The 57671-nt window shown below is 40.6% G+C and carries 46 protein-coding genes, 2 tRNA genes and 2 pseudogenes (1 of these 50 running past the window's edge); 38 read left to right on the plus strand and 12 right to left on the minus strand.

What is annotated here, in order from left to right:
* The 16 genes and pseudogenes from Q0976_RS14600 to Q0976_RS14675 all read left to right on the plus strand — a co-directional run.
* Positions 1–1343, plus strand: a 1343-nt coding sequence (locus Q0976_RS14600) for a calcium-binding protein (protein WP_299494598.1), incomplete at its 5' end; no start/stop codon positions are given.
* A gap of 133 nt (positions 1344–1476) precedes the next feature.
* Positions 1477–2213 (plus strand): annotated as a pseudogene (locus Q0976_RS14605) (IS5 family transposase).
* 429 nt (positions 2214–2642) lie between these two features.
* On the plus strand, positions 2643–3902 hold the full coding sequence (locus tag Q0976_RS14610) for a SpoIIE family protein phosphatase (RefSeq protein WP_299494599.1): 1260 nt from the start codon (positions 2643–2645) through the stop codon (positions 3900–3902).
* Positions 3854–4183 carry an STAS domain-containing protein gene (locus Q0976_RS14615; protein ID WP_299494600.1) on the plus strand — a complete coding sequence of 110 codons (330 nt, stop codon included), beginning with the start codon at positions 3854–3856 and terminating at the stop codon, positions 4181–4183. Before Q0976_RS14610 ends, Q0976_RS14615 begins: the two co-directional genes overlap by 49 nt.
* An 8-nt stretch (positions 4184–4191) precedes the next feature.
* On the plus strand, positions 4192–5367 hold the full coding sequence (locus Q0976_RS14620) for an NDP-sugar synthase (protein ID WP_299494601.1): 1176 nt from the start codon (positions 4192–4194) through the stop codon (positions 5365–5367).
* Between the two features lie 32 nt (positions 5368–5399).
* The gene (locus tag Q0976_RS14625) at positions 5400–5867 is read left to right on the plus strand and encodes an ATP-binding protein (protein ID WP_299494602.1); all 468 of its coding nucleotides are present in this window, start codon (positions 5400–5402) and stop codon (positions 5865–5867) included.
* Positions 5864–8071 (plus strand): sugar-binding domain-containing protein, encoded by a 2208-nt coding sequence (locus Q0976_RS14630; RefSeq protein WP_299494603.1) that lies wholly within the window; start codon positions 5864–5866, stop codon positions 8069–8071. The genes Q0976_RS14625 and Q0976_RS14630 overlap by 4 nt, the downstream gene beginning before the upstream one ends.
* Positions 8068–9783 carry a glycoside hydrolase family 9 protein gene (locus Q0976_RS14635; RefSeq protein WP_299494604.1) on the plus strand — a complete coding sequence of 572 codons (1716 nt, stop codon included), beginning with the start codon at positions 8068–8070 and terminating at the stop codon, positions 9781–9783. The genes Q0976_RS14630 and Q0976_RS14635 overlap by 4 nt, the downstream gene beginning before the upstream one ends.
* 1 nt (position 9784) lies before the next feature.
* Positions 9785–11623 carry a cellulose synthase catalytic subunit gene (locus Q0976_RS14640; RefSeq protein WP_299494605.1) on the plus strand — a complete coding sequence of 613 codons (1839 nt, stop codon included), beginning with the start codon at positions 9785–9787 and terminating at the stop codon, positions 11621–11623.
* Positions 11610–12938: a DUF3131 domain-containing protein gene (locus Q0976_RS14645; protein WP_299494606.1), complete on the plus strand. Its 1329-nt coding sequence runs from the start codon at positions 11610–11612 to the stop codon at positions 12936–12938. The genes Q0976_RS14640 and Q0976_RS14645 overlap by 14 nt, the downstream gene beginning before the upstream one ends.
* Positions 12939–12952: 14 nt before the next feature.
* Positions 12953–14383: a DUF3131 domain-containing protein gene (locus Q0976_RS14650; RefSeq protein WP_299494607.1), complete on the plus strand. Its 1431-nt coding sequence runs from the start codon at positions 12953–12955 to the stop codon at positions 14381–14383.
* A 25-nt stretch (positions 14384–14408) separates the two neighbouring features.
* A complete protein-coding gene (locus Q0976_RS14655; protein ID WP_299494608.1) occupies positions 14409–15800 on the plus strand; it encodes a DUF3131 domain-containing protein in 1392 nt (463 codons plus the stop codon).
* Positions 15797–17188 carry a hypothetical protein gene (locus tag Q0976_RS14660; protein WP_299494609.1) on the plus strand — a complete coding sequence of 464 codons (1392 nt, stop codon included), beginning with the start codon at positions 15797–15799 and terminating at the stop codon, positions 17186–17188. The genes Q0976_RS14655 and Q0976_RS14660 overlap by 4 nt, the downstream gene beginning before the upstream one ends.
* A 96-nt stretch (positions 17189–17284) precedes the next feature.
* Positions 17285–18556, plus strand: a complete 1272-nt coding sequence (locus tag Q0976_RS14665) for a glycosyltransferase (protein WP_299494610.1) — start codon at positions 17285–17287, stop codon at positions 18554–18556.
* Between the two features lie 24 nt (positions 18557–18580).
* Complete coding sequence (locus Q0976_RS14670; protein ID WP_299494611.1) at positions 18581–20161, plus strand: DUF3131 domain-containing protein; 1581 nt, start codon at positions 18581–18583, stop codon at positions 20159–20161.
* Between the two features lie 24 nt (positions 20162–20185).
* Positions 20186–21220 carry a hypothetical protein gene (locus tag Q0976_RS14675; RefSeq protein WP_299494612.1) on the plus strand — a complete coding sequence of 345 codons (1035 nt, stop codon included), beginning with the start codon at positions 20186–20188 and terminating at the stop codon, positions 21218–21220.
* A gap of 245 nt (positions 21221–21465) precedes the next feature.
* Here the strand turns inward: Q0976_RS14675 and Q0976_RS14680 are convergent, their stop codons facing one another.
* Together Q0976_RS14680 and Q0976_RS14685 are read right to left on the minus strand one after the other, a co-directional pair.
* Entirely contained in the window at positions 21466–21726 is a 261-nt protein-coding gene (locus tag Q0976_RS14680) for a hypothetical protein (protein WP_299494613.1), read from the minus strand.
* A gap of 63 nt (positions 21727–21789) precedes the next feature.
* On the minus strand, positions 21790–21975 hold the full coding sequence (locus Q0976_RS14685) for a hypothetical protein (protein ID WP_299494614.1): 186 nt from the start codon (positions 21973–21975) through the stop codon (positions 21790–21792).
* A 296-nt stretch (positions 21976–22271) separates the two neighbouring features.
* Here Q0976_RS14685 and Q0976_RS14690 point away from each other — a divergent pair, with 296 nt between their 5' ends.
* The 18 genes and pseudogenes from Q0976_RS14690 to clpB all read left to right on the plus strand — a co-directional run bounded on the left by Q0976_RS14690 (position 22272) and on the right by clpB (position 43344).
* Entirely contained in the window at positions 22272–22760 is a 489-nt protein-coding gene (locus Q0976_RS14690) for a glycine zipper 2TM domain-containing protein (RefSeq protein WP_299494615.1), read from the plus strand.
* A 1062-nt stretch (positions 22761–23822) separates the two neighbouring features.
* The gene (locus Q0976_RS14695) at positions 23823–24203 is read left to right on the plus strand and encodes a hypothetical protein (protein WP_299494616.1); all 381 of its coding nucleotides are present in this window, start codon (positions 23823–23825) and stop codon (positions 24201–24203) included.
* Positions 24200–24754 (plus strand): hypothetical protein, encoded by a 555-nt coding sequence (locus Q0976_RS14700; protein WP_299494617.1) that lies wholly within the window; start codon positions 24200–24202, stop codon positions 24752–24754. Before Q0976_RS14695 ends, Q0976_RS14700 begins: the two co-directional genes overlap by 4 nt.
* A gap of 729 nt (positions 24755–25483) precedes the next feature.
* Positions 25484–25999 (plus strand): type VI secretion system contractile sheath small subunit, encoded by a 516-nt coding sequence (tssB, locus tag Q0976_RS14705; protein ID WP_299494618.1) that lies wholly within the window; start codon positions 25484–25486, stop codon positions 25997–25999.
* A 17-nt stretch (positions 26000–26016) separates the two neighbouring features.
* Entirely contained in the window at positions 26017–27906 is a 1890-nt protein-coding gene (gene tssC / locus Q0976_RS14710) for a type VI secretion system contractile sheath large subunit (RefSeq protein WP_299494619.1), read from the plus strand.
* Positions 27907–27979: 73 nt separating this feature from the next.
* Positions 27980–28558: a hypothetical protein gene (locus tag Q0976_RS14715; protein WP_299494620.1), complete on the plus strand. Its 579-nt coding sequence runs from the start codon at positions 27980–27982 to the stop codon at positions 28556–28558.
* A 112-nt stretch (positions 28559–28670) separates the two neighbouring features.
* Complete coding sequence (tssK, locus tag Q0976_RS14720; RefSeq protein WP_299494621.1) at positions 28671–30008, plus strand: type VI secretion system baseplate subunit TssK; 1338 nt, start codon at positions 28671–28673, stop codon at positions 30006–30008.
* A 29-nt stretch (positions 30009–30037) separates the two neighbouring features.
* A complete protein-coding gene (locus tag Q0976_RS14725; RefSeq protein ID WP_299494622.1) occupies positions 30038–30427 on the plus strand; it encodes a hypothetical protein in 390 nt (129 codons plus the stop codon).
* A gap of 76 nt (positions 30428–30503) precedes the next feature.
* Complete coding sequence (locus Q0976_RS14730) at positions 30504–32120, plus strand: type VI secretion system baseplate subunit TssF (protein WP_299494623.1); 1617 nt, start codon at positions 30504–30506, stop codon at positions 32118–32120.
* A gap of 136 nt (positions 32121–32256) precedes the next feature.
* A complete protein-coding gene (locus Q0976_RS14735) occupies positions 32257–32868 on the plus strand; it encodes a DotU family type IV/VI secretion system protein (RefSeq protein ID WP_299494624.1) in 612 nt (203 codons plus the stop codon).
* Positions 32865–33776, plus strand: coding sequence for a hypothetical protein (locus Q0976_RS14740; RefSeq protein WP_299494625.1), 912 nt, complete (start codon positions 32865–32867; stop codon positions 33774–33776). Before Q0976_RS14735 ends, Q0976_RS14740 begins: the two co-directional genes overlap by 4 nt.
* Positions 33758–34753, plus strand: coding sequence for a type VI secretion system protein IglI family protein (locus tag Q0976_RS14745; RefSeq protein ID WP_299494626.1), 996 nt, complete (start codon positions 33758–33760; stop codon positions 34751–34753). The genes Q0976_RS14740 and Q0976_RS14745 overlap by 19 nt, the downstream gene beginning before the upstream one ends.
* Before the next feature lie 84 nt (positions 34754–34837).
* On the plus strand, positions 34838–36544 hold the full coding sequence (locus tag Q0976_RS14750) for a hypothetical protein (RefSeq protein WP_299494627.1): 1707 nt from the start codon (positions 34838–34840) through the stop codon (positions 36542–36544).
* A gap of 3 nt (positions 36545–36547) precedes the next feature.
* Complete coding sequence (locus tag Q0976_RS14755; RefSeq protein WP_299494629.1) at positions 36548–36937, plus strand: DUF4280 domain-containing protein; 390 nt, start codon at positions 36548–36550, stop codon at positions 36935–36937.
* Entirely contained in the window at positions 36934–37767 is an 834-nt protein-coding gene (locus Q0976_RS14760; protein WP_299494630.1) for a hypothetical protein, read from the plus strand. Before Q0976_RS14755 ends, Q0976_RS14760 begins: the two co-directional genes overlap by 4 nt.
* A 247-nt stretch (positions 37768–38014) precedes the next feature.
* On the plus strand, positions 38015–39949 hold the full coding sequence (locus Q0976_RS14765) for a hypothetical protein (protein ID WP_299494631.1): 1935 nt from the start codon (positions 38015–38017) through the stop codon (positions 39947–39949).
* Between the two features lie 224 nt (positions 39950–40173).
* Positions 40174–40494, plus strand: a pseudogene (locus tag Q0976_RS14770) (transposase); the annotation flags it as partial.
* A 273-nt stretch (positions 40495–40767) separates the two neighbouring features.
* Positions 40768–43344, plus strand: a complete 2577-nt coding sequence (gene clpB / locus Q0976_RS14775) for an ATP-dependent chaperone ClpB (protein WP_299494632.1) — start codon at positions 40768–40770, stop codon at positions 43342–43344.
* Between the two features lie 41 nt (positions 43345–43385).
* On the opposite strand, the gene Q0976_RS14780 is transcribed toward clpB, so the two are convergent.
* The 7 genes from Q0976_RS14780 to Q0976_RS14810 all read right to left on the minus strand — a co-directional run bounded on the left by Q0976_RS14780 (position 43386) and on the right by Q0976_RS14810 (position 52640).
* Positions 43386–47780, minus strand: a complete 4395-nt coding sequence (locus Q0976_RS14780; RefSeq protein WP_299494633.1) for a two-component regulator propeller domain-containing protein — start codon at positions 47778–47780, stop codon at positions 43386–43388.
* Positions 47781–47958: 178 nt separating this feature from the next.
* Positions 47959–48138 carry a hypothetical protein gene (locus Q0976_RS14785; protein WP_299494634.1) on the minus strand — a complete coding sequence of 60 codons (180 nt, stop codon included), beginning with the start codon at positions 48136–48138 and terminating at the stop codon, positions 47959–47961.
* A 114-nt stretch (positions 48139–48252) separates the two neighbouring features.
* Positions 48253–48432, minus strand: a complete 180-nt coding sequence (locus Q0976_RS14790) for a hypothetical protein (protein WP_299494635.1) — start codon at positions 48430–48432, stop codon at positions 48253–48255.
* A 113-nt stretch (positions 48433–48545) separates the two neighbouring features.
* Complete coding sequence (locus Q0976_RS14795) at positions 48546–50216, minus strand: hypothetical protein (RefSeq protein ID WP_299494636.1); 1671 nt, start codon at positions 50214–50216, stop codon at positions 48546–48548.
* A gap of 504 nt (positions 50217–50720) precedes the next feature.
* Positions 50721–50797: transfer RNA gene (locus Q0976_RS14800), tRNA-Val, on the minus strand.
* A 128-nt stretch (positions 50798–50925) separates the two neighbouring features.
* A tRNA-Val gene (locus Q0976_RS14805) sits at positions 50926–51002 on the minus strand.
* A 270-nt stretch (positions 51003–51272) separates the two neighbouring features.
* A complete protein-coding gene (locus Q0976_RS14810) occupies positions 51273–52640 on the minus strand; it encodes an MATE family efflux transporter (RefSeq protein WP_299494637.1) in 1368 nt (455 codons plus the stop codon).
* 403 nt (positions 52641–53043) lie between these two features.
* On the opposite strand from Q0976_RS14810, the gene Q0976_RS14815 reads away from it, so the two are divergent.
* On the plus strand, positions 53044–53655 hold the full coding sequence (locus tag Q0976_RS14815) for a riboflavin synthase subunit alpha (RefSeq protein ID WP_299494638.1): 612 nt from the start codon (positions 53044–53046) through the stop codon (positions 53653–53655).
* Positions 53656–53740: 85 nt separating this feature from the next.
* Here Q0976_RS14815 and Q0976_RS14820 read toward each other — a convergent pair whose 3' ends face one another.
* The 3 genes from Q0976_RS14820 to Q0976_RS14830 all read right to left on the minus strand — a co-directional run bounded on the left by Q0976_RS14820 (position 53741) and on the right by Q0976_RS14830 (position 55082).
* Positions 53741–53941: a CPXCG motif-containing cysteine-rich protein gene (locus Q0976_RS14820; protein ID WP_299494639.1), complete on the minus strand. Its 201-nt coding sequence runs from the start codon at positions 53939–53941 to the stop codon at positions 53741–53743.
* Positions 53942–54007: 66 nt separating this feature from the next.
* Positions 54008–54757, minus strand: a complete 750-nt coding sequence (locus tag Q0976_RS14825) for an SDR family oxidoreductase (protein WP_299494640.1) — start codon at positions 54755–54757, stop codon at positions 54008–54010.
* Between the two features lie 76 nt (positions 54758–54833).
* Entirely contained in the window at positions 54834–55082 is a 249-nt protein-coding gene (locus Q0976_RS14830) for a hypothetical protein (RefSeq protein WP_299494641.1), read from the minus strand.
* Between the two features lie 190 nt (positions 55083–55272).
* Here Q0976_RS14830 and Q0976_RS14835 point away from each other — a divergent pair, with 190 nt between their 5' ends.
* The 3 genes in view from Q0976_RS14835 to infC are tightly spaced (at most 56 nt apart) and all read left to right on the plus strand, a layout consistent with a single transcriptional unit that may run on beyond the window.
* The gene (locus tag Q0976_RS14835) at positions 55273–55419 is read left to right on the plus strand and encodes a hypothetical protein (protein ID WP_299494642.1); all 147 of its coding nucleotides are present in this window, start codon (positions 55273–55275) and stop codon (positions 55417–55419) included.
* A 56-nt stretch (positions 55420–55475) separates the two neighbouring features.
* Positions 55476–57404, plus strand: a complete 1929-nt coding sequence (gene thrS / locus Q0976_RS14840) for a threonine--tRNA ligase (RefSeq protein WP_299494643.1) — start codon at positions 55476–55478, stop codon at positions 57402–57404.
* A 3-nt stretch (positions 57405–57407) separates the two neighbouring features.
* Positions 57408–57671 carry the 5' portion of a translation initiation factor IF-3 gene (gene infC, locus Q0976_RS14845; protein WP_298776254.1) on the plus strand. Its footprint extends 279 nt past the window's final position, so the window shows 264 of its 543 coding nt (coding positions 1–264); it begins with the start codon at positions 57408–57410; the stop codon falls past the right edge of the window.

The following is a 57671-nucleotide window of genomic DNA, read 5'->3' on the forward strand; positions in this document are numbered from 1 at the left end:
GTGATGAAGGCGACGATGTGCTGGATGCCGGTGATGGTGATAACCAATTATCGGGCGGCTTGGGTGATGACAGTCTCGTTGCCGGTGCAGGCAGTGATGTGCTTAGTGGTGATGAAGGCGACGATGTGCTGGATGCCGGTGATGGTGATAACCAATTATCGGGCGGCTTGGGTGATGACAGTCTCATTGCCGGTGCAGGCAGTGATGTGCTTAGTGGTGATGAAGGTGATGATGTGCTGGAAGCTGGTGATGGTGATAACCAATTATTCGGAGGGAGTGGTCACGATAGCTTAGTTGCTGGCTCGGGCGATGATGTACTTAGTGGTGGAGAAGGGGATGATGTGCTTGATGCGGGGGTTGGTGATAATCAATTAAGTGGGGATGCGGGCAATGATAATCTCAGTGCTGGTAGTGGCAGTGACTTTTTAGAGGGAGGATTAGGCGATGATAAACTCAGCGCTGGAGGGGGAGATGATTTACTCTTTGGCGGTGAGGGACAAGATACACTTATCGGTGGAAGCGGTAATGACCAATTGTTTGGCGAAGCGGGGAATGATCAATTATCTGGAGGAGGGGGAAGCGATCAACTTTACGGGGCAGAAGGCGCGGATCAGTTATTGGGTGGCGGCGGGAGCGATCAGTTATTTGGGGATGAAGGCAGCGATAGTTTAAAAGGGCAGTCAGGTAATGATTCATTATTTGCTGGTGAAGGTGATGATGTACTTGATGGTGGTAGTGGCACTGATGAACTGTATGGTGGTAGTGGTGATGATAAGTTAGTTGGAGGAACGGGAGTAGACATGCTCTTTGGGGGGGATGGTGATGATACACTTATTTTTGATCGTAGTGATTTTGGTGATAATGAAAATGGAACTATGGACAATTCAGAATTTCGCTATGATGGTGGAGAGGGATTTGACTTAGTCGAAGTCACTGAATTAGAAGATAATGTAATTGATATGACTGGAAGTGCTATTCAGAATGTGGAAGCTTTTATCGTTGATGAAGATGTTGATGATGTACAACTTATGTTGTCATTAGATAAAATTTACCAAGAAGGTGCTGGTACCCCCTTAGAAAATGAGGGCGAAGGGACATTAGAAAGTAATTTCTTAGTCGTGGGAAGTGGGAATTTAACCTTATCTGGCGATCATTGGAGTCAGTCGGATTCTATGTTATCGAGTCAATCGTTAGATCAAGATCTAAAAGAAAAATATGAATCTGAAGGTGTCGATATAGAACAGCTTCAAGGTTTTGTTTTTTCAAGCGAAGATGGAGATGTTGTCATATGGAGTGATTTAGATGCAGGCAATATTTCGTTTAATGATGATCAACTAGGCTAATCTCTATTTGGTGCTGTTTTCATTATTTTGTGTTTTGCTGTTAACTGTGTCTCATTTGTTGTTGTGACGAGGGGGCGTTGACAATTGGCTATGATTATCTGATTAAGATACAATTTTTCTCTTTGAAATTCATATGTCCCGTAAAATAATTAGCGATAAACAATGGCAACGAATTCATTACTTCCAGGAAAAGTCACTGACTGTGGGGTCACCGCAAAAGATAATCGTCTTTTTCTTGAAGCAGTCCTTTGGATAGTCAGGTGCGGCGTGCCTTACCAAGCGAGTTTGGTCATTGGAATAGTGTTTATATGCGCTATAGTCGGGGTGCAAGAAAGGTATCTGGGCCAATCTATTTGAAGTTCTAACAAAAGATAAAGACAGTGAATATATCAAGGTTGACGGGAGTATTGTTCGAGTTCATCAACATGGTGTACCAAAAAAAATGAACGGGATATTAACGCAATAGGTAAATCTCGTGGTGGTTTAACGACAAAAATTCATGTCACAGCAGATGCATTAGGTAATCCCATCAGATTTATAGTGACGGCAGGACAAGCTTCAGAATACGGTCAAGCAAATGCCCTAATTGAAGATTTCCACCCTGAATATGTTTTAGCTGATAGGGGATATGACTCAGATGATTTTGTTGAAGTGATTGAAAATAAAGGGGCTGTAGCCGTTATACCTTCACATCGAGGAAGAAAAGCCCCTCGAGTTCATGATGCAGATTTATATAAAGAGCGAAACCTTGTCGAACGATTATTTCAAAAATTAAAACAATACCGCAGAATAGCAACGCGTTATCAGAGAAAGGCTAAGCACTATTTAGGGACGCTTCAATTAGCGGCATCAATGATTTGGCTAACTTAATTATCAGCGCCCCCTAGAATATCCCCATACTCCTACTTTTTCATTTGTATTGGCTTAAAATTTGGCCTTTTTTCTTATGGTTTATTTAGACTAGCTCTTTTGTTTGAATTTTAAACTAAAGAGCTAATACTTTAGTGTTATCTGTGGTAAGAGGCAATATATAAAATAAGAGGGAATTTATTGAATACCAATAAATAATACTATATTCAGGCATAATAACGATGATGCTTTGTTTTGTATTTCTAAATATTGATGATGTAAATATGGCTTTGTTGAAGTGAAATAGTACGATTAATCTTGTTACTCAGAGCCCCTAAGCTTGTTGAAAGAGAAATTCATTACTAGAATTTCAACAGTAAAAGGATTTATTAGTGTTGATGTTCGTATTTTATACGTAGTCAACCAAGATAACTTGGACTGACATATAATATGAAAACTATTTTACTGGTAGAAGATACAAAAGTCCTATTGATGATCATTCAGAAGAAACTCACTTCTCGTGGTTATCATGTCATAACGGCAATGAATGGTAATGAAGCATTACTTCAATTAAAAGCCCATCCAGACGTTCAAATGGTGCTGAGTGATTGGATTATGCCTGAATGTGATGGCATAGAGCTATGTGAGCAAGTCAAATCTTCTTTATATTCTCGTTATATTTTCTTTGTATTGTTATCAGCAAGAGATGATCAAGACTCTATTATTCAAGGCATTAATGCAGGTGCAGATGATTTTATTGCTAAAGATACTGATATTGAAGAACTCGACGCACGCTTAAAAGCCGGCTTTAGAACATTGAAGTTGCATAATGAGCTGGTGTCTAAAAATACCGAATTAGACTCTGCCTATGCAACGATTAAGCAAGATTTAGAAGCTGCAGGTGAGTTTATTAAGCGATTATTACCGTCAGATCCCCATTTTGCCAGAGCAGAATTAAATTATGTGTCTATTCCCAGCGCACAAATTGGTGGTGATATGCTGGGGTGTATGCAACTCGATGAGAATAATGTGGGCATTTATTTATTTGATGTGGCGGGTCATGGTGTCTCTTCAGCACTGATGTCCTTCTCGGTACAGCAAAGTATTAGTGTAAGTGGTGATAGCTCTTCGTTAGTGAGGCAGAAAATCGATACGCCCCCTTATTATAAAATCACCTCACCGTGTCAAGTCATACAACAGTTAAATGAATTGTATTTGAGCCAAGAGGGAAGCGATCTCTATTTTACTATGGTGTATGCCATTTTAAATACGCAGACAGGATTACTCTCTTATGCTTTTGCAGGTCACCCTCCATTAGTATGGGTACAAGATCATAAAGATAAAGCGGTTTTTGTTGAGCAAGATAGCTTTGTTGTCGGTGTATTTGATTTCGCAGAATATACCACACGAACCATACAGTTATCAGCAGGGGATAAAATTTGGCTTTATTCAGATGGGATAACTGAGGCTGAAAAAGACAGCCGTCAGTTTTCTGAGGCGAGATTAAAAGAATTGATTTTTGATATCAAAGAGCAACCCACTTCTATACAAGCGAATACTGTCATTAATGAAGTGAGACAGTGGCAAGGTAAAGAGCAGTTTGATGATGATGTGAGTGTGTTGGTTTTTGAATGGAAAGGTTACCCAGAAGGAGATGAATCATGCAATACGAGCTCATTGAAGAAAACAAATACACAGTATTTCAAATAAATGAAGACAGGTTTGATGCCAAGTTAGCCCCGGCATTTAGAAATGAAATTGATTTAGTCAAAGGAAATATAGCAGAGCATTTAGTACTGGACTTAGGCCAAGTGCGTTTTATGGATAGCAGTGGACTCGGTGCTGTGATGGGCGTGTACAAATTATTGCGTAATACCAAAATTAGTATCGTGAATCCACAAAAGTCAGTTCAAGAGTTACTCAAGTTGACCCGTATCGACAAGTTGATTTTAAGTCATGCAACTGTCGAAGATGCCACTTCTGCTCAATAGAGGATTGTATGATGAAAGGAATGATATTGGCTGCAGGAAAAGGAACACGCATTAGGCCTATTTCTCATATGATCCCTAAACCCATGATCCCTATTCTCGGTAAACCGGTGATGGAGTCAATGATCCAGCTTTTTGCCAAGCATGGTATCGATAAAATTGTCATCAATACAAGCCATTTAGCTGAAAATATAGAAAGCTATTTTGGGGATGGTCATCACTTTAATGTGCAATTGTCTTATTCATATGAAGTCATTGAACAAGACGGGGAGTACATTTGTCAAGCACTCGGTTCAGCCGGCGGAATGAAGAAAGTTCAAGACTTTTCGGGCTTCTTTGACACGACTTTTCTGGTGGTTTGTGGGGATGCTTGGATTGATTTAGATTTACAACAAGCCGTTACCCATCATAAGGAAAGTGGAGGGTTGGCAACCATTATAACAAAAGAGGTGCCTTTAGAGGATGTCAGTCAATATGGTGTCGTGGTGACGGACAAGCATGGTTTAGTTTCCCAATTTCAAGAAAAACCCATGAAAGAAGACGCATTATCGACTCAAGTGAATACTGGAATTTATATTTTTGAACCGGCTATTTTCGATTTTATTCCTTCCAATATAGAGTTTGATATTGGTGGTGATTTATTTCCATTACTCGTTGAGAAGAATGTTGATTTTTATGCAGTGGATATGGACTTTCAGTGGTTAGATGTGGGAAAAGTTCATGATATTTGGTCTGTGACCAGTGATATTTTAAAAGGAAAGGTTAAGGGATATCCGATCCCTGGAACGCAAGTCGTTCCTGGCGTGTGGGTGGGAATTAATACCGTTATTGATATTGAGCAATGCCAAATCACGCCTCCTGTTATTATCAGTAATGGATGTGAAATAGGTAATGGAGCAACAATTGTCGGCCCTGCTGTTATTGGAGCAAATTGTAAGATAGATCCACAAGCATTAATCAGTAATACACTCATTTGTGATTATATTCATATTGCAGAAGAAGCGTATATTGCAAATAAAACCATGTTTGGAGATTACTTATTGGGGCACGATGGATATACCCAATTAATAGAGAGTAGTGATTATATTCATACCCTAAAAAATAGAAGTATATCCAAGTGGACTTCTAACATTGAACGCAGTGTGGATGTGTTGGCCGGTGTTGCATCGCAGGTTAAACAACCTTAAGGTCAGTTTGTAAAATAAAAGGATGTAATCTTATGGTATTAAAGGGATTTAATCGTAGTTACCCCAGTCGTCTTGACACGTCTAGAGCGGTTTCAGCTGATATTATTCCCTTTTGGCATGAACTTAATTTAGCTGAAGAGCTTATTTGTCAAATGGAATTATGTTTAGTTGAAATTGTGAATAATGTTTTTGAACATTCGTATCACAGTGTTGAAGGAGATAAGGTTGAAGTTGAGTCTTATTGTGAAAATGGAAAGCCAACATTAGTGGTTAAAATTTCAGATTATGGTACAGCAATGCCGTCAGATTTATTATCAAATAAATTAGAGGAAGATTTTGTCGTTCCTGACCCAGAGGATCCTGACACATGGACTGTGAGTAATAGGGGATTGAGAATTGTACAGGAACTTACTGATAAAACTGAGTATATGACCGCAATTGGCCGAAATACCTTAACCTTATTTCGTCATACTCAACAACATAGTGAATTGAGTAAATGAAAGCCGCAATCCTCACTGTTTCACTCATCTTTTGTTTAGGGTGCTGTTTGCCGCCAGTTTGGCAAACCAGTGAGCAATCTTTAAATGGTGCTTGGCATTTTGAGTATTCCATGTCGCCTTCATCCCCGTTTATTACCACTAAAATACCGGTGCCAAGTAATTGGTCTAGTTTAGGAATAGATCATCATGGTGTGGCTTTTTATAATCGTGAATTATTGGTTGACACCATTAATCTTCATGAGCGTTTATGGTTGGTGTTTGATGCTATCGACTACAGTGCTGATTTAAGTGTTAATGGTAAATTATTGGCACAACATAATGGTTATTTTTCACCTTTTAAAACAGAAATAACTCAAGCGGTGATCCCCGGAGTAAATCAAATCGATGTGAAGGTCACAAGTCCAATAGAAGAAAATGGTGAAGATTGGTCACTTAATAAAACACTCATCAAAGGGGTATTGAGTCATCATGATACTCGTCCAGGCAGTGCTTGGTCTTCAGCAGGACAAGATAGAAATTCAGGCGGGATCTGGGGAAATGTTAATTTAGTGTCTACGGGGCCGGTTGCCATATCGAGTTTTAAAGTGACTCCGAGCATTATTGATTTAAAAAAACGTCATACAGGCGGTAGCGCAACAGTTGAGCTTGACAGTTATTTTAGAGGGCAAATCAGAGTCGATTTTCATTTAATGAATATGGCTAATAATACCCTTGATAGTAAACACAGTACTGTGGTGAATATGACACAAGACCGTCAAGAAATTCAATGGACATTACCTGAAAAACCCCGTGAATTATGGTGGCCTTGGGACTGGGGGCATCCAACAATCTATTCGTTAAAAGTGACTGTGGCGGTTATTGATGAGCTGTTTGGGTTAGACAAAGTGTCTGATTTTAAAAAAGTGGAGATTGGTTTTAGGCAGTTTGAATTTGATGAAAAAAATGCAACATTCTATGTAAATGGTGAAGCGTATTTTATTCGTGGAACCAATTATATTGCCAGTCAATGGTTAGGTGAAATGGCGGTAGAGGATTATGAAAATGATATACTGCTGATGCAAGAAGCGAACATTAATAGTGTCAGAGTACATGCTCATGTAGCAGGTAAAGCCTTTTATCAATTAGCCGATCGTCATGGGCTTATCATTTGGCAAGACTTTCCTTTGCAATGGGGTTATTTAGATGAGCCCTATTTTACTAAAGAGGCGGTGCGGCAGACTAAAGTCATGACCGATATGTTGTACAATCATGCCTCTATTGCATTTTGGTGTGGCCATAATGAACCGCCTTGGGATGCAGCTTGGATGGCGCATCAGTATAAAAATTACCAAGCTAATCATAATAAAACGTTAACAGAAGCGGTTTATCGACAACTATTGAAAACACAAGATGCACGGATTGTGAGAAAGGCTTCTTTTACAAGAGAGCACCCTTGGTTTGGATGGTATTGGGGACGTTATCAGTTTTACCGCACTAAACCGCTTGCACCCATTGTGAGTGAATTTGGTGCTCAAGCGTTACCCAGTGTGTCTTTAATGAGAAAAATTCTGGCTAAATCAACAAAAAATATGACTGCTTTAAATGGGGCTGATTTCATTTCTTGGCCATTGACATTTGAGGATATTAACTTACTTAAATATCATAACTATCAACCGGAACAAACGTTAAATATTGCCAAAGTATCGATGGGTAATAGTTTACAAGAATTTGTTCAGCATTCTCAAGCTTACCAAGCCCGTTCAATTAAATATGCCAGCGAAAGTTTACGGTTACGCCGGAAAAAAGATATTGCCGCGATTTATCAGTTTATGTTTGTCGATAGCTGGCCTTCAATCACTTGGTCTGTGTTAGATTACAAACGTCGGCCTAAAAAAGGTTTTGATACTCTCAAACAAGCTTACCAAATCTTACTTCCTGTGGTTGAAGCCCTGCCGAATAACCATCACCCGTTGCTGGTTGTCGCTTTAGTCAATGATAGCCGCATTCGATACCACAATGCTTCTTTATGGTTAGTTGACGAAACAAGTGACACGGTACTGATACAAGTTAATGTGGACATTAAACCCAATGATCTCACTCGGATTAATCTACCTGTTTCTCGGTTCAATATGGAGAATTTTTCTCTTATCGTGAAGGATCCTTCCGGAAAAGTATTGTCTATTAATGAGTACAATACTAAACAATTGGAGCAAGAATTAATATGAAAATTAAAGGGTTGTTGCTTCTATTGTGTCTTAGTTTATTATCAATTACCGCTTCGGGGAAAGAACAAACTGTCGAAAGCCATCTTGTGGTTAATCAGTTAGGTTACCCATTACTGGCGTTAAAACGTGCTTACTGGATTGATGCTAAGGCTGATAATGTCAGCTTAATGAATATGCATACCGGTAAAGTGAAGCAATATCCGGTTAATATAAATTCCGTCATTTTAGGGAAAAAACAAACCGTATCCACTATCGATTTCAGTCAGTTGGAGGAGCCAGGTTGGTACCGATTTAAAGCAGGAAGACAACTCTCTGCGCCATTTCATATTAATGATGATGTCTATCATCCATTACTGTACCGTCTTATTCGAGCATTATATTTACAACGCTGTGGTGTTGAAATTGAAGATAGAGAAACAGGTATGTCCCGTCCTCCAAGTCATACACATGATGCGCTTATTTTTCGCACTGATAAGGTGAATAAAAAAAATACTTGGATAGATGTGAATGGGGGTTGGTACGATGCGGGAGATTTTGGGAAATATGTCGCCACAACAACGATTACGGTAGCGCATTTATTGGAGGCCTACCGACAGGCGCCACAATTATTCACAACAGACTTTTTTCAACCAGAAATGTTACAAAAAGAGGCATTGCCCTATATTTTGCAAGAAGCAAAAATTGGACTGACTTGGTTAGAGAAAATGCAGCGCTCGGATGGTGCGGTGTATAGAAAAGTATCTGGAAAGCATTGGCCTAAGGTGATAGCACCTTGGAATGATATTCAATTGCGTTATATTTTTGGTGTGAGTAGCCCTGATACGGCAAAGTTTGCTGCGACGCTGGCTTTTGCAAGTCGCATCTATAGGCCCTTTGAACCGAAATTGGCGAAACGTTACTTGAACGCGGCGATAAAGGCATGGACATTTTTAGCGATGACGCCTAAGCAATTCACGGATTGGAAAAAAGAGGATGACAGTGGATCCGGTCCTTATATCAGTAATGAGCATGACACCGAAACCAGCTTATTAACTGATGTAGATGATAGGTTATGGGCGTTAGCTGAACTGTATCTAGCCACCAAAGAAACACAATACAAACAGACTTTCTTAAGCCTATATTCATCAGAATACTTAGATATTTTTGAATGGAAAAATCCGGCACTAATGGGTATTTGGCATCTTATTCTCACTCAAGAGTCAGCCTTTAAATTGTTGCAAAGGGATTTACATGCCAAAGCCGCTCAATATGCGCAGGTAGCCCAATCACAGCCATTTTTTGTCGCCAATGATCGTTTTATTTGGGGGTCCAATAAAATGGTTGCAGAGGTGGGACTGCTATTGGCTTGGTCATCACAGCTGAGCAATACTCACGCTCAATATGGGCGATACAGTCAATCACAACTGGATTATTTACTTGGGGCCAATGCGTTCAATTTATCGTTTGTGACAGGGTTTGGCAGTCGTTCGGTGAAGAATATTCATCATCTCTATCAAAATGCGAGCGGGGTGCATATTCCGGGTTTTTTGGTGGGGGGACCGAATGAGCATGCGCAAGCGGGAATTGCACCCAAAGGGCTCGGTATGTTGAGCTATGTGGATCATGAAAAATCTTACGCGGTCAATGAGTTTGCGATTGATTATAACGCCAGTTTAATTGGTTTATTAGCAGCACAATCTGCGGCACTAAAGCAGGGGAAAAGGGAGAGATGAAATGGATTTTTATTTTAATGAGTTTGAAAATAGAACGCCGCCAGATCCCGTTAAACACAGTCATTTTAGAGAGTTACTATATCAGTATTTAGCCACCTGTAATATCACCTTAGGTATATGGTATCTCGTCTGGCGTTGGGGCTTTGCGCTTAACTATGATGCCATGTGGTTTTCTTTGCCTTTAGTGTTTGCTGAATCCTGTGCATTTATAGGCTCGGTTTTATTTGTATTTAACTTATGGAAAACGAAAGATGAGCCTAAAAGTCCTGCTCCCAGCAGTATTGGGGAGTGCGTTAATGATCCTACAGAGGACAGGCCGCTTTGTATCGATGTGATGTTTCCAACATATGATGAAGAGCCAGAGCTGGTAAAACTAAGCATTCAAGATGCATTGAATATTCAATATCCTCATGAAATTGAAATTAAAATTTTTATTCTCGATGATGGGAAAAGATCTGAGATGGCCCAATTGGCCCAAGAGATGGAAGTGGAATATATTACTCGAGAAAATAATGTGGGTTATAAGGCGGGAAATCTTCGTAATGCACTGGAGCAAACATACGGTGATTTTATTGTTATTTGTGATGCTGATACCCGTCCTTTCCCTACGATTTTAGAACACACTTTGGGTTATTTTCGTGATCCCGATGTGGCTTGGGTGCAAACACCCCAATGGTTTTTTGATTTACCGGCTGGAGAAAGACTGCCAGACTGGCTAAAGCGGCGTTTAGGCAGACCTTTTTCTTGGTTTGGACGTTTGGTTGAAAAGTTTTATGGTCCGGTGACCCTAGGCCGAGATCCTTTTGTGAATGATCCACAAATGTTCTATGACGTGATCCAACGTAGACGTAACTGGGTGAATGCGTCTTTTTGTTGTGGTGCGGGGTCCATTCATCGTCGTGAGGCCGTGATGGAAGCTGCGCTTCGCAGTTACAGTCATCAAATTAGCTTAGAGCATGAAGCGATTGAAAAACAAATTCGTAAACTCACCAAAGAAAAGCAGGTTGATGAAGAGGTGTCCTCTGGCTTACGGCAAGAAATTATTTTAGATACTGAATTTACCCCTTATAAATTTCATGTGTCTGAAGATATATACACTTCTATTATCCTTCATGGTGATACAGAAAGGAACTGGCGTTCGGTTCAACACCCTGAAGTCGAGAGTAAAATGTTATCGCCCCAAGATTTACAAAGTTGGACTGTACAACGTTTTAAGTATTCCGGTGGTTCAATTGATATTTTTATGAATGATAACCCGTTATTAAAAAAGGGAATGAGTTTTAAGCAAAAATTAATGTATGGAGCCAGCTTTTGGTCAAATTTATCTGCTATTTGGAATGTTATTTTTCTTGCTTGTCCCATTATTTATTTTCTTACCAGTATTGCCCCTGTTAGTGCATATGATGTGACTTTTTACATGCATTTTATTCCGTTTGTGTTAACGGCAGAGTTAGCCATGATGGTGGGGACATGGGGGATCTCGGGATATCAAGGTAAAACGAATTTTCTCTCTTTTTTTCCAGTGAATATACGGGCACTTTGGACGGTATTAAGAGGTAAAAAAATCAGTTTTCCAACCACGCCAAAAGATCGGCAGCAAGGGGTGTTTTTACATTTAGTGATCCCGCAACTTCTGGTGTTCTTTTTAAGTTTATTCAGTATGGCATTTGCTTGGTACGCCTATTACAGTGGCTTTTTTGGTGATTACTCATTGGGCGGTTTGATATTTAATAGTTTTTGGACGTTAAACAATATGATGGCGATGTGGGGCATGATTGCCTCTGCTTTTTGGTCACCTAGCACTAATCAAGGAGAGGAATTAGATTATGGAATCGAGTAGCTCTTGGGTCAAAGCACGCCATCATTTTGTGTTTATTGCGGGGTTAGCGACGGCGTTGGTGCTGGCATTTTCTATTGAAAATCGCAGCTATAACCAAGTATTAGGTAATTTGAGTTTTAAAGCCACTGAGCCTATTCCTTTTCGAGAAGCAAGAATGTTGACCGATGAAGAATATGTGTGGGCAAAAACCGCATGGCAATATTTCGAGAATAATTATCAAGATAATACTGGGTTAGTTAATTCTGTAGACGGCTATCCGTCAACCACAATGTGGGATACGGCTTCGTACTTGATGGCGCTTATTTCTGCACAGCAATTGAATGTGATTACGCAAACAGAATTTGATTTACGTATGGAAAAGGCATTAGTGACTTTAGCACGGTTGCCGTTGGTGGAAAATGTGCTGCCTAATAAAGCCTACAATACTCAAACGTTAGCCATGGTGGATTATACCAACCAAGATGCACCTGATGGTATTGGCTGGTCTGCGATAGATGTGGGGCGCATTTTGGTGCCTTTTAATATTTTGATTTGGAAGTACCCTAATTTTAATAAACAAGTGAATAAAGTCTTAGAGCATTGGAAAGTCGAGGCCATGAATATTGATGGCTATTTGTTTGGTTCAAGGCCTAAAAAAGCGGGAAGTGGATTTGATTTAGTGCAAGAGGGTCGTATTGGTTATGAAGAGTATGCGGCAAAAGCATTGGCTTTAATGGGACGTGATGTGTTTAATGCCTTGAGGTACGCCGACTTTTTAAAATTAATTACCATTGATGGCGTTGAAATACCAACGGATAATCGCGATCCCGCTAAGTACCATGCTCATAACTATGTGGTCAGTGAATCTTATATCTTAGATGGAATTGAATTTGGCTCTGACAGTATTTCACGTATTTTTGCTTATCGAGTGTATAAAGCGCAAAAAAATCGTTTTGATCGTCTCGGTATTTTAACCGCAGTCAGTGAGGATAATATCGATCAACCTCCATATTTTGTCTATAACACGGTGTTTTCTGATGGCAAGGAGTGGAATGCGATTACGGATACTGGTGCAGATGCCTCTCAATTAAAAACCTTGTCAACTAAAGCCGCTTTTGGCTGGTATGCGTTGTATGACACACCTTACACATCCAAGCTTATTCAAGGTGTTGATACCTTATTTGATCAAAGTAAAGGTTGGTATTCTGGGCAGTACGAGCGGGACGGTAAAACCAATACGGCTATTACCGCTAACACTAACGGCATTGTATTAGAATCTCTGGCTTATATGCAAAATGGGGCGTTGTTAAACATTGGTGCCGATACGCAGCTTTGAACTGGGAGTATCATATGCGTGTTTTTTTGACTTGTTTATTTCTTATACTCATGACAGCTTGTGGCAATAGTTATCAAGGTTTTTCAAGCGATGTGGTTGAGCGTGAAAGCCATTGGACAACCCCCGTTCCTCGTTCGGGCCCGTTAACTGAACATGAGTTAGAAATGGCCAAAATTGCTTGGAAATATTTTGAAAATAATTACCAAGAATCAACTGGACTTGTAAATGCTGTGAATAATTACCCTTCGGTTACTTGGTGGGATGCGGCGTCTTATTTAGCGGGTATGGTTAGTGTTTATGAGTTTGGTATTATTGATAAAGCCGAATTCAATAGCCGTTTTACTAAGTTTGTCGCCACATTAAATACCATTGATTTATTTCGAGGCGAATTACCTAATAAAGTGTACAACACACAAACCGCAGCGAAAGTGGATTACGCTAACCAACCAGGGGAAATCGGTTATTCAGCATTGGACTTAGGCCGTTTAATGATTTGGTTATACATCATAAAGCAACGTTTTCCTGAATATGCGACGGCCATTGATTCAGCCGTGTTGAGGTGGAACTTTTGCAATGTGGTTGATGAGAATGGCACCATGTTTGGGGCGTTACTTGAAAAAGGCAAAGAGGTTCAGTATTTACAAGAAGGGCGTTTAGGCTATGAAGAATATGCGGCAAAAGGATTTGAATTATGGGGATTCAATACTGATCAAGCATTGCTGCCGGAGCCTTACGGTACCATTAATATGTTTGGTTATGATGTGCCTTATGATACGCGGGATCCTCGAAAGTTAAAAGCTCACAGTTATGTTGTAACAGAAAGCTATGTGCTGGATGGGATTGAATTAGGTTGGGATGTCACCTCCGATCGTAGCCCACATGACAGTCATTATTCCCATGAATGGATGGCTGAATTTGCCATTCAAATCTATCGTGTTCAAGAAGCGCGTTACCGTGAAACAGGGATTATAACGGCTCGAACAGAGCATCAACTCGCCGGTCCGCCATACTTTGTATACGATACGATTTATACCGATGGATTTGCATGGAATACCATTTCAGAGGTGGGCGAATATTTACCGCAATTTTCAGCTGTTGCCATTAAAGGGGCGATGGGCATGTGGGTGCTGTGGGATACAGAATATACGGATTTATTATTTGATCATGTGAGTCATACTTACAACGAAGAAAAAGGTTTTTATGAAGGGATTTACGAAAATGGTAAAGGATTGATTGATACTTTCACTTCCAATAATAATGGCATTTTATTAGAGATTCTATTGTATAAAACCCAAGGTAAAATTTTAACTTACCGAGATGATATTGCGCCAAGTTTATGGGATAAGGCGCTAGAAACCCAATTTGGGCACGAAGGACAATGTTTACCTCGGAATAATCAAAAAGCGAAAACCTTAGCAAACCTTGATGCCGTTAGCCCTCAATAACATATTGATATTGAGGAATTAAGCATTGAAACGGATTATTTATCAGGTTTGTTTATTGATTGTCGTATTAACAATATCGGCATGCGGCGCTCTATATCAAGGTGTCCAGTCGGGGGTGACAGGCGTCAATGAATCTCAGTGGATAAGACAAGGGCGCTATGGCCCACTCACAGAGCAAGAATTACAATGGGCACAAATTGCTTGGACTTATGTTGAAAATAATACACAACTGGCCACAGGCTTAGTGAACTCCATTGATAATTATCCCAATATGGATTTATCTTCATTTGCTGATTATTTATTTGCCTTAGAAGCCGGTCGTCAGTTTGAATTAATTACTACTAAAGAACATGATGAAAGGTTGACGTTGGCAATTAATTTCCTCGTGACAATGCCCCTAGTGGCTTATAGCGTACCCAATAAAGTTTATTCAACAATAACAGGGCAAATGGTGGATTATGGCAATCAACCCGCAGAAATTGGCTGGTCAGCGATTGATGCGGGTCGGTTATTGATTGCGCTGGCTTTTACCAAACAACGTAATCCTGAATTTACTGAATATATCGACAAAGCGGTGTTACGTTGGAATTTTTGTGAATTAGTATCCAAAAAAGGTGAATTATATGGCGGGGATATTAATAACGGTCAAGTGACTACTTATAAAGAAGGACGCTTAGGTATTGAAGAATATGCGGCTTATGGTTATATGGATTGGCAAATTATCCCCGGAAAATCCCTTGCGTTAGAGCCTTATCAAGTGACCACCATTAATGGGATTGATTTGCTTTTTGATGGTCGAGATCCCCGCCATTATGATGTCCTTAGGCCCGTTTTCCCCACGCCATTTTTGTGGTTTGGCTTGGAGTTTAATTGGGATGATATTGACGATAATAGCTCATTTGATGCCAATCATAGTAATGAGATTTTAGCTGCCATGGCAGATTCCATCTATCAAGTGCAAGAAAGTCGCTGGGATGTAGAAAGAGTCTATACCGCTCGAGGGGAACATGTGGTGTCTGGCGAACCTTATTTTGTTTATGACGCAATTTATGCATTGGGCACACCATGGATTACTGTGGCGGAAGATGGTAGCAGTCATGATCATCTGGCATTAGTGTCAACACGAGTTGCTTTTCAAATGTGGGTGCTTTGGAAAACCAATTATACGGATCGTTTAATGACCTTAGTGAGAGAACTATATAACCCTCAAAGAGGTTGGTACGAAGGACGTTATGAAGCCTCTAGTCGTTATGAAAAAATCATTACATTAAAAACCAATGCGGGTGTGTTAGAAGCGTTGCTTTATAAGGTCAATGGAAAGCTGTACCAAGCTAATGAAGAGAAAGAATACCGTGATGTCCAGTTTGATTCGCGTTTTTATCATCCTGGTAAGTGTTTAGTGGAGACGTTTCGATGAACACTATGATAAGAGTGGGCTTAACATTTTTGACGTTGATGATACTTTTGTTGAGCGCCTCATGGCACAGTGCGGTATTAGCTGTGACTAAAGAGTTGGATCTGACTCCTTATACTAAAACAAATTATTTATTGTCCAAAGGGCGTTATAAACAGGTGGCTGAGCATTGGGATAAACTCAGTATACTGTTGTTGGCTAATCGCAATGGACTCGATCAGCAGACTATGTGGCAATCAGCTGGACTAGCAGCAGCCTTAGCCAGCATTGCTGCGGACAAAAATAACGATCCTATTGCTTATCAATATTGGGCTGACAGCACGCGTTATTTATTAACGGGTGGGACTAATTGGCAACAAGTGCAGGCGCATTTACATCAACGATTAGAAACGGCTAATACTCAATTATCGGTAGTATTACAGGTCAATGATGTAACTGGTGGGCTTGATGAGTCTTTAGAAAAAGAACTGTCTGTATTACAAGTCTGGGATGATAAGCTCGACTTTTTTGCATTTACAGCTCCTAAACTGGGTCTCAACAAATATACTGAGCCGAGTCAAACAAATCAAGCTGCATCGAATGTGAGACAAACTAACCGAGCTCGCCCCACGCATCAAGAAAAAAGTAATGGGCAGCAAAAGAAACTGTCAGGATTTGATGCGAATTTCTCTCAAACTCAGTCCTTTATTGGCGCGCCGACAGTGACACAAACAGATGATGTGTCTTCAAAGAATCAATTAGATCCAGAAAAAAACCTAACGGATGATTCGAATAAAGAGGAACATAATGATGACAGTAGCATAGAGGGTAAAGAAACGGTCATAAATGGAAGTGATTCAGCACTATCTTCGGCGGCTCAAGGACATATTCAACCCTCAACAGCCCCCAGCCCGATGGTGAGAGGTAATTTGTCTATCATTGAAGAGCAGCAGTACGAATCGAGACAAAAGCGCCACTCATCCAGTCCAAGTGCTTCTGAGCTGGATATAAAACATGACGCAGAGGATAAACCTGCAGCTCAGGCGGAGGAAAATGAATTGCCCAATAAGCCAGCAGAAGACAATTCGGCAGCGATAAATGGCGCTGAAAAATTAACTCGGCCTTTAGCTGAGAATAATTGGCGACAGACTAAAGTGAACGCGCTTCCTAAACGCATTAAGCCAAAGGGGCTGTTAGCAGTGAATAACATAAAAGTAAATCAGCGAACCAATAACGCTACGCTGAATGCGGTGTGGGTGAATCAATCTGCGACGCGACTAAAAGTCAATACCTTATCCAGTAAGCTATTGAGTGACACATTGGTTGTTGAGCCCGAGAAGCATGATGGATTTTATCAATCAATAGGGAGAAGAAATAGGCGTGAGGCTTGCAATTTGAGTCGTCATTACTAGCCTTAATATAGGATGTGCGTTGATTGGTGATCATTGGGATTATGAATCATGAAAAGCAATCATCGTTGAGTTGTTAATAATATGAAGGGATTCATTATGAGTAGTGCGTCAAGATTAGAGACACTGGTTAATCATGCCAATCAACATTTTGATTTAACGGAATCGAGTCATCAAGATCATTTACTCTTATTAGCGGATGCCTTATTGGAGTTAAATGACATTTCATCTTCGCAATTGATCACAATGTCTTTAAAACCTAGCAGTCCACTTGAATTTCAATTAGCGGCTAAATTAGTCTGCTCACGACGGTATATATTAAATATCAGTAGACCGATTAATGTTGGGATTGTTTATGCCATGTGGGGCGAGCAAAATCGTCTGTGTGAGAAGAGTGAACATAATCCCAATGGAGAAGATTCATTAAACGCTAAAATACGGCAATTAAAATGGGTATGCCAAGATTCAATGGTGAATTGGTCCCTTTATCCTGTTGATGATGGTTGTCCCTATAAGAGTTATGATATCGCAAAAGATATTGTGGACAGTCATGATGAAGGTGAGCATGTCAGTGTATTGCATTTAAAAGATGGGGTGGCCCAGCATAAAGGGCCTTTAGCGAATTTAGCTTCACCTGATGAGTCTAGTAAAGGGGGAGCGATTATTTATGGTTGTTTAAAAGCACTTGAGCAACAAATGGATGCGATCATTTATACTGATGCGGACAATTCTGTACATCTTGGGCAACTGGGGTTGATTTTAGAGCCCTTTATAGAGAGGAATGTGCAAGTCGTATTAGGCAATCGCAAACACACTGAATCCATTTTGGTGAAACAAGAAGAGCGTTGGGGGGTGGGTATTAAAACCCTAAGGCATATGCAACGTATGGTGGGAAGTGAAATCTTCTCAAAAGGGATCCATGATACGCAAGCGGCGTTCAAATTATTTAGTCGTAATGCGTTAGCCACGATTTTGACTGCCCCGACTGTGTTTGATTTCTCTTTTGATACTGATTGGATTTTAGCCTCAATGAAGGAACAACTCGTGATTGAAACCATTCCTTTTGCGTTTATTGATTCCGCGGCAGAGTCAGCATCTGTTGTGCAAGGCCCGATGAGCACTTGGCTGATTTTATTAACAGGATTAGTTAAAGCCCTGAGAGCACGAGAGGTTGAACATGATACCGCTATGGCTGAAGTGATTGATAAACATGTAAAAACAGTCAAAGACCTTGAGCAAATCATCGATTTATTACCGCCTGAGTTGACTGAAGTGCCCGATAAAGAGTTAGGACAACAGGGCTTGATGTCACCTCAGTCATTATCCAAATGGTTAACGCAGGTGAAGGCTGGACAAGTTAGATTGCAATAAACCTTATCAATAAAAAGGCCAACTATGCCGATAGCACGCAAAGTGGGAGGAATATTCGGTATTATAATGGCCTTTATGACTTTTATCGCCTTGGCCAATGAAGTCTTGCACAACCCAGAACCCCTCTCTCCCCAAACTCCATCGGGGTTAACGCGAAGCATCAAACCGATTTACTCCCCTTCTTCCAAAGAAACACTGCCCTATTTACCACATCCTATAGCAGTGATAGAAATGCTTGAATACCAACTGCGAGAAGGAATGTTAGGCACTCTTTATGTGGTTAATGAACCTCAAATCAAGATTGCTCAACAAGCCGCGACTAATACCAGCGCTGACAATAAGCCAAGGATCCATTTTCAACGCCGTGCCGTTATTCCTATTGGTGATAAAAAAGCGGTTCCTGCCGATAACCAGCCTGCTTTTAAGGAAAAACAAGTAGCGAATGAGCCAATGAAGGTGATCCCTTTAAGCCGATCAGAAAAGCTTTTGCTCAGTAAAGCGCAGCGCTTTATGAATGATAACTGGAATGATAAGACTGGTTTTATTGACTCTGTTAATGGTTATACTCAAACGACCATGTGGGATGTAGGCAGTGCCATCAGTGGTATTTTAGCCCTAGATGCGCTTGGGGTTACAGACAATGCACTCACGCAAATAAGACTTGAGAAGCTATTATCGACATTAATGAATATGCCATTGTATGACGATAAATTACCAAATCGGCAATACAATACAGTCACTGGGGAGCCATCTGGGCCCTATAGTCGTTCCAGTCGTCATGGTAATGGTTGGTCAGCATTAGATCTCGGCAGACTGTATATTTGGCTGGCGATTATAAAGCAACAAAAACCTTTGTTGGTGCAGCAGGTAGATAAAGTCACGAATAAATGGCAATTAAGCTATGCAGTTAAAGATGAAACCTTGTTTGGCATCAAGTTTACAGCTAAAGGTGAGCATTTCCGCCAAGAGGGGAGGCTGGGTTATTTACAGTATGCAGCGAAAGGTTATCAACTTGCCGGGCTAAATGTGGACAGTGCGTATGATTGTGATGAATTAGGTGAAGTACAAGTTGAAGGGCATAGTTTATTAATTGATGAACGAAATCTACCTTTTTTTACCCTTGACCCTTATCTACTCTATGCCATTGAAGTGGGGTTTACTCAGGCGTGCTGGTTTCAGTTAAGTACGTTATATCAGTTGCATAAACAGCATTATCAACGTTTCGAGCAGTTAAAAGTGTATGCTGAAGATTCCCTTAATCGAAAACCTTGGTTTTTGTATAATAATATTTTCTATCAAGGTTATGCTTGGTGGAGTGTGTCTTCATCAGGTCAATCCGTACCGAAAGCGAATACGCAAATCTTCAGTAATAAAGCAGCCTTTGCGATGAGTGTGCTCTTTGATGATGATTATGCCAAGTTATTAGCAGAGCAAGTCATCAAGCACAGTTTGAAGCATCAACATGTGCCGACAGGGATCTTTTCTGATGGAAAGGCAAATATTGCATATAATATTAATACTAATGCGTTAATTTTAGTCAGTTTATGGTTTAAGTCTAGGAATTATACCCCCATTTTGAGTTTGGGCAGCAGATCTTTATTGTGAAATAATGATAGTGGCGATAACAAGATGATGACAAAGGAAGGGGGGAAGAAGGTGCGATGGCAGTATTGGTGGGCAACCTCGATGTCAATTGGGTTAAGCACAATAGGCTTATTTTATGCCACTGACAGTTTGGCCAATAATCATCAAACCCAAATGGCTAAGCATGCGCCTAAACCACAAAGTTCACCGTTATCAGTGGGCGAGAGCAGTGAGAATATTGCGAGCGATCCAACCCAGCTTGATGAGATTTGGCAAGGGGTGAGTAGCTCGTTTGCATTACCTTTTTTTACTTGGGATGCAGACACTCCTTGGTATAAGAGGTGGAGTGGTAATATCAGTCTAGGTTACCCATTGGCTGATACTCCAGAAGTCTTGCCCGCGGGGGCGACGTCTGGGCCAAGTAATCAAAATAAGACCGCAACGTTATCCCTTAAATATTCGATTTTGGGGAATTGGTTTATTTCAGCAACAGCCTATTATTATTTTGATGCCGATCTACAACAATCGTGGAATCCAGATTATACCTATGTTTTTGGTTACAGTGATTGGCGACCCTATACTTTTAGCTTGTTGTACTCAAATTATGGGGGAAATCGCTTTTCCCCAGAACCTGGGCAGAAAAGTACTGAGTTTGGTCAAGGCACTTGGTCGTTGGGCTGGAAGTTCCCTGTGGGTGAACCTTGGATAGATTGGCTATCTTTCACCGACGAAGGGGCAATAGGGTGTCAACTGGATTATAACTATACTCCTGAGTTTTTTGATTTAGCATCAAGTGAATACCACACCGGACAGCAGACCATCAGTTTAGGGTGTAAATATGCTATTATCGGTAACTGGTATGTCAATGGGACGGCATTTTATTATTTAGACAGTTCGCAAAAACAGCCATGGAACCCTGATTATACCTATGGTTTTGGTTATTTTGATTGGCGTCCTGGTACTATAACGGTGCAGTACAATAATTACTCGGGTAACCGCTGGAATAGTAGTGAACGAGGCGAAGACACTGGCCGTTTCATCGATGGTTCGATAAGCATCAGTTATTCTTTTACCTTTTAGGGACTATTGAATTAATTAACCTGAACTCGGGATAAGCAGCGCCGCTTAATAGCGCTATTTTAGCCCCCATCTATGTTGTGTTTTCTACTAATAGCCCACTATTAGACACGAAATCCCGTCTTGATATAGACAAAAATAGCGGTATTTAGCCAAGTTAAACAATAAAGAATAACCGGTATGATTATAACCTGTTGACTTTAAATAGGTTACCAATGCTCTTTGACACTCATTATCCCGAGTTTAGGTTAATTAAGCAGTTTATGCTGGACTTTTGTTTGGCAATGAGGGCAAATATAAGAATGTTTATGAATTTTTTCATGACAAGCATGGCATTCAATAGTACGACGATTTTTACTGCATAAGATCAACACAAGTCCAATGGGTCCCAGTACATAACCTAATAAAAAACCTGCTATGGTGTTGCCTTTTAAGTGGCCAATAAACGCAGATATAATCAATATGATCAGATAGAAAATCATCCAGAATGTAATGTTATCCATATCCATTTGGCATGTTTCCTATAAGCTAAGCAATAAGCTCTATTCGCCATATACTTAAAAGTGTGCCATTTAAAAAACAACAACATCATGTACATTCCAGTCATGCTCTTCACTGCATAAAGGGCAAATAAAGCGGTTATACTGAGCATTATTATTGCTTAAGTCATAAGCATTCATTTGGATCCCCGTTGGGGTCAATTTCAATTTATTCGGACAAATAATCTCAATAATTTTGCCGTTTTTAGCATCTTCCATTAATAAACCTATTTAATAAACGAATCTTATATTGATCCCAAGTGATATTCATACTTTGATTTCACATCGGTATAAGTGAGTAATCTTAAGGATGAAATATAAAGTGTAATACAGATCAGGCGTAGTTCAAGTGAGGTTGAGTGATGTTTTTGTGGGTATCTCTTTGGATTTGGCTTAACTCAACAGCCGTCATTCACTTGACTTAATTTAAGGGCGCTAGGGCCTGTTGAAAAAACACCGAGTCACTATTTCCTATCTATACTTGTATTTGAACGATAATTTGCGGAGTTTGTATCATGATAAAATGTAGATTAGGCATTTCATGTACCTTATTAATGATCTTATCATTCCTCTTATTGACAGGCTGTACTAATACGCCAAACCCTTATGGTAATTCTTATGGCTCTGCTGATACACGTACTGTTCAGCAAGTGTATTACGGTACCATTATAAAAACGGAGCCGGTTAACATCGATGCGTCATCAGGTACAAATATTGTTGGTACAGTGGCTGGGGCTGCTGTGGGGGGAGTATTAGGCTCAACCATAGGTGGAGGCACAGGATCCACTTTAGCGGCAATTGGTGGCGGGCTGTTGGGGGGCTACGCGGGAGGAAAAACCGCCAATGCGTTAGGAGAACGCAATGGTGTGAACTTAACAATCCGTTTGGATAATGGCAATGTCATTTCAATTGTTCAAGAAGCTAATCCAGATATGATATTTAGCGTTGGTGAGAAAGTACAAGTGAATATGTCTGGTAGTACGGGCAGAGTGGTCCCGAGGTAATATCGAAATGTGTTTGAGTCTGTAGGTGATAAGGTCGTGCTGAATGATATCAAGCGCTGAGCAATGAGAAGTGAACGTTTTAGTGTTGGGCAGTGACGGACTCGTTCGATGTCGGCAGTAGATAAAGGAAATATGTGCTTTAAAACAAGAATTGGGCTTTTATTTTTGACAGTGAGACAGAAGCGTTGCTGCTCGTTCATATGCAAATATTTGGTAAACTTCATGAGAGGGGGGAGTGTGCCAGTGTGCTTGTTTTATTATTGTATTCGTTATCGTTATCATAAGCGTGAGTCGCTACTCCAATAAGTTGTTTCTTTTATTTTAATGCCGAATATGCCCATTTATTAATCGTTAAATAATTATCCATTAACGTCTCTCACTAAAGAAAAGGGGATGAGATGCCCGTTTATCAAACCAAAAAGATGAATAAATCGTTTCTTCAAAGCGTCAACATTAAACCGTTAACCAAGCAAAAGTCATTTCAACATATTAGCCAAAAAGTGTCCAATTCGGGTTGACCAGTACAGTCTAACGAAGCAGGCTTATACTGTATCGTCAGCCGTTTATTCAGGTAAAGAGATCTTAATCTAACAGAACACAACAAAGACAAATGATATGGCTTATACCTAATTTGTTTATCCAGCTAATGACAAATATGATCATTGGCAATGACAATCATAAAGATCAACAAAATAGGCTCTTGATATCTACTGTTATCAATTATTAAGAATCACATTATTAAGGTCGGATTTTAACCGATCTTACATAATTGATTGGCTAGCTTATATTTCCAGTATTTGTGATGTATTAATCTCTATAGATTATGTCTTGACTAGATTGTGACACATGGAAGTTGCAATTTATTCACACGGTTATTCTGGCGTATTTTTATTCATTCCTTCGCCGCCACTAGTACAATTCGGCCTTTATAGAATACAAATAAGACGGAGTGTATAACGCGGTATTTTAAAGATAAAAAATTAAGGTAAATTTTATCTGGTCAGTAATCTAATTAATCTTACTGATTGAATTAAAACACTTATTAACTTTAAGGACGATTAAATGAATATTCTTGGTAATGTGGTACCTCAACCAGCAGTTCGGCGTTTTGATTGGATGGCTTGTGCATTGAACATTGGCAACAGTCCATGTGATTACTGTAATCAAGAGGTTAGATGTAAGCAAGATAAGCTGGCTTGTCGCCAATTTGTTCAATATGTCGAGCATGGGGAGATAACGGCAGGAAAAAGTGAAAAAAACGATGAGCCAAGTCGTAGTTTGTATGTGAAAGTTTTTTTTAATCAGAATGAACTTAATTTAAAGGAGGAAGATATTGGTGAGATTAAGCGGTTAAATAAGCTGCGAGGAGTGGATCATAAAATGATTGCAGATCAATTTTATATTCTTCCTGAAACGGTTAGAAAAATAGTGGGGGCTGCATGAGTATTCGGTTATTGAATAAGATGACGCCTCGCAGTGTTGCGTTAGATATTGTTCGTGGTGGCGTTCCTGAAATCAGTTCGAGTGATGTTGCCGCTGCGCTCAGTTTTGGGAACCTATCGGAAGCGGCATGTAATTTTGGCTTAGCGAAATATTGCAGTGATAATATCGCCACCTATAAACTGATGGATTATTTTAATGAAATTATTAAAGAGAAAGTAAAAATTGAGCGATGGAGTCAAGGCATTAATGAGACAGAAGGACTCGCTAGGTTGATGATGCTTGAAGGGGTTTATGGAGTACGCTGCAATAAATGTAAAGGGAGAGGGCACATCATTCAAGCTCAAAAAGGTCGAGGTGTCGCTAATGAGTGTGGAAAATGTCATGGTAGCGGTTTAGGGACGTTTAGTCAGCGTCGCCGTGCCGAAATTGCCAATATCTCTTCCAGTAGTTGGGACAGGCATTGGAAATTGAGGCTAGATAAGTTATTAGTTTATGCCTATGAATTAGAGTCGCAATTAAATCGGCACTTGAAGATGCAGTTTTTTAATTAAGGGTTAGATTTTATTTATGCGTTATACAGTTAATAGGATAAAAATTTAAATTATTTTCCAGAAAGCTTTGTAAGCTGGGACAATTTAATATTAAATTAACCCAAGCTCAAATAAATCTCTGCTGTACATTATAATTATATCGGCTAATAACAATCCTAAATAATATCGAATAATAAATTCAACATGGTAGTCATTGTAAGAAGGTATTATTTAATAATAGCTTTTATTGTAATATAAGTTAAGTGTGGCAAGTTAATAATGGTGTGTTGTTAGTGACGTTGTATTACTGACATAAACCTCATAATACGTCTTTTTATAAAAGTGGTTATGGGGTTTTTTCATTATAAAGTAATTGAATTAATTTCCAGGTTCCTTTGAATCCTGGGACAGTATTGAGTTTAATAACCCTATACTAAAAATCCTCATTCATTAATAAAAATCAGCCAGCATATTGTTATTAAATATACTGATATTCAAATAAATCTTTAAACGTTGCAGAGCCATTATCAATAAGCCATAAAACGTTTAGCGTTAATTGAAAAGGTTCGTAGTCACAAAAATATTGCCAATCATAGTTATCTAAATGTGCTGATAACTGATTCAAAATGGTACTAACTGTTTATCTTTCTGTATTGATCACGTTTATGACAAAAACATTTATTTTCCAGAAGAGGAATATGCTGCGTGATCAAAAAACTTTAATCAATAAAACTAAAGAGAGGATCAAATATGGCCGTACAAGATACGATTCCAAAGTCGAGAATGACACTTAGGTATAATACTGAAATAAAAGGAGATTCTGAAGATGTTGAATTACCATTACGCATTTTAATTCTTGGGGACTTCTCAGGAAAAAGTTCGGAAAAAGCAGACTTTTCTGAAAGAAGTATTACAAGGTTCGATGGAAAGAATCTTAATGCTGTTTTAGAGAAGATGAAAGTGAAAGCATCGGTGCAAGATGCTGATGGGATAAGTCATAGTGTCCCAATCTCAAGTGTTGACTCGTTTATGCCGCATAGCGTTTGTAACGAGATCCAAAATATGAATGATTTAGTCAAGTTTAAAAAAATGCTGAATACGTTGCTATCAAGCATCAACAATAGCGGAAAGTTTCGTCAGGCGTTAAAGAATCTCATTGACAGTCCTGATGCCGTTGCGGCGCTAAGAACGATGATGTCGCCAAGTTATGAAGAGAATTCAACTTTTCTTCCTGCATTAATGTCATCGGAAAATCAACCCAATTAATCATAAGGAGAATGTTAGTGGCTACTGAAATATTGACTATTGATAATACTCACCTTGAAGAATTAGGTGGTAGTTTGAATTATATGCCTGAGACACTCGAATCGTTACTCGTCAAAAAGGCCAATACGAAGAGAGTCGATGATCTTAAGGAGAAAGTGGCAAGAATACTGGAGCCTGCGGCTGATTTCTTTGAAGATGATAGTATCGAAAACTATAAAAAATCGTTTATTTCCATTAAAGAAAAGTGTAATGAAGCAAAGTCGTTTCTTGACGAGAGCATAGAATCCGTCGACCGTGATTTTTCTACGTCACTTAATAGTGTCCTAGAAACGATTATTACTTCTTCCGATTTAGCCGATGAGAAGTTTTCTGAATTAACACCTGAACTTGAAGAGACCGCTAACATCGAATTCTCTATTCGAAATGCGTATTATCGAGTCGTTAAGGATGTTAACAAGCTCAATAAGAAGCAAACGGAACTTGACGATTTAGTGCTATCAGATAAAGCCTTGTTGCTGAGTGAGAACGAGCAAGCCGCCGATTATTTTTTAGGTTGCATCGCGACCGCTGTTTTTAATGAGATTCTGCCGGACGATGATGACGCGGGTTTGGCGATGGCAAATATTCGTCAAAAAGTATTGAACTTAAGTACTGATATCGACGATAAAATAAACCAACACCTTAACGCTATCTTACATGATGAAAACTTCAAAGCATTGGAGTCAAACTGGTTAGGCTTGCAAGGATTGATAGAAAGTACAGATTGGTCGGCGAATATAATGATCGATATGTTAGATTGCACCAAAGAAGAGTTAAGGGAAGATTTAGAAAATAATTCAGTTGATTTAACGAATAGTGATCTATTTAAGAAAATCTACGTTGCTGAATACGATCAATATGGTGGTAATCCTTATGGCTCCATTCTTGGTTTATATGAATTTGAAAATAGTGAACCCGATCGAAAATTCTTGAGTACTATGGGGAAAGTGGCAGCCGCGAGTCATGCACCCTTTATTTCATCTGTAGGGCCTGAGTTTTTTGGATGCGAGAGTATTCAAGAGCTTGCTGATATCAAAGATCTTGATGCACACCTGAATCATCCTAGGTTTGATAAGTGGAATGAATTACGAGGATCAGAAGAGGCGGCCTATCTTGGGATGACATTGCCTAAGTTCCTACTACGAGCGCCTTATGAAGCGAGAACGAACTCAGGCGGAATTGGTTTTGATGAAAGAATTGATATTGTAGAAGGGCATAAAGATTACCTTTGGGGAAATGCAGCACTGCTTTTTTGTAAAAATATGATCCAATCTTTTTCTGATTCTGGATGGTGCCAATATATTAGAGGACCGAAGGGCGGTGGGTTAATTGAATATCTTCCGAGCTATTCCTTTAACTTAAATGGGCAACAAGAGCTAAAGTCACCGATTGAAATGACCATTCCTGATTATCGTGAATTACAATTTGCCAATGCTGGGTTTATACCACTCATTTATCGTAAGGGCAGCTCTGATGCTTGTTTTTTTAGTAGTCAATCCATTAGAAAATCAAAGCAATATAAAGACCCCAAAGATTCAGAAAACTCTCAGTTAGTTTCAAATTTGTCATATACATTTTCTATCACAAGGATCGCGCACTATATCAAGTGCATTATGAGAGACAATATTGGCACATCGGCTACGTCAGAATACATTAATGAAGCAATCCAAAGTTGGTTATCGCAATACGTGACGACCGTTGAGAATCCAGATGATAGAACGCTTCGATACTATCCATTTAAAGCCGTCAGCGCTGAAACTGAAGAAAGAGAAGGGATGATCGGTTGGTATAACAGCAAGATATCTATTTTGCCTCATCTCCAATTTGAAGGAATGGATGTAGAGCTTAAATTAGATGTAAGAACCTGATTATTTCAATGTTGTATGGCGATATAACGATGCGCATTGCGGATATCATCAATAACCCACAAGGAAAATTAAAATGGCTAGAACATCATATAACTGTGATATTGCACAGGGCTTTAACTTTCAAAAAGACGAACAAACCTTAGTCGGACACATTAATACATTGTCAATTGCTGGTAAGGAATTTAAGCCAGATATTGCGGTGATGGATCCAACGAAAATCAATGAAAGTGGCAGTAAAAAAGTTGTCGGTATTGTGTCTAATATTGACTGGGAAGGTGGTTTTGCCAATCCAATTAGTTTTGGGTGTCAAATTTCCATTGATAACAAGCAAGCTGCGACGTTACTTCAACACAGCAACTTAAGTAATACCAGTGTATCCGTTGGTTTTTCTATTTATGAATATGACCCTAAAGCCAAAGTGTATTATATGAATTTTCATACAGAAACAGCGCCTCTGCTGGGATTAGTGAACAAATCGGGTGGCGAGCTTAATCTGCATATTGATAATGATTTTTCTACCACTATTGTCTCACCTAAGAATTTTTACTTCTGTTTAGGGGTGATGCCAGAAGATCAAGAACAAGATATCCATATGGCGGTATCCAATACGTCTAAGTTCGCTAAAAAATGGGGCGTAACAGTAAAGGCATAAAGCCGTTTACCTATCAGCTGTTTTACTCGTTAATGCCTTAATCACCATTATCAGCTGATAGGTTTTCTTAGCTGTTTGAACCCATAATAATCAATTTTAAGAGGGAAATCTCATGACACATCAAGTACCTGCACCCGTCAAGTGGGAAATTGGCCAGCCATTACTTCCTGAACATTTAATCGCACAGGAGGAGTCGTTGCTCGCTGAAGCGTCAGAGCGAGTGAGTACACTTGGCTTTCCGTCTTATGGGATTAGTAGCATCAAATGGGATGAAGCTCTGCTAGCTGAAGAGGGGTGTCTCAGTATCATAAGGTTGAGGTTATTAACTAAAGCGAATAGTGTATTTATAGATTTCCCTGGTAATAGCACGGTGTTGACAGCCCCTGTAGAATTAAAAGACCATAGAGATCCTAATGTTTATTATTATGTGCTTAAAGAAAATGGGCCGAGTCAACATCACTCAGTAACCCCACTAATCCCTAAAAATGACAATATTAGTCGCCGCTTATTTAAATTGATATTGAGCGCAAATCAAGTGCTCCCTGCTGATTTTGAATACTTGCTGACGGATCACGATGTTATCGAACAAGGTTGTCTGGGACAGTTTGAAAAACCATATAATAGTGATTGGCAACTTGCGTCTAGCTTCGTGCCACCATTAATACAGTTAGGCCGTTCACCGTATCTTGCACCATCATTGAAACAACTATTGATTGTTATGAGACGATTTAGAGCGGATTTAAGACAAGAATATAGCGCAAAAAATTTGCCGATATCGCTCTTATACGGGGTCAAACAATGCTTGCATAGTGTACAGGAAAATATTCGACTCATGGAGAATTTGAATATTTCTGAGCGTACCCATGGAGAATTAAAACTACACCCGTATTATTTGTATGAGTCTTTACAATCGCTATTAACGGATATCACATTATATCGAGGGGAGTGGCCAGAAAGAGAGCCGAGTCCCTATCGTCATCAAGAATTACATTCGTTGTTTAACCATCTGATTAATCAGTTAGTCCTGAGAATGAAAATCAATAAAAGTGAGTCACAATGTTTTGAACTCTTGTTGACTGATGGTGTTTATTCATCACCGCTTCCGCCGGGCATTAAACAAGATGATAAGCTCTATCTCGTCGTTGACTGTCACAATCAGGCACCATTAGACCATGATGATTTACCAACACTTAGCAGTCGCGCGCGAGTGCCAGTACTCAATGATTATGCATTGCATGGTGGGGAGTTACTTCCCGTTGACAATCCCACTTTTGGTTATGAGTTTGGTGACAATATTCAATGTTTCGAGCTTGTACCATCGGCTGAGAGGAAACATATTCAGCAAGATAATGATGTCGGGTTTTACGCCCAATCAGCCTATCGCCATATGAGCTTTTATCTATACCGAAAGCTACCCTTCGAAATAAGTGAAAAAGTCGAGTCTTTCTAACGTCCCCTAGAGATTAAAAGGAGAGTGGAATGGGTACCTTGATTTGTCGCGTAGAGTTAAACAAAAATGATGGGGTGACGATTACAGTTGATAACAAATCAGGCCGAGTAAAACATACCATTGTACTGGATGGCAGTTCAATTACCACGCAGAGTGTGAGTGTCAGTAATACAAGTAAGATAGTACAAACCCCTAATGCGGTTTCTATTGATTGTAAACACTTCAATGTTAAAGCAGATACCATCAAATTCACGTCTAAAATGTCGACCAGCATGTCTAGCGGGTCATCTTTTAATATTGACAGTGGAACAACCATGACCGCTGATGCCAAAGCAATGGCAACGATTAAATCGGCTACTGTCAATATTAAGGGGCAGGGGTTGGTTAAGGTTGAAGGTGCGATGATCAAGCTTCAATAATGTGCAGTGTATTTGATAAAAGCATTGGTCGACCGTTTTAGTCAACGTGATGAATAATAATTTGAGGTTATTCCTGATGGAACTTAATTCAGAACTCCAAACAGCCTACAGTGATGAAATTGCCTATATTAATGACTTTCGTCATTTTTACACCGAGCGCTTTATTGATGCGCCTATAGGTGAAAATAATCCAGAAATTAAGAAGTTGGTAGAATCAATAGCATTGTTACTCGCGAGAAACCGAGTGACGGGGGAAAAACATATCGCTCAACTGTATAACCGACTTTTTTACCAACTGTATCCTTATTTAGTCTCGCCACTACCCAGCATGTCACTCATTAAAGTTAATCAACAGAACCTAGCTGAATCGCTAGTCTTGACTCGAGATACAGCGATGATTTTATCGACTAATGATGGTGAAGAAGCGATTTTTAAAACATTGTTTGATCAAAAAATACAGCCAGTTAAACTCGATAATATAGAGTGCTTTGGTGGTAAAGTGAATCAATCAACACTAAAAATAACGGTTTCAAATTTATCAGAAATCCCTCATTGCTTGGATGGCATGAATCTATTTTTACGGGTTGGTGATGATCTGATATCGACACTGAAGTTGCAACAGTTATTGAGTGATAGCAGTATCTCGGTGCATGCTGTATTTGATGGTGGAAAACGAGTTGATTGCCAATATTTCGTGGGTAGACCTAAAAGCTGTCAATTACAATCGAGTGGTTCGTTTTCAGACATCAATCCGGTAGCGTTAGCACGGTATTATTTTCATATGCCGCTGCAAGCGTCTTATTTTAATATTGATCTCATCGAAGCACCGCAAAGGTGGCAAACCTGTACTTTTGAAATTGTCTTAGACTGCTCTTGGCCGGAAAGTCTCCGGTTAACAAAAGACATGTTTCAACTTAATGTGATTGCTGTTGAAAACAGATTGCCGGATGAAGCAAAGCCGATTGAGTGTGATGGTATTCAGTCGAGTTATCCAATTATGCCCCCTAGCGATAAGCCTGATATGGAATTAAGCCAGATAGAAGGCGTTTATCTGATTGAAGACAACCAAAGAATTGCACTGCAAACGGGGGTGATAAAAAACCAGCCTGGAAATTATGAAATCCATTTAAACTCAGTTAATGGCAGAAGGTTACCTGCTTTATCTTTGAATATGCCACAGTCATTTGAAGAACCCGTACAAATAGTTGTTCAGGCACTGTGGCACCAACCCGCGTTTAAACAGCAACTGTGGAAAGATATTTCTGTGCGTTTTTATGACATGGACTGTCCAGAACTCAGCTTACAGTTATTGCCTAATATTCAGCAAAAAATAGTGCCTTACCAAGACCCTGTTGAGTTGACCCCAGAGCAGTATCTCTCTTTATCAGCCTTGAAAAATAAAGCGAAACTCGAGGTAGGAGACATTATCCTCATGCTCGATTCACTCAGCAGTGTGTGGGCAGGCGACTATAAGGTAATACGATCATTGATAAACACGATTCACGCAAGAGAGTCGACATTTATATTGGACAGTGGCAGGGCGTGCAAAGGGTTAGAGTATGTGTTATCGCTGCATCATGTTGATCATTATCTTGAGCCATTAGTCATCGATTTTAACCGACGTTTAGCACACCTATTAACCCATTGGATTAGTGCAATACCCATTAAAATAAAATGTGACTATCAGATGTAGCAGCACAATGGCTGATGACGACTTGTGTGACAATCACAATGCCAACTTTCTCATTGAGTTAATTAATCTCGAGAATAGTAGAGTCAGAAACAGTCGAATGGATAACTAAAAATAACCTATAAAAACAGGAGGAATTATGAAGGTTAACGGTTGGAAGACTATCTATCGTTTTATCTGTGAGAGGGAGCAACTTCTAAGCGGCAGATCATTTGAACAGCAAGGAATGATACAGGGAGTCAGTGCCGAATTGTCAATCATTGAGCCAGAGAAGGTCGCCAGTAATATTGAGATAAACTTAATTGAATCTGCTCTTCTCAGTGCATTAGATAAATGTGAAGCATCCCTTCTGCAAGAACTTGAGCCAGAGAAAGTCAATTGGATAATGATCGCGTTAACTATCTATAGCGATGAATGTGCTCGTATCGCTCAAAATGGCATTGATCCGGTAAAATGGCGAGGGGTACAACATTCAAAGCTTAATATTCGTTCAGGAGGTCATTATTTTTACACTTGTTTGGATAAACTACTCGAGCAAAGTGAACTGATGGTTGACGTTTTAGATGTTTATTACTTCTGTTTAAATCAAGGGTTTGTTGGACGTTACTATTTAGATAATACAGCAAAGCAATCTTATCTCGATAAGTTGGAAGAGGTGATTAGTCAGGTTATCAGGCCTAACCCTTATGCTTCAGTGGTTCAATTAGAACGATTTCCTATGAATAAATTGCAACCAGAATTGTCAATATGAGTACATTTTCTTTTGCAATTGAAAATAAGATAAAAGCGAATTTGGTCCGATTCGACTTGCTTGCATTATATAGGCTGTTGAACCACTACGGTTTTGGTGAAGATAAAATTTGGTTTACGAGTAATCACTCACTCGCATCACAAGATCGACTAATAGAAGCCATTTCCTTCTATGGTGAAGAAGTCCAAATTGTTATCAATTTTGGTATTCTTGGTGCACAAACACCATTACCGTCGTTTTGGTTAAAGCAAATTGAAACCGATGAAGTTGATGGAAAACAACTTAGTAAAGTACTTGGGTTTTTAGATCACCTCGTTATTCAAGACTTTATCGGGCAAATTTATCCAGAATTGAATAGTCAATATTTTTCAAATTGGGCGACGCTTGTAAAGCAGCATATGGTATTAGAGTGTATGCCGACCGATACCAGTTTGCACTGGCTCTTTAAACTGGTCTTTCCCGAGTTTAATTTGACATTTTCTCAGAACACTGCAGGCGTAACACTGGGATCAAAGTCATTAATTTTTGGTCGAGCGAATATGGGATCCCTGACGACATTAGGTGGAAAGGCCAAAGGGGCGAACCTAAATCAATTGGTTGAATTGAAACTTAAAACAAAAGACTATCGCTTTTATTTTAATTGGGAAGAAGAAATTAAACGTCGTTTGCAAGATTACATTTTTCCTTTGCTTGATGACAAAGAAATATATTTGACGATTAACTTTCAAACTGATGAACCCTTGCAAGATATCCATCTTGTTAATTTGAGTCGATTAGGTATTCATTCCTTAAGTACTGGCCAGCAAGCATTGAGAGGTGTCGAGGTGCATAGTGGTTTTGTCAGGCGAGTTAAGCCCCTAAAACAAAATAATAGTGATTGGACAGACAAATGCCGAATTCAGGTTTAGCGCATCTTATTAGCGACATTAAAATAGAGAGTGATTTCTCAGACATATTGATAGAGAAAAACTTTCAACAGTTTTCTGGATGGTGGATAAATGGAGACTTTACAAGAATCATTGAGTTAGGCGATGAAATCATACCGACAGATGCCTATGATATTAGAATGACATTTTATTACCTCTATAGTAGCTGGGTAACGGTTGAAAATCATTGTTTTGAAAATGTGTTGAAAGTCGTAGAAAAACTGCTCATTGAGTATGGTAATTTGCCTGAAGCAAACGTCGTGTTGGCGTCAAACCTTAGCGATTCTATTCGGTTGTTTCTAAAAAAAATATTGAAACGTCTAGAACGATTTAAGCCCTCTTTAGGGACTATCCAAGAAGATATCAATGATCTTTATGACAGGTTAGAACGGATAAAAGTCACGTTAGAACAGTATCCTGAGTTACAAGTTTCTTGTCCGTTTATTGAAGATATACAAGCAATCTATTATCCATTGCTGTCGGCTCAAGGTGAAGAGGAAGAGATAAAGGCTGATGGTTCTGCACAGTCATCAATGACTCCAGCAATTGACTCTGTTAATACTCAACTGATTAACTCTCAATCGGTTAACATTGACGGTGAACGCTCATTTCCATTAGCCCAGTTGATGGAAAAAATAAGACTACTTGAGGTATTAGTGCAAAGAGATGAGCTTTATAAGGGGGCTGTCGTGGTAGAAAATATTCAATATGAGTTAGCGAACTTCAATCCGCTACTTTATTTTCCCAAGGTATTTTCGCGTTATACCGCGATTAAAGCGCAAAATTCGGCATGCTTTATGAAATACATTCACGCCCATGAACCCAATCAATGGCAAGCGTTAATGGAAAACTTGTCGGTTGATATAGACAGTTTTAAAGCACTTGAAATAACGCCTGAAGCACCGTCAAACGCTGGAAATAATTATCCAGAAGATGACGATAATGACTCCTATCGTTAGCAACACTATCGTTAACCACACGACCCTTCACCACATGAGCCGTTAATCAAATGGGTAAAAGGGGATCTTAATAGGAGTGAACTGATGGTACCTCAATGGTATAAGCAAGCAACTAACAATGCCAAAGCTAATTCCACACCACAAATAGAAGAGCCTCCAATCATTGAGAAGCTGTCTAAAAAACTGACATTGACGATTGAAGGGAAAGAGCATTTGATACCTGGCGCGAATATCAAAGTGCTGGAGGTTGAGCTTAATAGTTATGGTTTTGATGGTAGGTTAGGTTTCTGGATGGGTACCGATAAAACGCCCGATAAATTAGTGACCCCTTTTTCTACTGAAGCGATCATTGATATTAAGTTAGAGATATTGCCCACCATCGATCATGGTGAAGACGATATCAAACCTTTGACCTTTAAAGCAGTTGTTAAAGAAAAATCCCTTCACGAAAAACAATACTTGGCGATGGACGCAAGGCCGGTGCTTTATCGATATTATGAAATCTGGTTTTGTGATGCCGCGCAAGCACTTTGGACGCAACACTACCCTTGTGAGTTAGAAATTAAGTCGACAATGCGCAAGATCATCGAAAACCAAGTGAATGCAAGAATAAAGGTTGAATACAGTCACTCAGCATTAGAAGAAGAGCAGCCATTGATTGCGCTTGGTTTAGCCTTGACGAATGGACACAGTTCAATTGCAACGGGACCACAAAATCTGGCCAGTTTTTACGATTTTTTAATGCTTTATTTGATTTCGGTTGAAGGGTATTGGGTATATGACTATAAAAGCCACCAATACAAAATTATAGATAAGAAAAAACCGGAAGACAAAATAGAAGAATTTTTGCCTCATGAAGTCAAAAAAATCACCTCGGTGTGGCCTGAAACTCAACGCCATGCCCTTCGATTAAATAACGGCATCGCCGAAGGCGCTAAGACAGAAGTGATTAAACAAACGTTTAGCCATGCAAACATTTATCATGATGTGTTGTATCGAGAGCCCATTGTCGCAAAATTTGATCATTCAAAAAAGAAACAGCAAGCATTGTTGGGGGCCCATGGTGAAGAGCTGCTTGCAGAGCTGTCACAGTGGCCACTACAAAATTATTACCCAGGTTGTAATTTTAGGGTGGATGAAAAAGTGTGGGGCAAGACGGCACTGTTTTCAAATAAAAAATATCGTAGTTATCAAATAACACTACGAACCCATGCCGTTAATTCACACCAAGAAAATGATCTGGATGCAATATCAACAGAGTACTTTTTACACTACGAGGTAAAAGCAGAGTTACTAGAAAACGCCTGTAAACGCTTTCCAGATTCAACACCGACGAATTATCCCTTCTTTGTCGAAGGAAGGATTGTTAGTGGCATTGGCGATAAAAAAGATAAAACCTATCATATTCAAACAAATGATAAATCTAGGCAAGAAGAATATGAAGTGTTTATTCCGCTTTGGGGGAAGAAAATCAAAGTCTTTTTTGAGCCAGATTTTCTTAATGCTCATTTTTATTTCCCGTTATACAAAGAGACAAGAGTATTGGTGAAATTTGACTTAAACCGCGCTGCAATTGCCAAAATATTGAGTTGGGGTAAAGATGTTAAGTTGCCGCTTGGCTCCCAAGGTAATCATATTCTCTTTGGAAAAAATGAAACCGACCAAACTGCGCTCAAACATGAATATAAGCAAAGTAAACCGGTACTGAGTTTAAAGCGAATAAAAGGTAAAGACACGGAACTGATCCAATTAGAAGAAGGGAGTCTCATTCTACAAACGCGTGAGGAATAATCTATGCCTAAATGTGTGAGTATGGGGGCACTGATGAAGTGTCCTTTTGGAACGATCCCAGCAGCGCTTATTGTGCCACCGATAAATAGAGTATTTGAAACGACCCCAGGTGCCAACATTTTAGATCACAAACCTATGATGAATATTCCGACGTTTGGCCCCTGCAAATCACTCGCTTTTCCCGCAACAGCCGCCGCAACAGCCGCCGCGTTGGGAGCGTTAACGCCAATGCCTTGTATACCCGGCACTATGGCGCCTTGGGTACCTGGCGATCCAACGGTGTTGCTAGCGGGCGCGCCAATTTTAACCAAAGACAGCAAGCTCATGTGTATGTGGGGTGGTGTCATCGAAATACAACAACCTGGACAAATAAAAGTAGAGGCTATTTTATGAATAAGTCAGTCATATCAATCGGCATATCACTGTGTGTGATGTTTTTAATCAGTGCCGTTATCTTTATTCTATTGAGGAATATAGTGGGTCAAGAGCAAGTCGTATCAGAGGTCTTGCTCACAGATTTAAGCAAAGGGGCTATGGTGTTGGCTGTCGTTGTTATCAGTGCCATTATTTTTTATGTTTTGTATCAATATTGGAAAAAATACCAAGCTTATACGCGAAAACTGCTCATTATTGGTCATGAGCAACCCAACCCTGTCAAGCTGGCGGAGCTGTATGCTAAACATCACGTGGGTGAAAAAGTCGATCCCATGTCTATTCCCAGTGAGTTTATTGGGGATGTGTTACCAAAAACGAAACTGCAACTAATGAAATTACGGGGATCGTTTTTCTATCCATCATCACAGATCATGTTGACCTTTAATGCGCGACATTTGACGTCGTTAACCACCGAGGCTATTCATCAGCTAATTCATGACATTAATTCAATTATTGGTGAACTAACTGCTTGGCGTAAAAAAACCGACGTGATGCTGGTGGTGCACAACATGCAAAGCATGGAAGGATACGATGCCTTTGAAGCGCACGCATTAGAATCAACAGAGTATTGGTATATTGATCAAGGTCAATCATTACTGAATGCGTTTAATTATTATCAAGCCAAGGCACTTAATCGACAAACCCAGATCCCAGCAACAGATTTTATTAAGTTATTGGCTTTCTTTAATGCTTCTGACAAAAATATTTGCCCACTTGATGTGGTGATGACGTCTTTTGCACAAGTAGGCAAGCAAAGAGGGGTATTGCAGTTTATATCGGGGGGGTGAACTGTAAATTTAAATATCAAAAAAAATGATAAAACAACAATAAAGTAGAACTTTGCATAGATAGCACGATGCACAAAGAATATAAATCATTCTATCTATTTGCAATGTAGCTATGCAATTTAAGAATTACCTGTATCAAAATTCCAACTGTCATCTACGACAATAAGAGAAACGGGTTAATTCTAAAATACTTATCAATTTAAGCTAATCAAAGCGAGTTATTCTCGCACTATTTATGAGGTGAATTATGACTCTAGAAAGATATGACCGAGATACAAAGCTAACTCAGTACAAAGTCAAAGGTAGGGGAGGGAAAGGCAGTGATAATGCAAGACAAGTAGCGGAACGTCAATATAGAAAACAAAAGTGTGCAGAATTAACTAATGACCTGAATCGACAAATTGAAGAGGAAGCATTACATTTAGGACATATGGTTCGTTGGGATGAACGGTTTGATCAAAAATGTGCAACGGTTGCAAAGTTTTCTGCCGCGATAGTACTTGCGGGTCTTAAAAGTGTACCTTTTGTAGGGGGGTATGCTGGTCTCTTACAAAAAATAATAAGAGATCCGTTGAATGGGACATACGAGGTTCTCAGATCAGGTCATGGTGATGCAAAAGGCACGGTATTTTCCGGGGGAGGTTTTAGTCTCTTTGGCGACCATTCAAATGGCGTTAGCTCTGCTTTAACTGTTGATGGTGCAAAGGGATATAATTTGTCGACAGGAAACCCTACTTTGTTTCAAGATGACGATCGAATGAAATTGGAAAGAATGGAGTTGGAATGGGTGAGTTGTGCATCTAAGGAGTTAAAGGGAAAGTTCGATGCTCTGACTAATAAAAGTAAATATCGTATGAATAAGGATATAGTGAAAAAGTTAGCGTTTGAAGTAGATCAACATGAAGAAAAAGTAATACATAAGCTACGCTTCATATATATTAATGAAGTTAACGCTGCTAAGTTAAAAGTGCTTGCTGGAATATCGATAGCAGACATTAGTCAAAAGGATGGAATACGAGACCTTGAAAGTGGATTGTTTACAGATAAACAAGGGGAATTAATATCTTTAGCTGATATTAATAAGTTGGGTGTTAATGCTAGTTCTTACATGACAAAAAATAGTCGGATGTGGAAAACACTACACAACCTTAGAACTAATATAAATAACTTTCAGGACCAAAATTACAGTAAGTTACTCAAGGGGACTTCCATTACTAGTGGAGAGACATTTGAGTTGCTTAATTCAATAACTCGATCTAGGGTTCATTTAACTAAGGCAAAATATGTCGCTTACAAAGACGAGTTAATAGGAAGTAATTCAATTGTTTTCGACAATCGAGTCGACCTGCACGTCAAAGGCTTAATTGATTCATTACCCTACAAATCTATTAAAAAATATGATAATAAGAAGCGGGCAAATAAACTGGCAGTAGCCTTGTCACTAATTCATGAATTAATTTCGGCCTATTTTGGGTCGACTAGAATCTGTTCATTACCTCCAACATTAAATATGTTAAAAGTTGTAAGTTATTGTTTGTCTGATTGCGCAGCTAGTGCGGCATATTTCATGACTGATGAAAGAAAGGTTGAAGCTGGTTCCAAATTAATAAATTGGAGAGATTGGTTTTGGGCCTATTTAAGTAACATGCCAGAGACTAAAGTTTTTAGAGAAAACTGTAGAGAGAATGAATTGTTTAGACAGTTTCAAACAACGGATTTTCCTGAATATGTAATCGGTCTAGTAATGTTCAACAAATTAGACCTCAGTGTACTGCCCAATAGCGAGCAGAGTTATCATCAGCTGCGGTCAAAAAAACTTGAAACGATAAATATGTCTAGAGAGTTTAATCATAGATTTGACAAGGTAATAAAAACTACGAAAAAAAACCTTCCAGCATTGGGGGGACACACGTCAAAAACAAAAGAAGAGAAAGCAACTGCGGCTAGATTGTTTTTAGGGTTAACTCCAGAACAAAAAGAACAAAAATACGCTTCGAAAGCAGATTTTTATGACGATTCAGTATTCCTACCTTGGTTAGATTACAAAGCAACATACGACATAATGCAAAATAAGAGAGAACTTAGTAACGATCTTCTACAATACCACAAGAAAACTCATGAGGTGTTAAAGTTGCTATTAATTAAGTCTGGTTTAAGAAAAGACATAGTTTCTAGTAATTAACCAGAACATCCATCGTTAAGTGCAAAATATTAACCCCTTAACTATGGCTGTCATTCATCTCTTTTGTTTCTTTCAATAGCTGACAATTTAAAGAACACAAGCTTTTGTGCTGTTAGTGGTACCGACTAGTTAATTCGAAAGCAGTAAACTAGGACATCCACTGTTAATTGCAAAAGCTCAACCCTTTCTATGGTTAACTTACTAGTCAAGGTAGGAGCTTTTATATGACTAACGCGAGAAAACAGCTGATAAGTTTAGTCGATATGTCTTATTATCACTGTGTTTCACGATGTGTACGTCGCGCCTATTTATGCGGAGAAGATAAGGTCAGCGGAAAGAGTTTTGAGCACAGGCGATCTTGGGTAGAAGGTAAGTTAGTAACTTTGAGCCAAGTCTTTGCCATTGATGTTTGTGCTTATGCGATCATGAGCAACCATACCCATGTGGTGTTATTCATTGATGAAGTTAGCGCGAAAGCTTGGTCAATAGAAGAGGTGCTACAACGATGGCATCAACTTTTCAAAGGCACCTTATTAACCCAGCAGAAAAATTAACTAGAATAAGCATAGTTAATTGCACAAGCTCAACCCCTTTACTATGGTTGTCATTAATCCCTTTTGTCTATTTCAATAACTAGATAATTTAGAACACGCAACACTTTGTGCAGTCAGTGACAAGAATCAAGAGCCTCATGTCTACAAATTGCCACCCATAAAATGTAATACGTTCAATATTACTATTTTTATTAGTCCAATTAGTTAATCTAAAAATATTACTTACAACATAATCATAAACTACTAATACCGCAAGGATCTCCTATGAAAATGGAAAAATTTTCCTATCAGTTTCAACTTGCCTTGGTTGATGCTCAAAAAATTGCGGCCGTTAATGCAAGTGCGTTTATTGAACCAGTCCATCTACTGAAGGCGATGCTGAATTTACCGAATAGTGCTGTCTGCGATATGCTGCTTCGACATGGATTAAAGATGACTGAATTACACTCGCAAATCGATGCGGTGATTAGTGGTTTTAAAAAAGATAAAAACCACCAAAGTGACGTGGGGATGTCGAAACAACTGGCGAAACTGGTTAAGCAAAGCCATACATTGGCCAATAAGCTCACCTTTACCATGGTGAACAGTGAGATTTTTGTTATTACCGCTATTGCAGATAAAGGCGACTTGGGTCGAATATTGAATTCATTGGGCGCTGATAAAGACGCCATGCTGGCGGCCATGGAGTACACTCCCAGTATTGGTGATCTTGATGACGCCGAGGTACACGATGATGAAGCGATGCTGCGCCGATTTACCACCGATCTGACTGAACGCGCAAGGCAGGGGAAAATCGATCCGGTGATAGGGCGAGATGAAGAAATAAGACGAGCCATTCAAGTGCTGCAGAGGCGTTCTAAGAATAATCCCGTGTTAATTGGTGAGCCGGGTGTCGGTAAAACGGCTGTAGTTGAAGGCTTAGCACAAAGGATCGTGAACGGAGAAGTGCCAGAGGGCATTAAGCATAAACGGGTTTTATCGTTAGATTTTGCTGCGTTAATTGCAGGCGCAAAGTTTAAAGGCGAGTTTGAAGAGCGCCTTAAAGCGGTGCTTAAGGAATTAGAAGCGTTAGATGGACAAGTGATCCTGTTCATTGATGAGCTCCATACTATGGTGGGCGCAGGAAAAAGTGAAGGTTCTATGGATGCAGGTAATATGCTGAAGCCTGCTTTGGCTCGGGGTGAACTACATTGTGTTGGCGCAACAACCTTGGATGAATATCGTCAGTACGTAGAGAAAGACGCTGCATTAGAGAGAAGATTTCAAAAAGTACTGGTTGAAGAGCCTACCGTGGAAGATACTATTGCTATTTTACGCGGTCTGAAAGAACGTTATGAAATTCATCATGGTGTGGATATTACTGACCCATCCATTGTTGCGGCGGCGACCTTGTCTCATCGTTATATAACAAACCGGCAATTACCTGACAAAGCGATTGACCTTATTGACGAAGCGGCCAGTTTAATTCGTATGGAAATTGATTCAAAACCCGAAAAACTGGACACAGTGGAAAGAAAGCTTATTCAACAAAAAATTCAAAAGGAAGCTTTATTAAAAGAAAAAGATGACGGTTCTAAAAAACGTCTGTTAGCGTTGGAAGAAAAAATTAGTGTGCTTGAAAAAGAGTTTATCGGTTTGGATGAAATTTGGAAAAGTGAGAAGTCCGACGTTCTTGAAATCCAAACCCTTAAAACGGCGTTAGAACACGCAAAAGTAGCATTGGAAATTGCGACACGTGCTACTGATTTAACAAGAATGTCTGAGTTACAATATGGCCGAATTCCCGCATTAGAACAAAATCTAGCTGCACTGCATACTAATGCGTTAAAAGATAACACCTTAATTCGTAATAAGGTCAGCGAGCATGAAATCGCCTATGTTGTCTCTAAATGGACAGGTATTCCGGTTAATAAAATGTTGGCAGAAGAAAGAGAGAAATTGCTCAACATTGCAACACATTTACATTCAAGAGTGATTGGTCAAACAGAAGCTGTTAATGCTATTTCGAACGCGGTAAAGCGCGCTCGAGCAGGTTTGTCAGATCCTAAACGTCCGAGCGGCTCGTTTTTATTTTTGGGGCCCACGGGGGTGGGGAAAACCGAGCTGAGTAAAGCGTTAGCCCATTTTCTGTTTGATTCAGAAGAGGCCATGATCCGTGTGGATATGTCGGAGTTTATGGAAAAACACTCGGTTTCTCGATTAGTCGGCGCACCTCCTGGTTATGTGGGTTATGAAGATGGAGGGTATTTAACCGAGCTAGTGAGGCGTAAACCTTATTCGGTGATCTTGCTCGATGAAGTCGAAAAAGCCCATCCCGATGTTTTTAATCTCTTATTGCAAGTGCTTGAAGATGGCAGATTAACCGATGGGCAAGGGAGAACGGTGGATTTTCGCAATACGGTCGTGATTATGACGTCGAATATGGGCTCTGATCTGATCATGGCTGCTAATGGCGAGCTAAGTTATTCGGATCTCAAACAGAAAATCACGCCCGTGATTAGCGACTATTTTAGACCCGAGTTTTTAAACCGCATTGATGAAACAGTGGTATTTCACTCATTAGAAAAAGAACACCTTAAAAAAATCGCCGCTATTCAATTAAACGCGCTAAAAAGTCGCTTGCAAACTAATGATATTTGCTTGGAATACTCAGAGATGGCACTGTCGAGTATATTAACGAAAGGGTTTGAGCCAGCATTGGGTGCCAGACCCTTAAAAAGAGCTATTCAGCAATGGATAGAAAATCCGCTAGCCGATCTCATTTTAGCGTTAGAGATTGATGTCGCAAAACGATTATTTCTCGATGTCGATCGGAATGAGTTTGTCTTCACACAAGGTTAGGCGCTGTTAATCACTGAATTAATCGTTTTAGTGAGCAGTGTTCACTCAAAGCGCTCTTCATTCAAGACGGCTTTGTCTTGAGAGGGGGTCACACCGTATTTTTTCTTATACTGCCGTGAAAAATAGTTTGCCGAGTTAAAGCCGACTTCCAGTGCCACTTGGTTTATTTGATGACCTTGTCGCAACATTTCCCTGGCCTTTGCCAGTCGATATTCAGTGATAAATTCCAAGGGTGAGATCTCTAAAATAGCTTGAAACTTACGCGATAATTGGCGTTCACTTAAATGGGCGGCATTGGCTAAATCCTGTACAGACAATCCTGAATCGCGGTAATGCTGCTCGATGAAGGCTTGGCATTTGTCGATGGCTTTGAGTGAATGAGGGTCAACGCCCTTGGCGGGGGATAATACTGCGCTGGGATCCTGTTGCTGAAAATACAGCTGTAAGCGTTGTCGGTTATTAAGTTGGGCGTCAATCACGGCCATTAATTCGGCTAACAAATAAGGCTTGGCAAGGTAACCGTCGGCTTGGTGCTCAAACCCTTGAATACGAGACTGCACATCGCTCTTGGCGGTGAGTAATATCACCGGAATATGGCTGGTGGCGCTACGTTGCTTTAATTGACTCACTAATTGGTAGCCATTCATATAAGGCATATTGATGTCAGACAACACCAAATGTGGCACTTCTTGCTCGGCCAGTTGTAAGCCCTGGCGGCCATTTTTGGCGCGAATAATCCTGTAATGGGGTGATAATTGCTCAATTAACAGGGCGCGCAGTTCGAGGTTATCTTCAACGACTAACAAATAGGGGTTATTCTTGCTCAGCTTGGTAACGGGATCAGGCGTGTCGAGCGCGGTATTGTCTTGTTCGGGATCTAAGGCGCTAAGTGAATGCCAATAATCGGTATAGGGCTCAGGTGTGACATTATGTTGTTCATTCGCGCGAATGCGATTAGCTATCTCTGGATTATTGGCTTCCTCAATGGGTGACGGCGTTAATTTTTCTGGGTGTTGCTTGTGAGGATGAAGCATGACTTGGCGTTGATTTGTCTTGATGTTACTGGCACTTAAAGGTAAATAGATGTGAAAACAGCTTCCTTGGCCTAGGTCACTTTCAAGCATGATCTCCCCTTGATGGGCCTTAACCACGTCTTGTACTAATGCAAGGCCAATCCCCGATCCCGGTTGGTGGGCGCTATCGGCAATACGATAAAAACGCTCAAAGATTTTTTCTTGATATTGCTTGGCAATGCCAGGGCCATTATCTTGTATGATCAGTTGTAAATAGTGACTTTTTAAAGGCGATAAACTCAGGTGAATGTGGCCTTTTTCTTGAGTGTACTTGATGGCGTTACTCAGTAAATTATTGAGCATTTTTTCAATGGCTTTAGGTAAACAATCGATAGACAAATTTGGCGTAATATCGGTATATAAGTGTTGTTTTTTTATCTTGGCGTATTCTTTCATGTTGTTGGCGACATCATGACACAAGTGCGATAAACATAAGCAGCTGGTGTCTGTCCCTTGAGCCGTGTTGAGGGTGCGCCCCATGTCGATAACATCATCCACCATGGTAGCCAAGCGTTTTGCGACGGTTTCAATAGCCGTAAACGCCTCTTGATCACCCTGTGTTTGATTGTGGGTGAGCCGGTTTTCTACTCGGCCTAAGATCACTGCCAGTGGAGTTCTAAATTCATGGGAAATATCGTCAAACTCGCGGGTTTTGTTGGCTAAGAGTTGCTCGATCTCTTGTTTTTGGGCCATGATCGCTAAGGTTCTTTGTGCCACGCCTTGCTCCAGTTGAGTATTGCGTTCACGTAAGCTGGCGGTGCGATAACGGTATAGCCCGAAGATGAGTATCATGCTAATGAGCACATAGCCGATTTTAGCCCACCAGGTTAGCCACAGCGGCGGCAATACCGTTAAGGTGACGATTTTAGGTGCACTCCATACACCGTGATGATTACTGGCTTTGACTTTAAAGCGATAGTCTCCAGCATCTAAGTTAGTGTAGGTGGCAAAGCGGCGTTGATTGCTGGTGGTGCGCCAGTTGGCATCAAAGCCTTCAAGTTGATATTGGTATTCATGTCGACTGGGATCCCCATAATGAATGCCAGCAAATTCGAAGCCAATTAAGTTTTGTGCCTGCTTTAAGGTTATGTGAGCGTGCTGGCGATCAAATAAAGCGGGCGCAGGCTGGTTAAAGAGTAAAAAGTGGTTAATCACCATATTCGGAGCGTTAGGATCGGGCTTTATATCGCCAGGTTTAAAGGCGTTAAAGCCATTGGAACCCACAAAAAATAGGAGGTCTTGCTCTTTACTGTAATAACTGCCGACATTAAATTCATTGCCTTGCAAACCGTCAGCCACTTGATAATTCTCAACTGTGTGGTTAAAAGGATTAAACTTGCTAATGCCCTTGTTACTGGCTAGCCACAACATGCCCTCATTGTCTTGCTCCAGCGCATAAATGCTATCATTAGCTAGCCCATCGGCTGTGGTGAAGGCCTCGGTACTAAAGTCTTGTTTATTAAATTTAATTAAGCCCTCTCCTTGTGTGCCGAGCCATAAATGCCCTTGCTTGTCATCCTGCAATGCCCAAATATGCATGGGCGTCCCTGTCGGCCTTTGAGTATTTTGGCCAAAGTTTTGTACTCGATAAGTGCTTAAATCCAGCCGGTCGAGCCCCGCCGTTTCTGTAGCGATCCACAAGGCTTGCTCATCGATGGCCAGATCAAACAAGTATTGGCTGCTTACCTGCGCCATAGCCAATGAGTCCGCTTTATTCATTTCTTTATTTTGTTGTGTTAACCGTGCGTTTGTATTTGAGGGCGTGTCTGTGACATGAGCGCCCACATGGTGAAAGGTTTGGGTGTCTGCCTGATAGTAATTGAGTCCGCCGCCATCGGTGGCCAGCCACAAGTTATGCTCGCTGTCAGTGACAATGCTGCGCACAGAGCTGGAACTGAGTCCTGTGGTATTTGGCTCTGGGTAGGCATAAATCACCTTATTTGGTGTCAGCTGAAGCCGATTAATGGCGCTATTGTGGGTACCAAACCAAATGTGCTGCTGAGCGTCTTCAAACAGGGCATGGGCACTAATCGCATTGCTGCTAATAAGAGGTTGGCTGTGTTCTGATTTTGTGCTGTCAAACGTGGCGCGATACCAAGTGCAAGGGCCATCAGGCCACTGCACCTTGTGTACACCGCTGTTATCGGCGGCTAACCAAAGGGCATTGTCGGATGACAGCAGCACATTATAGAGCTGGTTATTGCTTAAACAATCAAGCTTATCTGTTGTGGCGTAGCGCAGGCCAAAATTTAGATTGGTTAAGGCTAAGGTATTCACTCCTGCGTTGAATGTGCCTACCCAGAGGTTATTATGTTTATCGACTAATAGGCTTAACACATCATTGTCACTGAGACTGGTGGCATAATCCCTTTGATGCTCGAACGTTTGAAAGTGACCCGTTTGAGGATGCAAGCGACTTAGTCCACCTCGAGTGCCGAGCCAAATATCGCCACTTTGAGTTTTAACCAGACTGTTGACCATATTATGGGGCAGGCTGTCTTGCCTATGCCTATCATGGATAAAACCTTGTTGCACCTTGCCAGATAAATCCACTCGATATAAACCATAGTCCGTCGCAATGAAGGCGTTTGCATCGTTAATAAACAAAATATCGTTGATTTTTAGTGGATCTGGTATCCCGGTATCGGGCCAGCGAATTTGATTGATCTTATGATTGTGATGTAAAATAAACAGTCCGTTAATGGTGCCTAGCCACACTGCGCCATTGGGGGCCTGTGCCATGGCATAAAGTCGGGTGCGCTGAAAATCAGTGGCAGCTGTGCCTTGCAAGGGGATAGCGGCTAAGTGATTGCGGCTAAGGTTGACATAAAAGAGCCCTTGCTGGCGGCTGCCAAGCAATAAGGTGTGTGCATCGATTTCCAGTATTGAGACGATATCTAAACCTTGGCTTGCCTCAATAAGATGAAACTGGGATAGGTTTGCCTCATAATAATGCAGGCCCGCTTTCGTGCCGACCCAGAGTCGATCGCCACTATCTAGATATAAACTGCGAATAATATGATTGCTTAATGAGTGAGCTTGCGCCTTGTCGTGGCGAAACACAGTCACATCATAGCCATCGAAGCGATTGAGGCCATCTTGGGTGCCTAGCCAGAGATAACCCTTGGCGCTTTGGGCCATGGCGGTCACCGTGTTTTGTGATAGCCCATGCTTAACATTGACATGGCTAAATTTAGCTTGTACGGCTAGCCCAAAGGCCGATTTTGCAGTCACTAACAGACAAAGACAACTCAACAAGGCGGCGAATAACAGCCATGTTAATCGATTCAGTGATTGATTTAGTGATCGTTTTAGTGAACGATTTATTGATAGAGTGAGTAATTGCTTCAGTAACAGCAGCATCGAACAACACTATGCCTAGCCAGCCAAGTGATTAATAACATAACAGCAGCCATAAACCCCGCCATATATAACGCCATAAGCCATATCAAGTGCTCAGTCATATCAAAGTAGCAGTCATATAAACTAGCAGTCATATAGAGTCGCAATCATATAAAGTATTGCTCATAGTCAGTGCAGCCTAATTAACTTGCGTATTACCGCCCCCGCCGTTCGCGCGTGTTCCGCCATTTAAGGGCTCGATTTGCCCCCAATCCCACCATGAACTGTGATTGGCTTGGGCCGAGTGGGTGATGCCAAGCAGCGGAGTGAATATTAAGCTGGCGATGAGCAGTAAACTTTTTATTTTTTGTACGGTCATTTTTGTGCCTTTTATGTTTGTTTTTATTAATGGCCTTAACGTTGGTTGTAACGATAAACGGCCCTTGGTACTCGAATAGTAATAGGGTTTAAATTAAGCGCCCTTAGGCTCAGCCTAATTAATGCTGATATTGCCACCAGTACCTGAAGCACGAGGCCCGCCACCTAAGGGCTCGATTTGCCCCCAATCCCACCATGAACTGTCATTGGCTTGGGCAGAGGGGCTGATGCTAAGCAGTGGAATGAATATTAAAGTGGCGATGAGCAGTAACCTTTTTATTTTTTGTACGGTCATTTTTGTGGCCTTTATGTTTGTTTTTATTGGTTATTGTATTTTTTATTAGTGGTTAATGCCCCTAAGCGCTTGAAGCGAAATAGGGGCGAAATTCACAGTCTTTTATACTCAGCTTAATTAACCTTGATATTGCCACCACTACCAGAAGCGCGTGTCCCGCCATTACCTTGATTACAGTTAGCCGTTCCAGCAGGGCATTTACACAATAGGGTCTTCACGCCGCCGGGGTAAAAATATTCTTTGAAGCCGGCCATGCCTGAGGCTAAACACACATCTTTGCCTTGGGCATCCAAGCCTGAACTTTCTCCCATTAAGGCGCAGTGATCATAGACTTGAGGTTGAAAGCTGGCAGATTTAATAAACACTTCGTTAGCAGCGCAGTTGAGGGTTTGCACTAATGCCGTTGCTGCGGCAATGCTGGCAGGCTCCTTGCTGCAGGTTAAGATCTTTTGCTCTTGGTGAGTGACAGCATCTTGGGTGGTGACATAACGCACAAAATCTCCTTGCTCCGCTTTTTGACAGACGTCTTGATCATTGTCTATGTCATAACCGGGATCGCCACTCAATAGAGCGCAATGGTTACCGGCGCTGGCACTTAAAATCAGCTCGGCATAAGCGGGGCAGGCGATGATCTTACCATCATCATCGGTGGTTGGTGCTAACTCTTGCTGACATAATGCGATTCGAGATGCATTTGGCACCACGGTTTCATAATGGTTCGGATCGCCCACATTCACTAAAGGATTAGCGAAAGTGGTAAAGGAGGTGGCCATTGGACTGCGAGGAATACGGTAAATATATTCTTTAAACCCGCCAAACTGTTTACAGACTTCATTGCCTGAGGTATCTAAGCCGGGTGTGCCCCAAATATAGGCACAATGCGTCGCTGCACTTTGGCCTGTTATGATCTCAGCGCCTAATGGACAAGATACGATATGGCCGCTGGCAGAATAGGTGGGTAGTGGTCGCTCACTGCAGATCAGTGTGGGTTGCCCCGCTCTGGCTTCAACAATCTGGTTATTGTCATCCAATAACAGCTGTGACGCCATCGGCATTCTGCTGAAAAAAATGGGCTTTATGGCGACGAAATCCCCTTTGCCTGCCGCCTGACACATGTCGGTTCCTAAATGATCCCATCTGGAAGTGGAATGAATATCAATGCAATAGTTAGGCGTGTTGCTGCCCAGTAAGAACTCGGTGCCAATGGGGCAATCAGCTTGGCTTTTAATTCTATCATCACGAGCACACAAAGCCGTGTTAATTGCTGTTACCTCATCGATGGGGTTGGTATTGGCAGTATTTGTATCCGTTAACGCCAGCGAATGCATGTCACAGTGACCGGCAATGCCGCTTAAACGGGTATTATCGCTAAGGAGTACAGCAGATGTTGGGGCTAACATGTCACAATATTGACTGGTATTGGCGCGCACTTCATTGGGGGTCACAAGGCTGTAATGCTCAGGACAAGTTTGACCTGTGACGATTTGAATATCGACAGGCGTACAAAGACTATGGCCTAGGCCGCGGGTGTCATGATCTATGATATGACAGCCATAACCTGAGCCACTGATGGATCCTTGATGGGCTAATCTTACAATATCCCAAGGACCGATTTGATCGCACATGGCTTGCAATTGCGGCGCTTGAGTTGGAATCGCCGCGAGACGAAAACCGGCGGGACAATGCTCACTCTGACTGTAGAGTAATTCAGTTTGGGCTGAACAAGTGAGGCTAAATAGCAGGCCGAAGACACATGTCGGCCAAAATAGGGAAGCATATTTCATGTGATTTCAACTTCTGTTTGATGCATCCATTCAATGGGATACAAGATTAAAGATGTGTCTAACGTTAACTAGTTTGCAATAAAAGTGCAACAAAATAAACATAATGTATCATTGAAAGGAAATATTTAGTCGTATCATCTCCTCATATTGATATTAATTAGTGGTTATTTAGAGATGTCATATAACTACACTTCTCCTCACCTGATTATCCATGAGTGTTACATTTATGATATGAATTTAGGGGGTAAACGACTCAGGAAATATTACAACAGAATATTACGAGAGGAAATGATACACCTAAGTCGATTTGTTTTGTTTCTTAGAGAAAGACCCCTACCGCCATTCTTTCACAAAGAGCAGGTGGTGCGTTAACCAACAGAGCGACGCTTGTATTGCATTCTTTATATCAATTTTTACGATATTTCATTCAAATAGATGGTGTTTTAGCTAAAAAGTAGGGAGATTTTTGACTGTAAAATATATTGAGGAATAAAAGGGAAATAATGGTACAACCGAGTGGATTCGAACCACCGACCCCTACCATGTCAAGGTAGTGCTCTAACCAACTGAGCTACGGTTGTATTATCTTTTTCATCCATATCCAATTGTTTATAAAGAGCAGGTAGTGCTGCTTTTTATTTTATCAACTGAGCTACGGTTGTATTGATTTAGCTTTTTCAGTGTTTGCGATATTTCATTTCAAAAGAAATGGTACAACCGAGTGGATTCGAACCACCGACCCCCACCATGTCAAGGTGGTGCTCTAACCAGCTGAGCTACGGTTGTATTTTATTTTTACATTCATATTCAATTTGTTATAAAGACTAGGTGGTGCTTCTCTTTACGTTACAAACTAAGCTATGCTTGTAAATTGCATTTTACTACGCTGTTCTTTAATTTTCCCTTGAGAACGAGCGCTATATTAAGGTTGATATAGCACTCATGGCAAGTAAAAAATGCTTTTTTTATGTTAAACGCTGTTTTGCTGTTCAAGTTGACGTAGAACTAAGCAAAATATTACAGGTTATTTAAGTAAAAGACTGAGAAACAGAAAAATTAATCATGCTCTAGCATTTTTGCCTTAAGGGGATTGCGTTGAATATAGCGCAGTCTAAACCCAAACAGTCCGGCAGCGGCTGTGAGCCCAGCGATTAGGCCAATCCAAAAGCCGTGAGCGCCCATGGCAGGAACAATGACATCAGTACGCGCAAGTACAAAACCAAGTAACATGCCAATAAACCAATAAGACACCAGTGTGATATATAAAGCACTCTTGGTGTCTTTATAGCCTCGAAGGGCACCCGCTGCCACCACTTGAATGGAATCCGATAACTGATACAGAGCCGCAAGTAACATTAAGCTACCCGCTAAACTGACGACTTCGGGGTTTTTATTGTACAGCAGGGCAATATTCTGCCGAAATGCAATGGTGATAAAGGCGGTAACGATAGCTAAGGAAAATGAGATAATGAGCGCTATTTTGGTTACTAATGCTGAAATATGGGCTTTGTTTTGTCCGAGGTAATAGCCAACGCGAATTGATGTGGCAATGCCAATAGACAGTGGCAACATAAAGACAATGGATGAAAAGTTAAGGGCAATTTGATGTCCTGCGACAATATTGGCGCCTAATGGCGCTAAAAGTAAGGCAATAACGGCAAATAAGCTGACTTCAAAAAAGAGGGCCATGGCGATAGGAAAACCGTGTTTGCTCATTTGCACAATGGTTTGAAGATTGGGGCGATGTAATGCATTAAAGACTCGAATATTTTTAAAGGTCTTATCTAGCTGCATATAAATGAGCATGGTGATAAGCATGGCCCAAAACACCAATGCGGTGGCGATACCACAACCGGCGCCGCCCATAGCGGGCATGCCTAAGTGACCATAAATAAAGATGTAATTCGCGGGAATATTTACGGCTAGGCCTACAAACCCTATGACCATAGTGGGTAAAGTATGGGAGATGCCTTCGCTACAACCTCGAAAAACTTGATAAAGGATAAAAGCAGGAACGCCCCAAATGAGTCCATTGATGTATTGGACACTGACCTTGATCAACTCAGGCTCGAGGTGCATTTGATTAAAGACCAATTCAGACAAGCGAAGAAAAAGAATAACGCCAACACTGCCAATAAGTGCAATATAAATGGCCTGAAATGCAAGAGGTTGGATCTTTTCTTCTTTATGCGCACCATGTAAATGGGCAAAAATAGGTGTGAAAGCGAGTAAGAGTCCTTGTACAAAAAGGACTGCGGGTAGCCATAGACTCATTCCAATGGCAACGGCAGCCATATCAAGGGCGCTGACACTGCCCGCCATCACTGTATCAATAAAGCCCATCATAGTTTGAGTCACTTGTGCGATAAGTACCGGAAGGGCGAGTTGTATTAAGCGTTTGGCTTGAAAGCCGGAATGTTCCATTGCGCTACCTTAAAACGAAATATGACGCGAGAAAATTTATCGTTACGGTCACAGGCATGCTTATCATAGTGATATTGGCCTGCTTATTATTGTGAAATGAATATGGAGGCTGATTCTGGCGTGTTGTTGGAACGATAAAACGATTTTGTGATGATATTAATCGTAAATTATAAAGTGTTTTTAATGAGAAGGGAAGTAAACTAATTTATTGAAATAAAAATGTTATTTTTGTTTTAATTCTGTTTGCTTTGATGTATTTGCTTTTTTGCGTTCTTAGGGGAAGGCTTAATGCTAGAGACTGTTAGTAAGGAGAAGGGGGATCCCTCAGTGAGGGGTATATATTTAGCTATAGATGGGATTAGGGTAAAATAAAGGAAAGTGAATAGAGGTAATGGAGTCAGAGATGTTTACGGGCATAGTGCAAGCAAAGTGTGAAGTGATGGCGATTCATCGTCAAACGGGATTGAATACTTATGAAATTTCGATGGACGATACATTGAGTAAAGGCTTGCAAGTTGGGGCCAGTGTCGCCACCAATGGTGTTTGCCTGACAGTGACAAAGCAAGTGAAAGAGCGGGTCTTTTTTGATGTGATGGAAGAAACGCTCAATTTAACCAATTTAGCCTTATTACAAGTTGGCGATAGGGTTAATATTGAACGTTCTTTGACTTTTGGCAGTGAAATTGGTGGGCATATATTGTCTGGTCATGTGCATACTCAGGCGACGATAAGTGAAGTAAGTGATACAAATAGTCATTACGATCTTACTTTGAGTGTTGATCCCAACTGGATGAATTATATCCTTTATAAAGGGTTTGTAGGCGTGAATGGTTGCAGTTTAACGGTCGGGAAAGTGACTGAAGATAGCTTTATGCTGCACTTAATTCCTGAAACCTTGAGATTGACGAATTTGGCGCAATATAAAGTGGGCGATAAGCTGAATATCGAGATAGACAGCCAAACTCAAGCCATTGTTGATACTGTTGAGCGTGTGTTGGCCAAACGTCTTGGCTGAATGAAAATGCGTTTAGCCATTAGGCGTTCATAGTTCTAACATTACCTGAATGTTATTTAAATATATAAACTTGGCTGATTGAGAATCAATACATTTGCTCGTCGTCACAATCCACAAAGAGCTCTATCTTTTTATTATATTCGTCTAGGTGAAGGCGAAGATGCATTGGATTGCAACAGATACGGCAATCGTCATAGTATTCTTGATCGCCTGCACTGGCATCGATATCAATGGTTTGGTGATGCCCGCAATGTGGGCAACTGATCGTTTTAGTGTGATACAACATGATTCATACCTCAAACGTTGTGAGCCAGCCAGTCTATGGAGGCTGTTTTTTATGCAATGTCATCCATTATTCAATAGTTTCAGCTCCTTTAAAGCCGGTTGCACTGCGTCCGCCGTCTACGGCAATGACTTGTCCTGAAATATAAGGTGCTTTGGCTAAAAAACTCACCAACTTAGCAATATCATCACTGTGTCCAAGTTTCGCTAATGGAATAGCATCAATGACATTGGATTGTGCATCCTTATCACTGTTATGGGGCCATAAAATGGCGCCTGGGGCGATGCCGTTGACGCGAACTGTCGGTCCCATTTCTTGAGCCAGTGATAAGGTGGCCATTTCAAGCCCAGCCTTTGATATAGAGTATAGTCCATGATGCTTTAAAGGTCGCTTAGCATGGATATCCAGTAGGTTAACGATGAGACCCTGATGCTGACTCAGTAATGGAAATAACCCTTGAGACAATAAATAGGGGGCAATTAAATTTGCTGTAAGAGTCGTTTGACATTGCTTAAAGGTGGTTTGGCCTAATGCAGTGGGTGAAAAAGTCGATGCGTTATTCACCAATAAGGCAAGGGGAAGGTGTTTATTTTTGATGGTATTGAGCATCGTCTGAATGTCATTTTCATCATTAAGATTAGCTTGCAGACAAAAAGCAGATCCAGCGCGACTATGATTGAATGCATCAACTAACGCGTGTGCCTCATCTCGAGAATGCCCAAAGTGAATGATAATGTTATAGCCGTCTTGATGCAGTTGTTGGCTAATGGCTCGACCAATACGCTTGGCTGCGCCTGTGACTAATGCCCATTTTTCCATGTCGCTCTTCTTTATGATAAATTGTTTAGTCTGTAGTTTATCATTTTCATAGCGCTAAGTAAGAGGAGAGTATCCATTACTCTTGGGGAGAAAGTGGCTGTCGAAAGTGAGGCTCGATTTGACTCGCTAGTGTGGGTTTTGGTGATTCAAGCTCCATTAAAGTGTGTTGTGTTTGTTCGATTAAACGGGCCATTTGCTCATTTAAGCTGATTTCGATTTCTTGACTTATAGCAATTGTATCAAAGATAAGCTCATTGTTAATCGGTGACGGTGAAGGAATGTCTTGTTGAACCAGCGCACCTGCGAGAACCCATGCTTTCATCATGATAGACTCCATTATCAATACTCATTTGCCTTGGTGACGTGCTGTTTGAGTGAGCGGGCTCACTGTGAGTGGTTAAGCCAAAATACAGTGAAAAGCGGACCCCATGCATCAATTGGCGCCATCGTACCCTTTATTAATGACAACCCAGTGACATATTTTGGGCAAGTGGATGACAATGAAATAGGGTTTTATGGCCATTAAGGAGGATTTAGGCATGGTGCGTGTTTTTAGTCTTGCTATTACCCCCTTGTTCCCCTTAGTATTACTCCTTTTACACTATCTTGCATCCGGCTCCTGTACTGCTTGTTTGTTCGATGGTGTTGATATTCTCTATTAATTTAAGATAAACCCAAGTGGTCCTACGTGGGGATCACCACTGGATAAGGAATTTTCATGCCTGTAATTACCCTTCCTGATGGCAGCAAACGTGAGTTTGACGCGCCAGTTTCTACCCTTGATGTTGCTGCTGATATTGGCCCTGGTTTAGCTAAGGCTTGTATTGCTGGTCGAGTTAACGGTGAACTTAAAGATGCTTGCGATATAATCGTTGAAGATTCAACTCTGGCTATTATTACTGCCAAAGATGAAGAAGGCGTTGAAATATTACGTCATTCTTGTGCGCATTTGTTAGGTCATGCTATTAAACAATTGTTTCCTGAAACGAAAATGGCCATTGGTCCGGTTATTGATAATGGCTTTTATTATGATATTGACCTTGATCATAAACTGACACAGGAAGATATAGATGCGCTGCAAAAGCGCATGACAGAGCTGGCTAAGACTAACTATAAAGTTGAAAAGCGGGTGGGTAGCTGGCAAGTGGCCCGTGATACTTTTGAAGCGCGCGGTGAAACCTATAAGATGGCGATCCTTGATGAAAACATCAGTCAAGATGACACGCCAGCGTTATACCATCATGAAGAATATGTGGATATGTGCCGTGGTCCCCATGTACCCAATATGAAGTTTTGCCAACACTTTAAATTAATGAGTGTGGCGGGGGCGTATTGGCGTGGTAATTCAGACAATAAAATGCTGCAACGTGTTTATGGTACCGCTTGGGCAGACAAAAAAGCCTTAAAAGTGCATTTAAATCGTCTTGAAGAAGCGGCAAAGCGTGATCATCGCAAAATTGGTAAGCAATTAGACTTATACCATATGCAAGAAGAAGCACCCGGTATGGTGTTTTGGCATAATGATGGTTGGAGTTTATTTTTAGAGCTTGAGAAATTTATTCGTCAGAAATTAGGCCAATACACTTATCAAGAAGTGAAAGGCCCATTAATGATGGACAGAAGCTTATGGGAGCGAAGCGGACATTGGGATAAATATGCTGATGCGATGTTTACGACCCATTCTGAACATCGTGAATATGCCATTAAACCAATGAATTGCCCGGGGCATGTACAGATCTTTAATCAAGGTTTGAAATCATATCGTGATTTACCGCTGCGTATGGCAGAATTTGGTTGTTGTCATCGTAATGAGCCTTCAGGTGCACTGCATGGTTTAATGCGCGTTCGTGGTTTTACCCAAGATGACGCGCATGTTTTTTGCACAGAAAATCAAGTGCAACAGGAGGTGAGTGCGTGTATTCAAATGGTCTACGACACTTATGAAACCTTTGGTTTTAAAAATATTGTTGTCAAGTTATCAACACGCCCAGAAAAGCGTATTGGTGATGATGCCATGTGGGACAGAGCCGAAGAAGCGTTGAAACAAGCACTCACGGCTAATGAGATTGAATATGAAATCTTGCCAGGTGAAGGTGCATTTTATGGACCTAAAATTGAATTCACTTTACATGACTGTTTAGACAGAGCATGGCAGTGCGGAACCGTGCAGCTCGATTATGCTTTACCGGGGCGTTTAGGGGCTACTTATGTTGCTGAGGATAACAGTCGTCAAACGCCTGTGATGATCCATCGTGCCATTTTAGGTTCACTTGAGCGTTTCTTAGGTATTTTGATTGAAGAGTACGCTGGAAAATTCCCCACTTGGTTAGCGCCACAGCAAGTAGTTGTGATGAATATTACTGATAAACAGTCACAATATGTCGATGAGGTCGTGAATTTATTCAAAGAACGCGGAATTAGAGCCACTAAAGACTTGAGAAATGAGAAAATAGGCTTTAAAATACGCGAGCACACCTTAAGGCGTGTTCCTTATTTATTGGTCGTGGGCGATCAAGAATTAGAAAATAAGGAAGTTGCGGTGCGAACCCGAGAAGGTGTTGATTTAGGTAAAATGCATATCGAAACCTTTGCAGCCAAGATCAGCGAACAGATTTCGCTCCGTAGTCTCAATTTGTTGGAGGATTAGGTCATAAAGATCAAAAAAACAGCAGGGCGTCAGGCGGCCCCGAATAGAATCAACGAACTCATCACAGGTGTTTCTGAAGTCCGTTTAAACGGTCTTGATGGTGAGCCATTAGGTATCATGAGTATTAGAGAAGCTCAAGAAGTTGCTGATGAGGCAGGTGTAGACCTCGTTGAAATTAGCCCTAACGCTGAGCCGCCTGTATGTCGTATCATGGACTACGGAAAGTTCCTTTTTGATAAAGCGAAAGCTCAAAAAGAACAAAAGAAA

This window comes from uncultured Shewanella sp., from assembly GCF_947501665.1.
In the GTDB taxonomy this organism is placed as follows: domain Bacteria; phylum Pseudomonadota; class Gammaproteobacteria; order Enterobacterales; family Shewanellaceae; genus Shewanella.

Excerpts from the sequence above, each read along its gene's own strand:
- Q0976_RS14610 (WP_299494599.1), top strand. The coding sequence starts at position 2,643 with ATGAAAACTATTTTACTGGTAGAAGATACAAAAGTCCTATTGATGATC.
- Q0976_RS14615 (WP_299494600.1), top strand. The coding sequence starts at position 3,854 with ATGCAATACGAGCTCATTGAAGAAAACAAATACACAGTATTTCAAATA.
- Q0976_RS14620 (WP_299494601.1), top strand. The coding sequence starts at position 4,192 with ATGATGAAAGGAATGATATTGGCTGCAGGAAAAGGAACACGCATTAGG.
- Q0976_RS14625 (WP_299494602.1), top strand. The coding sequence starts at position 5,400 with ATGGTATTAAAGGGATTTAATCGTAGTTACCCCAGTCGTCTTGACACG.
- Q0976_RS14630 (WP_299494603.1), top strand. The coding sequence starts at position 5,864 with ATGAAAGCCGCAATCCTCACTGTTTCACTCATCTTTTGTTTAGGGTGC.
- Q0976_RS14635 (WP_299494604.1), top strand. The coding sequence starts at position 8,068 with ATGAAAATTAAAGGGTTGTTGCTTCTATTGTGTCTTAGTTTATTATCA.
- Q0976_RS14640 (WP_299494605.1), top strand. The coding sequence starts at position 9,785 with ATGGATTTTTATTTTAATGAGTTTGAAAATAGAACGCCGCCAGATCCC.
- Q0976_RS14645 (WP_299494606.1), top strand. The coding sequence starts at position 11,610 with ATGGAATCGAGTAGCTCTTGGGTCAAAGCACGCCATCATTTTGTGTTT.
- Q0976_RS14650 (WP_299494607.1), top strand. The coding sequence starts at position 12,953 with ATGCGTGTTTTTTTGACTTGTTTATTTCTTATACTCATGACAGCTTGT.
- Q0976_RS14660 (WP_299494609.1), top strand. The coding sequence starts at position 15,797 with ATGAACACTATGATAAGAGTGGGCTTAACATTTTTGACGTTGATGATA.
- Q0976_RS14665 (WP_299494610.1), top strand. The coding sequence starts at position 17,285 with ATGAGTAGTGCGTCAAGATTAGAGACACTGGTTAATCATGCCAATCAA.
- Q0976_RS14670 (WP_299494611.1), top strand. The coding sequence starts at position 18,581 with ATGCCGATAGCACGCAAAGTGGGAGGAATATTCGGTATTATAATGGCC.
- Q0976_RS14675 (WP_299494612.1), top strand. The coding sequence starts at position 20,186 with ATGATGACAAAGGAAGGGGGGAAGAAGGTGCGATGGCAGTATTGGTGG.
- Q0976_RS14680 (WP_299494613.1), bottom strand. The coding sequence starts at position 21,726 with ATGGATATGGATAACATTACATTCTGGATGATTTTCTATCTGATCATA.
- Q0976_RS14685 (WP_299494614.1), bottom strand. The coding sequence starts at position 21,975 with ATGGAAGATGCTAAAAACGGCAAAATTATTGAGATTATTTGTCCGAAT.
- Q0976_RS14690 (WP_299494615.1), top strand. The coding sequence starts at position 22,272 with ATGATAAAATGTAGATTAGGCATTTCATGTACCTTATTAATGATCTTA.
- Q0976_RS14695 (WP_299494616.1), top strand. The coding sequence starts at position 23,823 with ATGAATATTCTTGGTAATGTGGTACCTCAACCAGCAGTTCGGCGTTTT.
- Q0976_RS14700 (WP_299494617.1), top strand. The coding sequence starts at position 24,200 with ATGAGTATTCGGTTATTGAATAAGATGACGCCTCGCAGTGTTGCGTTA.
- tssB (WP_299494618.1), top strand. The coding sequence starts at position 25,484 with ATGGCCGTACAAGATACGATTCCAAAGTCGAGAATGACACTTAGGTAT.
- Q0976_RS14715 (WP_299494620.1), top strand. The coding sequence starts at position 27,980 with ATGGCTAGAACATCATATAACTGTGATATTGCACAGGGCTTTAACTTT.
- tssK (WP_299494621.1), top strand. The coding sequence starts at position 28,671 with ATGACACATCAAGTACCTGCACCCGTCAAGTGGGAAATTGGCCAGCCA.
- Q0976_RS14725 (WP_299494622.1), top strand. The coding sequence starts at position 30,038 with ATGGGTACCTTGATTTGTCGCGTAGAGTTAAACAAAAATGATGGGGTG.
- Q0976_RS14730 (WP_299494623.1), top strand. The coding sequence starts at position 30,504 with ATGGAACTTAATTCAGAACTCCAAACAGCCTACAGTGATGAAATTGCC.
- Q0976_RS14735 (WP_299494624.1), top strand. The coding sequence starts at position 32,257 with ATGAAGGTTAACGGTTGGAAGACTATCTATCGTTTTATCTGTGAGAGG.
- Q0976_RS14740 (WP_299494625.1), top strand. The coding sequence starts at position 32,865 with ATGAGTACATTTTCTTTTGCAATTGAAAATAAGATAAAAGCGAATTTG.
- Q0976_RS14745 (WP_299494626.1), top strand. The coding sequence starts at position 33,758 with ATGCCGAATTCAGGTTTAGCGCATCTTATTAGCGACATTAAAATAGAG.
- Q0976_RS14750 (WP_299494627.1), top strand. The coding sequence starts at position 34,838 with ATGGTACCTCAATGGTATAAGCAAGCAACTAACAATGCCAAAGCTAAT.
- Q0976_RS14755 (WP_299494629.1), top strand. The coding sequence starts at position 36,548 with ATGCCTAAATGTGTGAGTATGGGGGCACTGATGAAGTGTCCTTTTGGA.
- Q0976_RS14760 (WP_299494630.1), top strand. The coding sequence starts at position 36,934 with ATGAATAAGTCAGTCATATCAATCGGCATATCACTGTGTGTGATGTTT.
- Q0976_RS14765 (WP_299494631.1), top strand. The coding sequence starts at position 38,015 with ATGACTCTAGAAAGATATGACCGAGATACAAAGCTAACTCAGTACAAA.
- clpB (WP_299494632.1), top strand. The coding sequence starts at position 40,768 with ATGAAAATGGAAAAATTTTCCTATCAGTTTCAACTTGCCTTGGTTGAT.
- Q0976_RS14780 (WP_299494633.1), bottom strand. The coding sequence starts at position 47,780 with ATGCTGCTGTTACTGAAGCAATTACTCACTCTATCAATAAATCGTTCA.
- Q0976_RS14785 (WP_299494634.1), bottom strand. The coding sequence starts at position 48,138 with ATGACCGTACAAAAAATAAAAAGTTTACTGCTCATCGCCAGCTTAATA.
- Q0976_RS14790 (WP_299494635.1), bottom strand. The coding sequence starts at position 48,432 with ATGACCGTACAAAAAATAAAAAGGTTACTGCTCATCGCCACTTTAATA.
- Q0976_RS14795 (WP_299494636.1), bottom strand. The coding sequence starts at position 50,216 with ATGAAATATGCTTCCCTATTTTGGCCGACATGTGTCTTCGGCCTGCTA.
- Q0976_RS14810 (WP_299494637.1), bottom strand. The coding sequence starts at position 52,640 with ATGGAACATTCCGGCTTTCAAGCCAAACGCTTAATACAACTCGCCCTT.
- Q0976_RS14815 (WP_299494638.1), top strand. The coding sequence starts at position 53,044 with ATGTTTACGGGCATAGTGCAAGCAAAGTGTGAAGTGATGGCGATTCAT.
- Q0976_RS14820 (WP_299494639.1), bottom strand. The coding sequence starts at position 53,941 with ATGTTGTATCACACTAAAACGATCAGTTGCCCACATTGCGGGCATCAC.
- Q0976_RS14825 (WP_299494640.1), bottom strand. The coding sequence starts at position 54,757 with ATGGAAAAATGGGCATTAGTCACAGGCGCAGCCAAGCGTATTGGTCGA.
- Q0976_RS14830 (WP_299494641.1), bottom strand. The coding sequence starts at position 55,082 with ATGATGAAAGCATGGGTTCTCGCAGGTGCGCTGGTTCAACAAGACATT.
- Q0976_RS14835 (WP_299494642.1), top strand. The coding sequence starts at position 55,273 with ATGGCCATTAAGGAGGATTTAGGCATGGTGCGTGTTTTTAGTCTTGCT.
- thrS (WP_299494643.1), top strand. The coding sequence starts at position 55,476 with ATGCCTGTAATTACCCTTCCTGATGGCAGCAAACGTGAGTTTGACGCG.